Origin of the sequence: Nostoc sp. (assembly GCF_036917375.1) — a bacterium.
In the GTDB taxonomy this organism is placed as follows: domain Bacteria; phylum Cyanobacteriota; class Cyanobacteriia; order Cyanobacteriales; family Nostocaceae; genus Nostoc.
Window position 1 is genome coordinate 1 of the sequence record NZ_JBALDN010000043.1, and the last position, 47,163, is coordinate 47,163.

The 47,163-nt window shown below is 41.8% G+C and carries 35 protein-coding genes; 14 read left to right on the plus strand and 21 right to left on the minus strand.

What is annotated here, in order from left to right; translation table 11 throughout:
- Positions 1–968 precede the first annotated feature (968 nt).
- Positions 969–1,340, plus strand: a complete 372-nt coding sequence (locus V7K45_RS11365; RefSeq protein WP_322666773.1) for a DUF2237 family protein — start codon at positions 969–971, stop codon at positions 1,338–1,340.
- 123 nt (positions 1,341–1,463) lie between these two features.
- Here V7K45_RS11365 and V7K45_RS11370 read toward each other — a convergent pair whose 3' ends face one another.
- The 5 genes from V7K45_RS11370 to V7K45_RS11390 form a co-directional block, all read right to left on the minus strand.
- Positions 1,464–3,611, minus strand: coding sequence for a hybrid sensor histidine kinase/response regulator (locus tag V7K45_RS11370; protein WP_335003379.1), 2,148 nt, complete (start codon positions 3,609–3,611; stop codon positions 1,464–1,466).
- 4 nt (positions 3,612–3,615) lie between these two features.
- Positions 3,616–4,188 (minus strand): chemotaxis protein CheB, encoded by a 573-nt coding sequence (locus tag V7K45_RS11375; protein WP_289796630.1) that lies wholly within the window; start codon positions 4,186–4,188, stop codon positions 3,616–3,618.
- 65 nt (positions 4,189–4,253) lie between these two features.
- Positions 4,254–5,117: a metal ABC transporter permease gene (locus V7K45_RS11380; RefSeq protein ID WP_335003382.1), complete on the minus strand. Its 864-nt coding sequence runs from the start codon at positions 5,115–5,117 to the stop codon at positions 4,254–4,256.
- Between the two features lie 41 nt (positions 5,118–5,158).
- A complete protein-coding gene (locus V7K45_RS11385) occupies positions 5,159–5,938 on the minus strand; it encodes a metal ABC transporter ATP-binding protein (RefSeq protein ID WP_335003384.1) in 780 nt (259 codons plus the stop codon).
- A 150-nt stretch (positions 5,939–6,088) separates the two neighbouring features.
- Entirely contained in the window at positions 6,089–7,084 is a 996-nt protein-coding gene (locus tag V7K45_RS11390; protein ID WP_335003386.1) for a metal ABC transporter substrate-binding protein, read from the minus strand.
- Between the two features lie 793 nt (positions 7,085–7,877).
- On the opposite strand from V7K45_RS11390, the gene V7K45_RS11395 reads away from it, so the two are divergent.
- The 5 genes from V7K45_RS11395 to V7K45_RS11415 all read left to right on the plus strand — a co-directional run bounded on the left by V7K45_RS11395 (position 7,878) and on the right by V7K45_RS11415 (position 12,429).
- Positions 7,878–8,378: a DUF2231 domain-containing protein gene (locus V7K45_RS11395; RefSeq protein WP_334930971.1), complete on the plus strand. Its 501-nt coding sequence runs from the start codon at positions 7,878–7,880 to the stop codon at positions 8,376–8,378.
- A complete protein-coding gene (locus tag V7K45_RS11400) occupies positions 8,375–8,992 on the plus strand; it encodes a DUF2231 domain-containing protein (protein ID WP_335003388.1) in 618 nt (205 codons plus the stop codon). The genes V7K45_RS11395 and V7K45_RS11400 overlap by 4 nt, the downstream gene beginning before the upstream one ends.
- Positions 8,993–9,118: 126 nt before the next feature.
- On the plus strand, positions 9,119–10,033 hold the full coding sequence (locus V7K45_RS11405; protein WP_335003440.1) for a cytochrome c oxidase subunit II: 915 nt from the start codon (positions 9,119–9,121) through the stop codon (positions 10,031–10,033).
- Between the two features lie 13 nt (positions 10,034–10,046).
- The gene (ctaD, locus tag V7K45_RS11410; protein WP_335003390.1) at positions 10,047–11,708 is read left to right on the plus strand and encodes a cytochrome c oxidase subunit I; all 1,662 of its coding nucleotides are present in this window, start codon (positions 10,047–10,049) and stop codon (positions 11,706–11,708) included.
- A 118-nt stretch (positions 11,709–11,826) separates the two neighbouring features.
- Positions 11,827–12,429, plus strand: a complete 603-nt coding sequence (locus tag V7K45_RS11415) for a cytochrome c oxidase subunit 3 (RefSeq protein ID WP_335003392.1) — start codon at positions 11,827–11,829, stop codon at positions 12,427–12,429.
- Positions 12,430–12,543: 114 nt separating this feature from the next.
- Here V7K45_RS11415 and V7K45_RS11420 read toward each other — a convergent pair whose 3' ends face one another.
- The 3 genes from V7K45_RS11420 to V7K45_RS11430 all read right to left on the minus strand — a co-directional run bounded on the left by V7K45_RS11420 (position 12,544) and on the right by V7K45_RS11430 (position 15,048).
- Complete coding sequence (locus V7K45_RS11420; protein WP_335003394.1) at positions 12,544–13,140, minus strand: hypothetical protein; 597 nt, start codon at positions 13,138–13,140, stop codon at positions 12,544–12,546.
- Between the two features lie 202 nt (positions 13,141–13,342).
- Positions 13,343–14,695 (minus strand): helix-hairpin-helix domain-containing protein, encoded by a 1,353-nt coding sequence (locus V7K45_RS11425; RefSeq protein WP_335003396.1) that lies wholly within the window; start codon positions 14,693–14,695, stop codon positions 13,343–13,345.
- A 227-nt stretch (positions 14,696–14,922) separates the two neighbouring features.
- Positions 14,923–15,048, minus strand: coding sequence for a hypothetical protein (locus tag V7K45_RS11430; RefSeq protein WP_335003398.1), 126 nt, complete (start codon positions 15,046–15,048; stop codon positions 14,923–14,925).
- On the opposite strand from V7K45_RS11430, the gene gatA reads away from it, so the two are divergent.
- On the plus strand, positions 15,047–16,507 hold the full coding sequence (gene gatA / locus V7K45_RS11435) for an Asp-tRNA(Asn)/Glu-tRNA(Gln) amidotransferase subunit GatA (protein ID WP_335003400.1): 1,461 nt from the start codon (positions 15,047–15,049) through the stop codon (positions 16,505–16,507). The two genes, V7K45_RS11430 and gatA, sit on opposite strands and share 2 nt — an antisense overlap.
- Positions 16,508–16,623: 116 nt before the next feature.
- Here the strand turns inward: gatA and V7K45_RS11440 are convergent, their stop codons facing one another.
- Both V7K45_RS11440 and V7K45_RS11445 read right to left on the minus strand, forming a co-directional pair.
- Positions 16,624–17,085, minus strand: coding sequence for a helix-turn-helix domain-containing protein (locus V7K45_RS11440; protein WP_335003402.1), 462 nt, complete (start codon positions 17,083–17,085; stop codon positions 16,624–16,626).
- A 294-nt stretch (positions 17,086–17,379) separates the two neighbouring features.
- Positions 17,380–22,770: a Calx-beta domain-containing protein gene (locus V7K45_RS11445; RefSeq protein ID WP_335003404.1), complete on the minus strand. Its 5,391-nt coding sequence runs from the start codon at positions 22,768–22,770 to the stop codon at positions 17,380–17,382.
- Positions 22,771–23,287: 517 nt separating this feature from the next.
- On the opposite strand from V7K45_RS11445, the gene V7K45_RS11450 reads away from it, so the two are divergent.
- Together V7K45_RS11450 and V7K45_RS11455 are read left to right on the plus strand one after the other, a co-directional pair.
- Entirely contained in the window at positions 23,288–24,415 is a 1,128-nt protein-coding gene (locus tag V7K45_RS11450; RefSeq protein WP_335003406.1) for an acyltransferase family protein, read from the plus strand.
- A 264-nt stretch (positions 24,416–24,679) separates the two neighbouring features.
- Positions 24,680–25,384, plus strand: coding sequence for a CAP domain-containing protein (locus V7K45_RS11455; RefSeq protein WP_335003408.1), 705 nt, complete (start codon positions 24,680–24,682; stop codon positions 25,382–25,384).
- Positions 25,385–25,754: 370 nt separating this feature from the next.
- On the opposite strand, the gene V7K45_RS11460 is transcribed toward V7K45_RS11455, so the two are convergent.
- The 5 genes from V7K45_RS11460 to V7K45_RS11480 form a co-directional block, all read right to left on the minus strand.
- Positions 25,755–27,137 (minus strand): carotenoid oxygenase family protein, encoded by a 1,383-nt coding sequence (locus tag V7K45_RS11460; RefSeq protein WP_335003410.1) that lies wholly within the window; start codon positions 27,135–27,137, stop codon positions 25,755–25,757.
- Between the two features lie 274 nt (positions 27,138–27,411).
- Entirely contained in the window at positions 27,412–30,603 is a 3,192-nt protein-coding gene (locus tag V7K45_RS11465; RefSeq protein WP_335003412.1) for an efflux RND transporter permease subunit, read from the minus strand.
- A 122-nt stretch (positions 30,604–30,725) separates the two neighbouring features.
- Positions 30,726–32,312, minus strand: coding sequence for an efflux RND transporter periplasmic adaptor subunit (locus V7K45_RS11470; protein WP_335003414.1), 1,587 nt, complete (start codon positions 32,310–32,312; stop codon positions 30,726–30,728).
- A 973-nt stretch (positions 32,313–33,285) separates the two neighbouring features.
- Positions 33,286–34,575, minus strand: coding sequence for a glycosyltransferase family 4 protein (locus V7K45_RS11475; RefSeq protein ID WP_335003416.1), 1,290 nt, complete (start codon positions 34,573–34,575; stop codon positions 33,286–33,288).
- A 738-nt stretch (positions 34,576–35,313) separates the two neighbouring features.
- Positions 35,314–35,892 carry a PEP-CTERM sorting domain-containing protein gene (locus V7K45_RS11480; RefSeq protein WP_335003418.1) on the minus strand — a complete coding sequence of 193 codons (579 nt, stop codon included), beginning with the start codon at positions 35,890–35,892 and terminating at the stop codon, positions 35,314–35,316.
- A gap of 252 nt (positions 35,893–36,144) precedes the next feature.
- Here V7K45_RS11480 and glyS point away from each other — a divergent pair, with 252 nt between their 5' ends.
- Complete coding sequence (glyS, locus tag V7K45_RS11485) at positions 36,145–38,295, plus strand: glycine--tRNA ligase subunit beta (RefSeq protein WP_335003420.1); 2,151 nt, start codon at positions 36,145–36,147, stop codon at positions 38,293–38,295.
- Positions 38,296–38,380: 85 nt separating this feature from the next.
- Positions 38,381–39,922 (plus strand): UDP-N-acetylmuramoyl-L-alanine--D-glutamate ligase, encoded by a 1,542-nt coding sequence (murD, locus tag V7K45_RS11490; RefSeq protein WP_335003422.1) that lies wholly within the window; start codon positions 38,381–38,383, stop codon positions 39,920–39,922.
- A 123-nt stretch (positions 39,923–40,045) separates the two neighbouring features.
- Here the strand turns inward: murD and V7K45_RS11495 are convergent, their stop codons facing one another.
- The 4 genes from V7K45_RS11495 to V7K45_RS11510 form a co-directional block, all read right to left on the minus strand.
- Positions 40,046–40,270 (minus strand): type II toxin-antitoxin system HicB family antitoxin, encoded by a 225-nt coding sequence (locus V7K45_RS11495; RefSeq protein ID WP_289796608.1) that lies wholly within the window; start codon positions 40,268–40,270, stop codon positions 40,046–40,048.
- Between the two features lie 11 nt (positions 40,271–40,281).
- Positions 40,282–40,464 carry a type II toxin-antitoxin system HicA family toxin gene (locus V7K45_RS11500; protein ID WP_335003424.1) on the minus strand — a complete coding sequence of 61 codons (183 nt, stop codon included), beginning with the start codon at positions 40,462–40,464 and terminating at the stop codon, positions 40,282–40,284.
- A 126-nt stretch (positions 40,465–40,590) separates the two neighbouring features.
- Positions 40,591–41,199, minus strand: a complete 609-nt coding sequence (locus tag V7K45_RS11505) for a hypothetical protein (protein WP_335003426.1) — start codon at positions 41,197–41,199, stop codon at positions 40,591–40,593.
- Between the two features lie 174 nt (positions 41,200–41,373).
- On the minus strand, positions 41,374–41,961 hold the full coding sequence (locus tag V7K45_RS11510) for a thylakoid membrane photosystem I accumulation factor (protein ID WP_335003427.1): 588 nt from the start codon (positions 41,959–41,961) through the stop codon (positions 41,374–41,376).
- Positions 41,962–42,321: 360 nt separating this feature from the next.
- Between V7K45_RS11510 and V7K45_RS11515 the strand changes: the two genes are divergently transcribed.
- The 3 genes from V7K45_RS11515 to V7K45_RS11525 all read left to right on the plus strand — a co-directional run bounded on the left by V7K45_RS11515 (position 42,322) and on the right by V7K45_RS11525 (position 45,277).
- Entirely contained in the window at positions 42,322–43,659 is a 1,338-nt protein-coding gene (locus V7K45_RS11515; RefSeq protein ID WP_335003429.1) for a Mur ligase family protein, read from the plus strand.
- A gap of 96 nt (positions 43,660–43,755) precedes the next feature.
- Positions 43,756–44,574, plus strand: coding sequence for a type 1 glutamine amidotransferase (locus tag V7K45_RS11520; RefSeq protein WP_335003431.1), 819 nt, complete (start codon positions 43,756–43,758; stop codon positions 44,572–44,574).
- 79 nt (positions 44,575–44,653) lie between these two features.
- Complete coding sequence (locus V7K45_RS11525) at positions 44,654–45,277, plus strand: Uma2 family endonuclease (protein WP_335003434.1); 624 nt, start codon at positions 44,654–44,656, stop codon at positions 45,275–45,277.
- 47 nt (positions 45,278–45,324) lie between these two features.
- Here the strand turns inward: V7K45_RS11525 and V7K45_RS11530 are convergent, their stop codons facing one another.
- Entirely contained in the window at positions 45,325–45,891 is a 567-nt protein-coding gene (locus V7K45_RS11530; protein ID WP_335003436.1) for a hypothetical protein, read from the minus strand.
- A gap of 112 nt (positions 45,892–46,003) precedes the next feature.
- The gene (locus V7K45_RS11535) at positions 46,004–46,546 is read right to left on the minus strand and encodes a DUF4360 domain-containing protein (RefSeq protein ID WP_335003438.1); all 543 of its coding nucleotides are present in this window, start codon (positions 46,544–46,546) and stop codon (positions 46,004–46,006) included.
- Positions 46,547–47,163: the final 617 nt, after the last annotated feature.

Here is a 47,163-nt window from a genome sequence, read left to right on the forward strand (position 1 = left end):
GCCGAACCAGCCGATGTAGATCCGATTGTTGGTGCTGGTGATCCATTCGCAGAATCGATCCCATACATTGGCGCTTGAGCGCTGTTGTAAGGTTGTTGTCATGGTTTTATAAGTGCGGTTAGTTATTTATGAATCAGGCGGTTTTCTCTTTGCCTGTGAAACTACTTTACACTGCTTTACAATTTTTAATCAAGTTTTATTACTTCAGGAAAGCTGATGCAAGTTATTAGTTTTGCTTATTTAAAAGCAAAAACGAGGCAGGAATAGGTCGAACCTTTCTTTTGTATGACATCACATATCTGGTTATATATATGATATGGCTCTTTAAAATCGCTGTCTAATTTATGTCTACGATTGCCAACGGGAGTAACCCTCTATTCGCGCAGCCTTTTGTAAAAAAGTAAGAAGTTCTGATTGCAAAAACTGGCCCTAATACAGTTCAGATAAGACCAAAACACTTGTAGAGACGGCGATTTATTGCGTCTCAAAAACCCACGATCTTGTACAAGTAGCGCTTAACTGAACCGTATTGAGACTGGCTCCTGTATTACACCAATTAAAAAGGGCTACAAGTATTATTTACTTACTTATCTGGGAATAATAGCTTTGTATATTACCGCTATTCTAAAAAATTAACCCTCAGCTTACCACTGAGGGCTTTTTTTGTTTGGCAAAATGGCATATCTGTAAATTAGAGGGTTGCTATGGTATTTAAGTAGGATACATTCCATGCGAAAGTACTGACTTGCATTACCCCTGGTAGTTTGCCGGGGGTTTTTATTTTAACTGAGAGCGATCGCTCTTAAATATTCTGCTGAGAAATTTATTTTTAACGATTTTGAGATAAGTGATTTTAGAATTCCCTGCATTTGGGAATTAATTAGCGATCGCGATTTTAATTCAACCAGGAAATTGACAATAAATATAAGCTTATATCAAGTGGAAAAATCAAGTACAACGAATTAACGATGACAGACGCTAAAAATGTAATCGATGGAAACCTAGAGGTTTGCTGTACTTCTCCCGTGACTGGGTTTTACCGCGACGGTTTTTGTCGTACAGGTGGTCAAGATTTCGGATCTCATGTCGTATGTGCCCAAGTCACATCAGAATTCCTGGAGTTTACCAAATCACAAGGGAACGACCTCAGCACACCTGTTCCTGATTTTAATTTTCCTGGATTGAAGCCTGGCGATCGCTGGTGTTTGTGTGCTTCTCGCTGGCAAGAAGCTCTCGAAGCTGGTGTTGCTCCACCCGTAATACTTTCAGCAACCCATGCTAGAGCTTTGGAAGTAGTTTCTCTAGACGAACTCAAAAAACATGCTTTAAGTTCGTCTTGATTGGGCATTGGACATGGGAAAGAGGCAGAGGGGCAGGGTGCGGGGGGCAGAGGGGCACAAGAGAAAAACTTACTGCAACTTTCCCCTGCTCCCCTGCTCCCCCGCACCCTGCCCAATTCCAAATCAACTTACTGGAACTTCCAAAGGCAGTTCTAATACATTGGCAACCGCAGCAATCAATTTATTGGGGTCAATTGGCTTAGATAAATGCTGCTGAAACCCTGCTGAAAGTGCTTCCAAGCGGTCTTCCTCTCGCGTGTATGCTGTTAAAGCGATCGCGGGGATGCGTCCGCCTTTTTCTGGTTCTAAAGAGCGGAGTTTCCGAACCAGTGTATAACCATCTTGCCCTGACATGCCGATGTCGCTAATTAGGATATCTGGTTTTGCTTGTTCAAGTATTGCTAGCGCTTCATCAACTGAAGCTACGGCAGTGGCAAAAGCCCCATACTCCTCAAACATAAAACTGAGAAAGTTACGGGTATCTGCTTCATCATCTACAACTAACACTCTTAATCCAGCAAGGGGCGTAGATGGTATGGAAGAGGAATTTTTTCCTGTTGCTTCTCTATTCCCCCTATTGTCTTGTAGCAGTGGTAGTCTCACAGTAAAGGTTGCTCCTTGTCCAGTGCCTGAACTTTGGGCAAAGATTGTACCCTTGTGCAGTTCGACTAAATGACGAACGATCGCTAATCCTAGTCCTAGTCCGTTGTGCGATCGCGTTGTGGTACTATCTGCTTGCCGAAAACGCTCAAATACTTTGGGTAAAAACTCGGAACTGATACCAACGCCCGTATCGATAACTTCAATTTGGGCGTACTGAGATTTTAAATTTTGAATTTGGGATTGTAGATTACTGCTTTCATCAGTGTTTGAAGAGGCTAAATTTTTACCATCAGTTCCCAATCCAAAACCGTTCGACTGAGCGCTCACACTGAAGTCTGAAATCGAAAATCCAATATGCTTTGATAGCCTAACCTCTACCCTACCGCCTTTAGGGGTAAACTTTATTGCATTAGTTAGTAAGTTCCAGACAATTTGTTGTAAACGGGCTGGATCGCCATAGACTGACCCTATCGAAGTATCCAGCACAGTACTTAATTGAATATCTTTTGGTTCTGCTAGGGGACGAACTGCCTCTAATGCCGCCTCCATTACTGAGATTAGATTCACTGCTGATACGTTTAACCGCAACTGACCACGGATAATCCGAGATACGTCCAAGATATCCTCAATTAGTTGCATCTGAGATATGGCGTTGCGTTCGATCGCCTCCAAAGCGCGGGAAGTGGCTTTTTCGTCAAGTTTCTTGGTGCGGAGGATTTTTGACCAGCCGAGCATTGAGGTTAGAGGCGTGCGGAGTTCGTGGGAGAGAACAGCTAGAAACTCATCTTTCATCCGATTTGCGGCTTCTGCTTCCTGTCTTGCCGTTTGTTCGCGAATTACTTGAGCGCGGACTTCTTCTGCTTGCTTGCGTTCCGTAATATCTTCGAGAGTGCCTACATAACCCAACAAGTCCCCTTGACTGGAAAGCATCGGTGATGAGCGAACTTGAACCCAACGAATGTTACCGTGAGCGGCTTGAAAGCGAAATTCTTCTGAGTATTCCCGACCTTCACAAATGTAAGTAGACCAACTAGCGATCGCTCGTTCTCTATCTTCTGGATGAACAGATTCTAGCCATCTTTTCTCTAAACTCTCTGCCGCTTTCAAGCCACAAATTACCTGATAGCGGGGATTAGTATATTTACAGTTGCCTTCAGTATCAGTTTCAAAAATGCCAACGGGTGAGCAGGTACTTAGCGATCGGAATCGTTCTTCACTTTGCCTAAGTTCAGTATTCACAGCTACTAATTGCGCTGTTTGTTGCTTGATGGCTTCTGTTTTCTTAAATAGTTCTACAAATACTGTGACTTTAGAAGTCAAGATATTAGGGTCTAGTGGCTTGAGCAGATAATCAACAGCACCCAAGGCATAACCTTTAAACAGCATTTGGTCGCTGGTGCTAAAGGCGGTGAGAAAGATAATTGGAGTGTGACGCGATCGCCCCCGATTGCGAATTAAGGTAGCAGTTTCAAAGCCATCCATCCCTGGCATTTGCACATCTAGCAAAATCACTGCAAAGTCTTGATGCAGCAGACACCTCAAAGCTTCTTCCCCGGAAGTAGCTCTCACGAGATTCTCCCCTAATTTTTCTAGGATTGCCTCTAGTGCCAGCAAATTTTCTAGTTTATCATCTACTAGGAGGATGTTGACTTTGCGTTCCATCTGCATCGGTTTATTTCTGTGATAATTGACAAAGCTTGACCATCTGGGAAGCAATGTTTGAGAGTGTCAAAATCCAGTCTACTGTAATAGCAGAAATTGCTGCCTCTGGCATAATGTCGCTCTCAGCTGTGGCAGGTTCTTGTACAATAGTAATTCCTCCCCGCGCTTTTATTTTCTTAAGGCCTTGCATACCATCTTGGTTGGCTCCTGTCAATATTACACCAATAACTTGCTCTGTGTAGACATCGGCTGCCGACTCAAACAGCACATCAATAGATGGTCTAGCATAAGAAACAGGCTCATCAGTCGAAAGAGCAAAGTGACCTGGTTCAACCAGTAAATGATAATCTGCTGGGGCTATGTAGATATGTCCTGGTAGTATTTCGTCCTTGTCTTCTACTTCGCGAATTTTCAACAAAGTGGATTCTTGTAATAAATCCTGGAGTGTGTTACTAGATTCTTTATGACGGTGTTGCACGATCGCGATCGGTACAGGGAAGTCTGCTGGTAAATTGCCCAGGACGATTTTCAGTGCTGATAATCCGCCTAAAGAAGTACCAATTACCACAATTTTAAACGACACTTATTTCGCCCTCATACCTATGGAATGGGGGGTTACGTAAATAGCAAAGAGTATTTCATACTAAATCAGTCAGTGTTTTCCTGCTTCTTTGCTCTTACCAGTAACCCATGCTTAGGTGCAAAAATCATTGCTACGATAAACAACAAGGTTTGCAACACAACTATGCAACCCCCTGTTGCACCATCGATATGATAGCTGATGTAAGTTCCCATAACACTAGAAAATACGCCCGATGCCATTGCAATTAGTATCATGTGGTCAAAACGGTCTGTTAATAAATAAGCCGTTGCTCCCGGAGTAACTAACATAGCTACAACCAGAATAATTCCCACTGTTTGGAGTCCGGCGACAGCAGTTAACGAGAGTAATGATAGTAAAATATAGTGTAGTACCCCTGTATTCAAGCCGATGGAACGTGCATGAGTGGGGTCAAAACAAAATAATAGTAGGTCTTTGCGTAAAATAGCTATTGTTACTAAAGTAATTACGCTAATAATCACTGTTTGGATAATGTCTTCATTAGAAATGCCCAAGACATTCCCAAACAAAATGTGCGTCAAGTCAACGCTGCTGGGAGTTTTGGAAACTAGTACCAAACCCAAAGCGAAAAACCCTGTAAATACAAGTCCGATGACAGTATCTTCTTTAATTCTCGTTTTCGCTTTGATATAACCGATCGCAATAACTGAACCTACTCCAAAGACAAAAGCACCCACAGCAAAAGGGATATTTAAAACATAAGCAATTACAACCCCAGGCATTACCGCATGGGAAACAGCATCTCCCATTAATGCCCAACCTTTGAGGGTCATAAAACAAGATAAAACAGAACAGACTACCCCAACTAAGGCACTTACACAAATTGCCTTCACCATGAATTCATGCTGTAGGGGTGTAGTAAACCAGTCTAATAATGCGAAAGTATTCATCTTTTTATAACTTTAATCCAAGCAATATCCATTAAAAATTATCAATCAGATTCATTTTGATTTCCACGGATTATCTGACTTTTGTTGAGAGATAAATCTCCAAGAGAACCGCCAAAAGTCCTTGAGAGATTCTCTTCTGTGAAGACTTCCGATGTATCACCATAAGCTAAAATAGTACGGTTAATTAGTACTACTTGGTCACAGAAAGTAGTAATAGAAGCTAAGTCATGGGTAGAAATCAAAATTGTATGACCTTCCTCTCGCAATTCTAGTAATAAGTCAATCATCGCTTTTTCTGTTTTGATATCTACCCCGGTGAAAGGTTCATCTAATAGTAAGACTGTTCCCTGTTGTGCTAAAGCACGGGCAAGAAAGGCACGTTTTTTCTGTCCCCCAGAGAGTTCTCCAATTTGGCGATCGCGCATTGACCACATTTGCACCCTTTCCAAACTCTCCCTCACCACTCTTTGATCGTTCGCCGATGGAATTCGTAAGATATTCATGTATCCGTAGCGTCCCATCATCACCACATCATGGACACTTACTGGAAAATTCCAGTCCACTTCTTCTGACTGTGGTACATAAGCGACCAAGCTTTTTTTCTGTACAGTCTTTATCGGTAAACCATTAATCAAAACCCGTCCTGTAACTGGCTTTAAAAAACCCATAATTGCCTTAAATAGGGTTGATTTACCGCTACCATTCATCCCCACTAAACCACTGATTGAGCCTGCTTGAATTTGCAAATAAGCACCATGTAAAGCAACTTTGCCGTGGTAAGCAACCGTCAAATTTTCGACATCAATACTAATAGATTTCACAAAAAATCACCTCTAAAATTAATTAATAGTTTGTAGTGAGCAGCTTCAGCCCTCTTTCCAAAGACGTAACGTTTTCCAGAGAACAAAATAGGACTAAATTCGTTACTACAAGCTTATTTTCAATAGTTAGATTTATTCTTGCATACTTGCTCACTTTTCCTCTAATCCCTGAGTTAGAGTATTAATATTACCTTCTAGCAACTTGAGATAAGTCGGTGCTGGCCCGTTCGCTGGAGACAGGGAATCAACATAAAATACTCCACCAAACCTTGCTCCTGATTCTCTAGCTACCTGACGTTGCGCTCCATCATTTACTGTACTTTCACAGAAAACTACAGGTATTTTATTTTTTTTAACTATATCAATGACTTTTTCTAGCTGTTTGGGAGTAGCTTGCTGTTCAGAGTTGACTGCCCAGAGATAAGCTTCTTTCAATCCATAATCGCGGGTGACGTATGAGAAAGCGCCTTCACAGCTTACCATGTAGCGTTTGTCTTCTGGAACTACCGACACGGCTTTTCGCAGTTTCTCATCAACATCCTTAATCTTTTGGCTGTATGCTTTGGCATTGGTGTTATAAGTCTCTGCATTCGCTGAGTCCAAATTAACCAATGCTTTACGAATATTCTCTACGTAAATCAAGGCGTTTTCTGGTGACATCCAAGCATGGGGATTAGGTTTGCCTTTATAGGCATCCTCCGCAATTTCAACAGGCTTAATTCCCTCACTTAGGGTAACGTGAGGGACATTAGGGACGCTGTTATACAATTTCTGTGCCCAACGCTCTAAATTCAGACCATTATTCAAAATTAGGTCTGCTTTTTGCGCCCTCACCAAATCACTAGGAGTTGGTTCGTAACCATGAATTTCCGCCCCTGGTTTGGTGAGAGATTCAACAATCGCCTTGTCTCCCGCCACGTTTTGCGCCATATCTGCAATGACTGTAAAGGTGGTAAGAACTACTTTTTTACCTTTTTTATCTAGGTTGGTGTTAGTTGTGCCTGGGTTTGGACTTAACTGTGGTTGAGAATTGGAGATTGACGGGCTACACCCACTCAAACATAGCCACAATAGCAGCCCAGACGCTACAGCCAATTTTTGTCTGTGCTGCGGTAGTTGCATCTGGTTATTGATATTAAATCTCATTATAGCAATTTCATAATCTTCTCACTTTTGTCTCACTTTAGCAGAAGTCAGATAAAAATGAAAGAATTATGAAAATAATATCAGAGCAAAAAAGCGAACCTGTTGCAATAAAATGTACTTCTGAGTTCTGACTTAACCTTGATTCCTTACTTTTGTCTTTTTAAGAGGCTTTTTGAGTGATTCAAATATTTTTGTTATTTAGATCACAAACAAATATTTTATTATTGTGAAATACCTTACAGACAAATATAATGTTTCGACTTTTTATATTTAAAAAAAATGCAAAGATAAATACATTATGAAAATATTTGTTTGTTAAACAACTAACTTTTAAAAGTTTAATATTTATTGTTTTGACAATTCATAAAAATTTACTTAAGCTAAAGGATAGGTTAAGCAAATCAACAAACGACAGCGATTTGATTTAGCTACATCAAGAATTGCTGTTGCAGACTATTGGCATAAGGAAATGAATCAAAACAAAAATTATTCCATGTAGGCAAGTTAACCAAATTTGACTACAAAAAGCTAAGACATGATTAAGCGTATTGAACCGCGCAGATATTGAACAGAATCCGATCAATTATGGATAGATACTTGTGGTGATGTTAGTGAGTATCCATAAATTATTGAAGCTTGACTAGCGATTTTAGATTTTTGATTAGAGTCTTCTAGTTTATATCTCGTCTGGGACGGAATAAATCTAAAAGACGCTCGCTAAGACTGCGCGATCGCCAATCCAAAATCCAAAATTTATTGACCAAAGTGCGGTAGATATGTCCAGGAGAAGACGATGATTGAGTATTTGACATCCTTGAACGACCACAATTTGCCCTATCCAGATACGATTCATCCCATCGTTGTCCACTTCGTAATTGCGATGGTGTTGTTTTCCTTCTTCTGCGATGTAATCGGCTATTTTACTGGTAAATCCGGTCTTTTTGAGGTGAGTTGGTGGAATATGTTAGTTGCCACGATCGCCATCTTCGTTGCGATTATTTTTGGCCAATTTGAAGCGGGATTAGCACAGCCTTACAGCCTAGCGAAATCGGTGCTGAATTTGCATACGTTAATTGGTTGGTCGCTTTCAGGAATTATCACAGCGATTACAGCTTGGCGCTATGTAATTCGTGCCCGCAATCCGAAAAAAGTACCGATTTATTATTTGGGAGCCGGACTAGTTTTAACCTTAATAGTTGGCTTACAAGTATATCTCGGCGATGAGCTTGTTTGGGTATATGGATTGCATACCGTACCAGTTGTGGAAGCAGTAAAGGATGGTGTGTTGCGATGAACTCAGAATTAATTGACCAATTGAACGGCTCTCTAGGTGCAAACGGATTACCTTACACAATTCCGATTCATCCCAACTTAGTCCATCTGACAATAGGTTTGTTCATCATTGCGATGACCTTCGATATCGTTGGTGTTCTGTTCCCCTTTGAAAAATGGGTCTTCAAATTTTTGGCAATTACTGTCGAACGTGACAACTTATTTGCTGTTGGCTGGTACAACATGTTAGCTGCCAGCATCATCACATTTTTCACAGTGGGAGCAGGCTTTTACGAAATGCTATTGGCAGCACCACCAGCTGATATAAAGAGTGCCTGGGGATTGCAGGCAATGGAAACTATGCTTTGGCATGGTGTGGGTGGTGTGTTCTTATTAGCGCTGATTGTTGGCATGACCATCTGGAGAGCATGGCAGCGCTTCGTTTGGGGCAAACAAGAATATAAACAGACAGATAGAGAAGTGCAATGGATCTATCTGTTCGCAGGCATTGCAATCATGTTCATTCTGTACATCCACGGCACACTAGGAGCGCAACTAGCCGCCGAGTTTGGCGTACACAATACCGCAGACAATTTGCTGCGATTAGGCCAAGACCTCAACACAACACTCAAGTAAGTCATTTGTCCTTTGACTAATGCCTAATACTTCTCTACGAGAGGCTGCGCCAACGGCTTCGCTCAGTACAAGTGCCCAATGCCCCATGCCCAATGCCCAATAACCAATGACCAATGACTGATGACCATGAAAATCCAGAAGATTTTAAATATTTTGACGCTGCTTACAGGCGCGATCGCAGTGACTGTTACGAGTCTCTGGATCGGCAAGCAGGCTTACTCCTGGCTTCCTCCTCAAGCAGCAGCCGAATCCCTACTAATTGATGATTTGATTAGCTTCTTAGTAACCCTTGGTGCCTTCATCTTCTTGGGAGTAACAAGTACTCTGATGTATTCTGTGATCTTCCATCGCGCAGTCAAAGATGACTTCACTGATGGCCCCCCAATTGAAGGTAATATCACCCTAGAAGTTGTCTGGACAGCAATCCCAATTCTGTTAGTCTTTTGGATTGCAAGCTACAGCTACCAAGTTTACGAACAAATGGGAATTCAAGGCCCATCAGAACTAGTTCATCTGCATAATCCGCTGGCAATGGAATCAGCTTATGCAGCACCAGCTAAAGCCTTAGCAGAACCAGTTGAAAAAATCGACGTACTAGCTAAACAGTGGGCGTGGGTTTTTCATTATCCAGAGAGAGATATTACCAGTACCGAATTGCATTTACCAAGCGATCGCCGGATACGTTTAGCACTGAAATCACAAGACGTTCTCCACGGCTTCTATATTCCTGCGTTCCGCCTCAAGCAGGATATTATTCCCAACCATGCGATCGACTTTGAATTTACTCCCATCCGCCCCGGACAATACCGATTAACCGATTCTCAATATAGCGGCACATACTTTGCGACGATGCAAGCGAATGTCATCGTCGAATCTCCTGAAGATTATCAACAGTGGCTAGCACAAGCTGCAACCCAAAAGCCATCCGTAGCAAAAAATCAGGCAGCTTCTGAGTATGCTCAAACATCCAATCAATCAGTCCAAACTGGTTGGGTTACAGTTCCACCTGCTGCACCTCCTCTAGTCAATTCACCTGGTTGAAAAGAAAGTAACCATGACTAATGTTCCTATTGAAGGCATCCTTATCCCTGATGAGAAGCCTAACCACGAATCTTCAAGCAACTGGAAAGAATACTTCAGCTTTAGTACCGACCACAAGGTAATTGGTATCCAGTATCTCGTTACCTCATTCTTCTTCTTCCTCGTCGGCGGCATCTTTGCGATGGTGATGCGGGGAGAACTGATGACACCCGAATCAGATTTAGTCGATCGCACCGTCTATAACGGTATGTTCACCATGCACGGCACTGTGATGCTGTTTTTGTGGACATTTCCCTCACTGGTTGGTTTTGCCAACTATCTAGTACCCCTGATGATTGGGGCGCGAGATATGGCATTTCCCCGCCTCAACGCCGTCGCTTTTTGGATGGTGCCAGTAGTTGGGATTTTGATGATGGGTAGCTTCTTCGTCCCTGGAGGCCCAGCCCAAGCCGGCTGGTGGTCTTACCCACCAGTCAGTCTCCAGAATCCCACAGGTAACTTGATTAATGGTCAAGTTCTCTGGCTCTTAGCGGTGGCAATATCCGGCGTATCCTCAATTATGGGGGCAGTCAACTTTGTCACCACAATCGTGAAGATGCGGGCCCCAGGAATGGGCTTCTTCAAAATGCCGTTGTTTGTCTGGGCGGTATTTAGCGCCCAAATCATCCAACTATTTGGACTTCCAGCACTGACAGCTGGCGCGGTGATGCTGCTACTAGACTTAACTGCTGGCACCGCCTTTTTCGACCCCGCCAAGGGTGGAAATCCAGTGATGTTCCAGCATTACTTCTGGTTCTACTCCCACCCCGCCGTTTACGTGATTATTTTGCCTGTCTTCGGAATTTTCTCAGAAATATTCCCAGTTTATTCACGTAAACCCTTATTTGGTTACAAAGTAGTTGCTGTTTCATCTATCTTGATTGCCGTAGTTAGCGGTATCGTTTGGGTACACCACATGTACGTCAGCGGTACTCCTGGCTGGATGCGGTTGATTTTCATGCTGACCACGATGTGTGTGTCCGTCCCCACAGGAATTAAAGTATTTGCTTGGGTAGCAACTATTTGGGGAGGTAAACTGCGGCTAAATACCGCTATGCTTTTTGCCCTGGGTGCATTAATTATGTTTGTGTTCGCAGGAATCACAGGCATTATGCTTTCCTCTGTACCTGTGGATGTCCACGTTAACAATACCTACTTTGTAGTCGGACACTTCCACTACGTCCTCTACGGCACCGTGACAATGGGCTTATTTGCAGCCATCTATCACTGGTTCCCCAAAATGACTGGGCGGATGTACTCCGAAAGCTGGGGTAAAATCCACTTTTGGTTAGCATTCATCGGCACCAACCTCAACTTTTTGCCCATGCACCCCTTAGGATTGCAAGGAATGTTACGCCGAGTTGCTTCCTACGCCCCAGAGTATCAATTCTGGAACATCATCGCCAGCCTCGGTGGATTTCTCTTAGGAATGTCCACCTTGCCCTTTATATTCAACATGGTGATTTCTTGGATGCAAGGCGAGAAAGCACCCGCTAACCCTTGGCGAGCAATCGGACTAGAGTGGTTAGTTTCTTCACCCCCCCCAGTAGAAAACTTTGAAGAAACTCCCATCATCATCTCCGAACCCTACGGCTACGGCAAATCAGAACCCTTAACAGCCAACCTCCCAGAATAAACGCAAACAATCGGGAAGACGCAAAAACCCTCCGCGTACCTCTGCGCTTCCCTCCGCGTACCTACCCTGCGGGAAGGCAAAGCCTATGCGTTTCAAATTCCCCCCCTCAAAAACCAAAATGGACAGCTATATTAATTCCCACGAATTGCCCCATACAAGCGCAGAACACAGCCATGACGAAGAAGGCAACAAAATGTTTGGCTTCATCGTCTTCCTCCTCTCAGAAAGCGTCATTTTCTTGAGTTTTTTCGCCGGATATGCCATCTACAAAACAACAACACCTAACTGGCTACCAGCAGGTGTTTCTGGACTAGAAGTAAAAGAACCAGCAATCAACACAGTAATTCTTGTCGCTAGTAGTTTTGTAATTTACTTAGCAGAACGCGCCCTTCAACGCCATGACTTAGTAAAATTCCGCCTGTTTCTCTTAGCAACAATGGCAATGGGAACTTACTTTTTAGTTGGACAGGCGATTGAATGGAACGGCCTCGCCTTTGGTTTCACCTCCGGGGTATTTGGTGGAACCTTCTATCTACTTACAGGCTTCCACGGTTTGCACGTTTTCACTGGTATTCTGTTGCAGTTGATAATTTTGATACGTTCTTTTCTACCTGGCAACTACGATACAGGCCATTTCGGCGTCAATGCAACTTCATTGTTTTGGCACTTCGTCGATGTTATCTGGATTATTTTGTTTGTCCTTATCTATGTTTGGCAGTAAAGATTGATGGGAAGAAAAACCCAGATAATTTATCTGGGTTGGTGTATGTGGCATTGTTAATTACTTTTATGCCCCATACACCATTCACTGTAATCACTATATTTGGGTCTTAGTTCAGCCTTTCAAATTAACCTTCTCCTCAAACTTTGACCCATCTTGATGAGATAAAAATTTTTCACTAGTGTGATAACTTCTTCGCCATTGTTCGAGCTTATCTATAGATATTGATTTAGATGTGACATTCACACCATTTCCTCGCCAAGCAACTTCTGCATCTGTTGTGAAAACTCCGCACTCTAATTGATCTAGCCTCATATTCCAATATTCGCTAAATCGACCTTTTAAAGTAATAACTTGCTCAAATACCTTGTTTCTATGCTTATTTCTTCTTTTTCGTTCTGTTGCTCCAGTTGCTTCTGTATCAATAAACTTAGTTTCAATTAAAAAGAGACTACCTTTAAAGGTTAGGAAGACAAAATCACACTTTCCTAAATCTGTATAATCTGAAATTGGAGACTTTTCAAATAACAGCAATTCAGCGCACGAGGGAAACAATTCTTTAATATTCAGAAATAAATAAGCTTGCAATAGAAGTTCCTTATCATAAGGAAATAATATCACTCCTTCAAAAAATTTTTGAATGTCCTCGTGAGTTTGGGGTTGAATTTTTTTACAGTATGAAACAAATCTATGTAGCTCGTTGACAATCATCAAGTTCTAACTCCTTCCCCCGGTCGCAGCCTTAAGGGTCTTAGCATCAAAAGATACCATTATCTCAAGGAAATTATCATCCGCATAAGTAACTAAAAAAACGATTAAAATCCTAGATACTTAAGGCAATTTACTGTTGACAGTTCAATCAAAGGAATTTTTAAGTTGCTTTTCAGTATTGGTGGATTTTTCACACCTGGACTCAGCTACCAGTCAGCGATTTTATATGAGCAGGAAAACTGGCGTTTTGCAAAGCTTGAACAGTTATTCGAGAATCTTGTACGCAAAATTGCCAACCTAAGCGAACAAGTTTACGAGAAGTTTCAGTTTGAATAATTCCAATCACTGGCATTTTTGCCTTTTCTTTGTCTACTGAATGGTCTTGTAAAATTGTTTTCAAGCGATGTAAATCTTCCATATTACCTGCTTGCTGGGGATTTAATTCCACCATTACCATTTGTACTGTTTCCACTGGTTCTGCATCTTCAAGAATAAATTGAGTTTGCTCGTCACGTCGGTCTACTTTTCCCCAAATAATCAATCTAGTATCAACTTGGAGTAGGGAACTAATGCGTTCATAAGTTTTTGGAAAAACTACAGCTTCTGCTTGTGTAGTGAGGTCTTCTATTTGCAAAATTGCCATCTGATCGCCTTTTTTTGTCACCACTTTTTTGACGTTATTCAACATCACAACTGCACAAAGCCGTGTATCTTCCCTTTGTTCTCCCAGTTGTGAAAGGTTAATTGGAGTCAAAAGTGGTGCTATTTGCCGTAAGGATTTCAGTGGATGATCTGATACATAAAAGCCTAATAATTCTTTCTCCATCTGCAACTTTTTCTGTGGGGGTAAATCTGTCACAGGTTTAGATTTAGGAGCAGTTTCAAAGGCATTATTTGCTCTTTTTTTCTGAGTCGAAGAAAAGCCGTCGCCCAATAAATCAAATAGATTACCTTGACCACTGGCTCTATCTTTAGCACGAGATTGTGCCCAATCATACACTAATTCTGAGTCGTTAATTAACTGTTGGCGGTTGGATTCAAGTTTGTCAAAGGCTCCACAGTAAATTAACGACTCCAGAGTTCGGCGGTTGACAGCACGCAAATCCACGCGATCGCAAAAATCAGCGAGTGATTTAAACTCTCCTGTCTCATTTCTCGCCTCTAAAATACAAGCGATCGCATTTTGTCCCACGTTACGCACTGCCGAAAATCCAAACAGAATCTTGCCTGCCGTTGGCGTAAAATCAACACCAGAACGATTTATATCTGGCGGATCTATGGATATCCCCATATTTGTACAGTTAGTAATGTATCTCTGTACCTTATCGGTATCACCACTGTTAGCTGTTAACAGCGCCGCCATATATTCCAATGGGTAATTAGCTTTTAAATATGCTGTTTGATATGTTACATAACCATAGGCTGTCGAATGGGATTTATTGAAACAATTAGCAGCTATTAAGCCATTTTTTATGGTAAAATTATGGTCGCGCTCCACCCCAATGTCATAAACATTTTGTTTGCCTAAATATTTACGTGTGGCTATTTTTATCATCCTACCTTACCTCGAAAAATTTTGTGGAATTGAATAAAATTATGAAGTTTGTAGTATTAATAAGGCTGTAATACAAAATTATATCATTAGAAAACACTGCTATACTCTTACACAAAAGCAGTCAATATATATGAAAACTTTGGCAAACTATTCAATAGATGGTTGATAGCCATGTATTTGCTGTTTTTAAAAACTTATTAAACACATTTCAATACATATTAATCCGTTTAGTCAGATGAATGGGGAATGGCAAGCAGAGGAAAATAAGCAATGCCCAAAGCCCAATAACCAATACCCAATTTTGACCAATATGTACTAGAATCAATGACTTGAGTCACAAAGAGAGCAATCATGGCATCCATCCGCGAGTTGCACCAACAGCTGGTTAAAAAAGAACGTTCTGCCGTCGAAATTACCCAAGAAGCTTTAGAGCGCATTCAAGCGCTAGAGCCGAAATTGCACAGCTTTTTATGTGTGACGGCAGACCGGGCATTAGAGCAGGCGGGTGCTGTGGATGCAAAAATTGCCGCAGGAGAGGAAATTGGGCTGCTAGCGGGCATTCCTGTGGGTATCAAGGACAATATGTGTACCAAGGGGATTCCTACCACCTGCGCCTCTCGGATTTTGGAAAATTTTGTGCCGCCTTATGAATCAACGGCGACGCAAAAATTGGCAGACGTTGGGGCGGTAATGGTAGGCAAAACCAACTTGGATGAGTTTGCAATGGGTAGTTCCACTGAAAACTCTGCTTATCAAGTCACGGCTAATCCTTGGGATTTGTCACGAGTTCCAGGCGGTTCTTCAGGGGGTTCGGCGGCGGCGGTGGCGGCTCAAGAATGTGTAGTTGCTCTCGGTTCTGATACTGGCGGTTCGATTCGCCAACCTGCGTCTTTCTGCGGTGTGGTGGGGATGAAACCAACTTATGGTTTGGTTTCCCGTTATGGCTTGGTGGCTTACGCTTCGTCTTTGGATCAAATTGGGCCATTTGGAAACACGGTAGAAGATGCGGCAATATTATTAGGTGCGATCGCAGGTTACGATCCCAAAGACTCTACCAGCCTGAAAGTTCCCATTCCCAACTATGCTGCGAGCTTAAAACCAAACTTCAAACCCAGAGGTCAGTTAAGAATTGGTATCATCAAAGAAACTTTTGGTGAAGGTTTAGACTCTGTAGTGGAACAAGCTGTTACCAAAGCAGTAGATCAACTACAAAGTTTGGGAGCCGAAATTCATATAATTTCCTGTCCCCGTTTTCGCTATGGCTTACCCACCTACTACATCATCGCCCCATCCGAAGCATCAGCAAACCTGGCTCGTTACGATGGCGTTAAATATGGGTATCGCGCTCCTGATGCCGATAATCTGTTATCAATGTACACTCGTACCCGTGCCGCTGGTTTTGGTACAGAAGTCAAACGCCGGATTATGATTGGCACTTATGCTCTTTCGGCTGGCTATTATGACGCTTACTACCTGAAAGCGCAAAAAGTCCGTACCTTGATTAAGCAAGACTTTGAAAAGGCTTTTGGTGCGGTTGATGTGTTAGTATGTCCAACATCTCCCACTACAGCATTCAAAGCAGGGGAAAAAACTACCGATCCCTTGAGTATGTATTTAAATGACTTGATGACTATTCCTGTAAATCTTGCTGGTTTACCCAGTTTGAGTTTGCCATGTGGTTTTGACGAACAGGGGCTACCGATAGGATTACAGCTAATTGGCAATGTGCTGCGAGAAGACCAACTGTTTCAGGTAGCTTATGCTTATGAACAATCTACTACTTGGCATCTGCGTAAACCCCAAATATCTTGATTGAAAATGGTCATGGGGCATAGTTAAGAGGACAAGGGGAAAGACTTGTTATGAGTTATAACTCAAGTCACTTTGTCTCCCCTATTCCCCAATCCCCGCTTGCTTTGCCTTCTTGGTCATTTGTTAGTCTGATTACTGACTATTGACTGTTGATTATTATTTTCTGGAGTCAGAGATTCAGCTGTCAGCTGTGGATTAAGTATATGAAGAAGACCAGCAGATGCACCAACCAATAATAAAATATAGGTCAGAACAAGAGGTATGTATGTATTTTGTTTGTTGTCTGAGTGGTGAGCATTTTTAGAATCTTTACAGACAACATTGGTTACAAGGCTGTACGATAAAGCATTTCCATCCAGCCCTAAAGCATCTCCATAACGACGGATGAATCCTTGCAGAAAAATCGGCTCAGGCAATTCTTCAAATCGATCTTCTTCTAACGCTTGCAAAATACCTACTCGAAGCATTGTCTGAGAGGCTATTTCTTCTATGCGGATAGATTTTTCTTGTCTTACTTGTCGCAAGCGTGTGGTTATTTCCTTTAGTTGCTCTACTTGAGCTTCATTTAAGAGCGTCACAGTCTTCTCCTGTATGGGCTAATTCTACTATTCATTGAGAAGACTTCAATCCGCATACGTAATTTTGCTGAATATTTGATTTTAGGATAAATTTTTTTGATAATGGCTTAATCCTGGATTTTAAAATGCTAGTCGAACTCCAGCTAAGTATATTTTCAGTTGTAATTAATACTTTTTTTGCAAAAAACTGGGCGCAAAAATCAACAAGCCGTAACTTATAATACAAGTATTTTGCCAACGGCCACTCTGGGCTGGGATAATTGCAGCGATCGCTAATGTTCTGCTCAACAACGATTAGTCATCATTCTTGATTGTGCCAACTGCTTGGTGATTATTAAATATGGCATTTGCTGCACCATAGATATTGACAAAAAATGTTTCATTGGGTTCAACTTTATTATCACCTCTGACGCCAATACTAATAACTTTGCTAGTTTCGCCAGGGTTAAAAACAATTGTCCCCAACCCAAAATTGTAATCTGAGTCAGATTCTTGGGCAGTACCATCACTCGTACTGTAATTTACAACTATCGGTTGATAGAATTCATTAGAGAGAGTGACGACAAAATTAGCATTAGTTGTCATCCCTGTTGTGCCTTCTTTGACTGATACATCTGCAATACTGATGGCTGGGGGTTGGTCATCATTTATGATAGTAGCCACCCCTAAGCTATCAGTAATTGTGGTGTTTGTAGCACCAAAAAGATTGACAGAAAATGTCTCATTGGTTTCAGGTTTGTTATCACCTATGACACCAATACCAAGAGTTTTGGTGGTTTCGCCAGGCGCAAAAACGATCGTCCCAAAAGCAGAATTGTAATCAGAGTCAGAAGTTTTCGCAGTGCCATCACTCGTGTTGTAATTTACAGTAACCTGCTGTAAACTCGGTGCGGAGAGAGTGACGATAAAGTTAGCATTAGTTGTTGTGCCTGTGTTACCTTCAGCAATTGAGACATCCGAGATACTGACAGTTGTTGGGTTGTCATCATCAATGATGGTAGCGATTCCTAAACCATTTGCGATCGCAGCGTTTGTCTCACCTGAAAGATTGACAGAAAATGTCTCGTTGGCTTCAGTTTGGTTATCGCCTATGACGCCAATACTAAGAGTTTTGCTAGTTTCACCAGGATTAAAAGTAATCGTCCCTAAAGCCGAATTGTAATCAGAGCCAGCACCTTGAGCAGTACCATCGCTTGTGTTGTAATTTACAGTAACCTGCTGATAACTAGGATTGGAAAGACTGATAGTAAAATTAGCGTTAGTTGTTGTGCCTGTATTGCCTTCAGAAACTGAGACATCCGAGATGCTGATAGTTGGTTGATTGTCATCGTTAATGATGGTACCAACACCTAAATCATCTGCGATCGTGGCATTTGTTGCACCTAAAAGATTGACGGAAAATGTCTCGTCAGTTTCAAATTTGTTATCGCCTACAACACCAATGCTAAGAGTTTTACTAGTTTCGCCAGGATTGAAAGTAATCGTCCCCTGAGTAGAATTGTAATCAGAGTCAGAAGCATTAGCAGTACCATCACTCGTGTTGTAATTTACAGTAACTTGCTGAGAACTAGGATTAGAAAGACTGATAGTGAAGTTAGCATTAGTTGTTGTACCTATGTTGCCTTCATTAATTGAGACATCTGAGATGCTGATAGTTGGTTGGCTGTCATCGTTGATGATGGTAGCAATTCCTAAACCATCTGCGATCGCAGCATTTGTCGCAGCCGAAAGATTGACAGAGAATGTCTCGTCAGTTTCAGTTTGGTTATCACCGATGACACCAATGCTAATAACTTTGCTCGTTTCCCCAGGATTGAAAGTAACCGTCCCTAAAGCCGAATTGTAATCAGAGTCAGCAACTTGAGCAGTACCATCATTGGTGTTGTAATTTACAGTAATCTGCTGATAACTAGCATTGGAGAGAGTGACAATAAAGTTAGCATTAGTTGTTGTACCTGTATTACCTTCCGTAACTGAAACATCCGAGATACTGATAGTCGGTTGACCGTCATCGTTGATGATGTTAGCCACTCCTAGACTATCTGCGATCGCGGCATTTGTTGCACCCAAAAGATTGACAGAAAATGTCTCGTTGGTTTCAGCTTTGTTATCGCCTACAACACCAATACTAATAACTTTGCTAGTTTCCCCAGGATTGAAAGTAATCGTCCCGAAAGCAGAGTTGTAATCAGAGTCAGCAACTTGAGCAGTACCATCACTCGTGTTGTAATTTACAGTAATCTGCTGATAACTGGCATTGGAGAGAGTGACAATAAAGTTGGCATTAGTTGTTGTGCCTGTATTGCCTTCAGAAACTGAGACATCCGAGATACTGATAGTTGGTTGGCTGTCATCGTTGATGATGGTAGCAACTCCTAAACTATCTGCGATCGTGGCATTTGTCGCACCCAAAAGATTGACAGAAAATGCCTCGTCGGTTTCAAATTTGTTATCACCTACAACACCAACACTAAGGGTTTTACTGGTTTCGCCAGGATTGAAAGTAATCGTTCCTAAAGCCGAATTGTAATCAGAGTCAGCAGCATTAGCAGTGCCATCACTCGTGTTGTAATTTACAGTAATCTGTTGAGAACTAGGATTAGAAAGACTGATAGTAAAGTTAGCGTTAGTTGTTGTACCTGTGTTGCCTTCAGAAACTGAGACATCCGAGATGCTAATTATTGGTTGGCTATCATCGTTAATGATGTTTACTGTAGCCGAACTGTTAGTAATTGTGGAGTTTGGCGCTCCAGTTATGATACTGGGGTTACTCAGAATAACAGTAATGTCTTCATTGGGCTCAAATGTGTTGTCACCCAAAATATCGGCTGTAATTGTCTTTGTGGTTTCCCCAACAGCGAAGCTTAAAGTCCCGGATGCAGTAGTTCCTCCACCCGTAACTTGAATATTGTTATAGTCACTGCCAAAAGTTGCCGCACCGTTAAAAGCATAATTTACAGTACTAGCCACGCCAATACCACCACTGCGAGTAACCGTGAAGGTAACAGCTTGAGTACCGCTATTACCTTCAGTTAAAGTTGAGGTGGGAGTAGAAATTGCATATTGAATCGCATCATTAGCAGCAATAGTTAAAGTAGTTTCAGTTATTGTCCCCAAATCAGCTCCTGTTAGCGTGCCGAAGTTGAGTACAACTGTTTCTGCATTCTCAGGTAAATCGTCTGGGTTTATAGTAAAAGTAATTAGCTGTGTTAAATTTGCGCCTGTTGCCCCAGCAGTAAAGGAGATGGTAGCGGGGGAAAAAGTGTAATCGCTGCCATTAGTAGCCGTGCTATTGTTTTTGACGACAATAGGAACAGTGACAGCGGTTTCAGGAGAGGCATCTAAGGTAACAGAAATAGTTACTGTAGTGGCGGTACTATCTTCTGTTGTATTGTACGTAGCAGCACCAAAGTTGACTTTTGGAAGCACATATTCAAATGCTCCAATGTCAATTCTCCCGCTTTCAATACGGTTAAAATCCGTGCCACGCTGATCCGTAGTTAAGCCACCATTGTAAGCGGGATTGCCAGCATTCCTGGCAGGGCTGTTAAAGTATAAAGCATGAGTTTGTGTAGAACCACCGTAATCTCCTAGCGGTTTGAGTCCGGGGTTGGGGTTAATAATATCTGTACCTGTGCCCAGAGTCCCAGACGATTTACCAGTAATTTTGCCAATCAGGTTGTAAGCACTACCATTCAAGTTGCTACCATAGACATCAGGCCCTTGATTACCCAGATCGATATTGCCAGCAATGATGCTATTGCTGATACTCACAGTGCCACCAGATCTAAAAATGCCGCCACCATCGCCCTGGCTATTGTTATCACTATCAGCAGTGTTCCCGAAAATAGTGCTATTGCTGACTATGGCATTGTTAGTATAGATGCCGCCACCAGAATTTTTAGTTGTATTGGTAGAAATAGTGCTATTGCTGATGCTGAGACTAATACTGCTGTAAATGCCACCACCGTTATTGTTTGCAGTGTTACCAGAAATAGTGCTATTGCTGATGCTGAGACTACTACTGTAAATGCCGCCGCCGTAAGTGTTTGCAGTGTTACCAGAAATAGTACTATTACTGATGCTGAGACTACTACTGTAAATGCCGCCGCCATTACTATTTGTGGTGTTGTTGGAAATGATGCTATTGCTGAGTATGACACTACTAGTGCTGTAGATGCCGCCACCATTGTTAGTTCCTGCATTTCCCCCAGTTATCTTTAACCCATCAATAGAGAGGGAGGCACTAGCACTAAAAATACGGGAAACATTGTTACCACTAATGGTGAGTTTATTAGCTCCAGTTCCTTGAATTATGACATCTTCAGTAATATTCAATTCCCCAGAACTCAGGGTAATGGTATCGGAGGTAGCATCACCGAATATCCCAGTCGTATCAAAGACGATTGTCTCAATTCCTGGATCGTTATTGGCATCAATAATAGCTTGCCTTAACGAGCCAGCACCGCTGTCATTGGTATTAGTTACTACATAGGTGGTGTTATCTACTTTTACAGATACATCGTCAATCGCTAAACCGTGATCGTTGCCTCCATCATCTATGTCTTCCCAACGCAATATAATCTCTTCACCATTAGCTATTGGGGTAGCTAGCGTAATTGTTACAGGTGTTATGACAACTTTATTATTAGTTTGATTACCAATTAAAGCACCTGGGGTTGCAGTTGCTATTGGCCCAGTGAAATCTAGCGATGTTACAGGTGTCCATGTTCCTGTTGTCAGACTTGTGAGAGTTGCCGCAGTTTGATAGCTAAATTTCAGCTGTTGCTGCAATGTATTACCACCATTACGCCATTGCTCACCCGTATAACTTATTTGCAACTGAGTAATTGGTGAACCTGTGTTGTTTTGCAGGCGCAACCCATAATAAATAGCTCCTGTACTAGCAGAAGCGATAGAACCAAGGGCCCGGTCTCCGGTGATACCAAAACTATATAATCCACCTGTATTATTAGTACCAGAACCAACGTTGTAACTTGTTCTTGTGGCATACCACCCGGAAATGGTTGAATCATTAACCCAAGAAGTGGATGTTCCGGAACTAGCTAATGAGTTAAAGTTTTGAGAGTATGTACCAGTAAAAGTAGCTGGCAAAATAGACTGGTAAGCCTGTATTACTTCAGGTTTAAATGCCAAGGAAGTCTCAATTTTCCCTGTCTTCACCTCTAAATCCCAGTCGCCACCTAAAGCTGCACTTCCGGTTTTGTCAGTGGAAGCGGCAACATCTGCTCCAGTAATTTGGCTAATCTGCTGTACAAATTTTGTGCCTTCACCACTGGCTACATCACAGCCATAAAGTAGGATGTCAGCTTTATCAGTTAAAGCATTTGCCCACTTTTGTAACTGATTTTTGTAGCTATCTAGATTGCTAAGGTTGAAGTTGCTTGACCCTAGTTGCAAACTCCCTACACTTCCGTGGGAAACAATGTGAATTGATTGAACTGAATTGGATTTACGTTTTGCTAGAAACTCGGTGATTTGTGTTATGCCATCTCTATTGGCATCAAGAATAACAACTTCACTGCCAAGTATGATACCATCTACCAAGCTTTGGTAATCTATAACTTTTGGATCTATAAAAACAATATTTGTGCTTGCATCTATTAATTTGATAGGAGACTTATTTCTGCTTTTAGAGTGATGATTTTCTGGCACTTTTATCATAATTATTCCTTAAATATAATTTATTAGCTTTAGCTTAGTAATATTTAGCGTGCACAACAAAATAGAAAGTGAATGACTCTGCATTCGCTTTCATTCCCAAATGAAATCTGTAATTAAACCTTTTATCTAATGAGACAAAACCGCAATATTTTTAGTTGTTATATAAGCAAGCACGCCTTGAATAAAGTTAGCTGTTTTTTAGTCACAGCTTTTGTTTATAGCAATTTATACTAAGTTTAGTGACAAGACAACTGCATTTTCACTTAAATAACGATAGATTGATGGAAATTTGAGTATATCTAGCTTTATTAACAGTTCTGGTACTAACAATCTCTTTTTGAATAGCTAAACTAAAACTGCGATCTAGGTGCGATCGCGTACTTCTAGTTTCATACAAGAGAGTATGGGCAGGAACCTTGATGAAAAACTATATTTGGTAAGTAGACCTATAAATTTTGCTTGCTTACCTGCATCAAGCGGAGTACTTTAGATACTCATATAACATAAAATTCCGCTTATGCGCCTGACTTCACTGGATGTTTTTCGCGGCATTACCATCGCTGGAATGATTCTCGTTAATATGGCGGGTGTCGCAGATGATGTATATCCTCCCTTAGCTCACGCCGATTGGCACGGCTGCACGCCAACGGATTTGGTATTTCCCTTCTTTCTCTTCATTGTCGGTGTAGCGATGACTTTCTCGCTGTCAAAATACAGCGAAGCCAATAAACCAACCTCATCTGTTTACTGGCGGATATTGCGCCGCGCCGCTATTCTCTTTGCCTTGGGATTACTACTAAATGGCTTTTGGAATCAAGGTATTTGGACTTTTGATTTGAGTAGTATCCGCATTATGGGAGTGTTGCAGCGCATCAGCCTGACCTATCTGCTGGCTTCCCTAGCTGTTCTCAACCTTCCGCGCAAAGGTCAATGGATATTAGCAGCAGTGCTACTCATTGGCTACTGGCTAACGATGATGTATGTAGCAGTACCGGAGCATGGTGCGGGAGTTTTGACGCGAGAAGGTAATTTCGGCGCTTATGTTGACCGCCTGATTATTCCCAAAGCACATTTATACAAGGGTGATGGTTTCAACTTTATGGGAGATCCAGAAGGGCTTTTCAGTACTATTCCCGCGATAGTGAGTGTTCTTGCTGGCTACTTCACAGGTCAATGGATACGCAGTCAACCTGTACAGTCACGCACAAGTATCGGTCTAGCATTATTTGGAGTCGGTTGCTTAATTATCGGTTGGGCGTGGGGGTGGACATTCCCAATTAATAAAAAGCTGTGGACAAGTTCTTATGTAGTATTTACAACAGGTTGGGCGTTACTATTGCTAGGAGCTTGTTATGAACTTATCGAAGTACGGCTGATGCGTCGTTGGAGTAAACCTTTTGAAATTATGGGCTTAAATGCGATCGCTCTTTTCGTTGCATCGGTTTTATTAATTAAAATTTTAGTCAAAACCACTATTGGCACTGGCAAAGACGCTCCTAGTACCTACAATTGGATTTACCAGAATTTTTTCGCATCTTGGGCGGGTGTGCTGAATGGTTCCCTGTTCTTTGCCTTAGTCACCGTGTTGTTGTGGTGGGCTGTTGGTTTTCTGATGTATCGGCAACGCTGGTTTCTGAAAGTGTAAAAAAGATTTTTGTTATTATTTACGTTTTAGTGTTTTCAATGTTACAACAGGTGTTAAGTGATGGATTGTAACACTTTAGGAACAAAGGCAATCGCAACTTTATCAATATTATTGGCGCGTTAATCTGCGCTTTGTTTAGCAAACTTACTTAATCCCTGATATCGTTTCTAACGGCAGAAGCGTATACAGACTTATCTGTGCGTTGAAAATTCTTATTTCTTCTAATTCACTAAATTAATCCATAGAAAAATTGTGAGGTAATCGATGCGTCGCATGAATTTTTGGGTATTTTTGCCAATTACCTTGGTATTGGGCTGCTCAAATCAACTGCTTCAATCTAACCCGTCTATAGCCAAGCCTAACCCAGTAGTAGTTAAACAAAGTAGTCCAACTTTATTAGCAAAGGCGAGTTACCTTTCACCCTTGGAACAACAGGTAATTGTTGAAACAAATAAGGTAAGAACAAATCCTAAAGCATACCTCCCGATTCTGGAAAACTATAGAAAGCGCTTTGAGGGGAACCGAGTCAAAATTTCTAATAATACTTATCTGCGAACTCAAGAAGGAGTTAGGGCAGTTGATGAAGCGATCGCATTTCTCAAATCAACACGTCCTGTAGGAACCTTGAGTGTATCTAAGGGTATGTCTTTAGGAGCAAAAGATCACGTAAAAGACCAAGGCCCAAAAGGTGCTATAGGTCATGATGGTAGCGATGGTAGCAACCCTTTTACTCGCATCAACCGCTATGGTAAATGGCAAACAACCGCAGGTGAAAATATCAGTTATGGGCCAAACAGCGCTCAAGATATCGTCATGCAGTTAATTATTGATGATGGTGTGAGCGATCGCGGCCATCGAAAAAACATTTTTAATGGTGCTTTTAAAGTCTCTGGTGTTGCTTATGGAACTCACAAAGCATATAGAACAATCTGCGTGATTGACTACGCTGGCGGATATAGGGAAAAATAATTTGCGTGCGCAGCAGATGTAGAGACACGATTTATCGCGTCTTAAAAGACCAATAATAGACTTCTTGCAGAAGCGGGGGAAAGGGGAAGGTGAAGTTCCCTCTGGGGATAAGGGGCGGGGGTAAAGGGAAAAGGGAAATTCTATCCCTTTTCCCTTTAACCTTTAACCTTTCCCCGACATCTTGGCATTTGTTACTTTTGCAAGATGTCTAATCTATATCAATAACCTTTAACCCAAGCGTATTGGGGATAACCTGGCGATTAGAAATCATGATTACACAAGCCAAGTCCGCCTGCGCTGACTCAAAGAATTTGAAACCCGCCTAAGCGGGTTTTGTCTGTATAAACAAGGTTTCTAACTGCCCATTTAGCTATTTTGCAGCAAACCAAGCGCCATGAAACCCATAAGGCACTCGCTGAGGAATTATCACCCGCGCTACAGGTTCAGCCGTTATATCTTGGGCATTCACTACTACTAATTCTGAAGTATCTGAACCCTCATCATGGACGAAAGTCATCAGCCAACCATCATCTTCAGCCGTTGCACCAGGACGCGGCGCAAACACAGTTTCACCGTTATAGCGCCCCTGCCCAAATTCATGTATTTGGGATTTTCCACTATTGAAGTCGTATTTGATGATACCGTCAAATAAAGGTACGGGACTGTTTGCCGCTTTGTTAGTGTAGCCATATCGGTTTTGTCGCCCCAATCGGTTTTCGTTGACGCGGGGAAATTCCGAGGCGACATCATCCAACATCTCTTCACGCACTGAACCATTGTTAAGGTTAAATCGCCAGCGATGTAAACGGGGAATATTTGCGTTTGGATCGGGTTGCGAATCATCAGAACTCAAAACAGTTGTAGAACTCATGCGACAGGCAATTAGCACTACTTCGTCTCCCTCTTCGTAAGCGTTGAGGGTATGGAATACGTAGCAAGCAGGACTTTCAAACCAGCGGATATTACTGTTGTCACCGTGACGTGGTAAAATGCCAAAGCGACTGGGGCGATCGCGCTCAAACATCATTACAGGTTCTCCCTGTTGCGCTCTTTCAAGGTTAAAAGTCAGCGGTAAATCCATGAAAATTGTGTAGTTTTCCGTGATGGCAAAATCGTGCATCATCACCCCTATTGACAGGTCAATTGGCACTGTCTGCAACAGTTCGCCTTCTGCTGAGACGACACTATATTGCAGATACGGTGGCGCAAACAGAGAATAGCCAAAGAAGATCATTTCCCCTGTAACGGGGTCTACTTTGGGATGGGCTGTGAAGGCAGAAACCAGCTTGCCATTGTAGGTGTACTCGCCAATGGTTTCTAATTCAGGTAGCTTGATGGCGTGAGGTTTACCCCCCTCGTTCAGCGCCAACATCTGACCAGCGTGCCACACTAAGGCAGTATTGGCAGTATTTTTGTAGCGCCCGTGGGGGTTATCCATTTGTGGTGGTTCTAACAACCCAGTCCAGATAGCTTTACCTGCTTCTCGTTCTTTTTTCCATCCGAAAGTCTGGATGTAGCGGTTACGATAAGTGGCTATGCCGTTGCTAATTTGCACACCATGCAACATCCCATCCCCATCAAACCAATGATATTGACCGATAGGCGTCCATTGAGGGTTAGGGCCATTCCGCACAAACATCCCTGATAGGTCAAGGGGTAATTCACCGATGACTGGCAATTGGTCGGTGGTAATTTCTTTATGGACTGGAGCAAAATTGCCATCGAGATAGGGATTGACTGCTATTGTTACCATTGTCTTGATTTAAGCGTACATTTGTACTGTACATTCTGGTTTGTCATTATGCCCACATGGAAATTTTGAGTGCGTTGTGGAATTTTTGCAATCGGTCTACAAATTAAACTTTTTTCTCTTGCAGTTTAATTCGTTCTATTTGTAGGAGGTTTCAGTCATCTTCATAATAGGGTGTGCTATAGCAGATATCTAAGATTTATTTAGCGATCGCTTCTGTAGTTTTCTTTTTCGCAAGTCCCTAAATTGATTTGCTTCAATCGATAACGATAAGTACTCAATCCTCAGTTTTTGTTGAATATATAGCAGTGTTACCGTTCAATGACACTGCTTCTGCTGGTATTTCTTGATGCCGATTCGGTTTGATAAATCGCTCTGTTATCGTTTTAATTACGATATACAAAATTGGGACGACAAACAAACTCAAGAAAGTAGCGATTAACATCCCTCCAAAAACTGCTGTTCCCAAAGATTGGCGACTTCCTGCACCAGCACCTGTGGAATTAGCCAAGGGAAAAATTCCTAAAAGAGTAGCAAAAGCAGTCATCAAAATGGGACGTAACCGTTCTTGTGAAGCTTCAATTACTGCTTTGGTCATCGAAAGACCTCGATCTCGCAATTGGTTAGCAAACTCCACAATTAAAATAGCATTTTTACTAGCTAAACCAATCAACATAACTAGACCAATTTGACAGTAAACATCATTAGAAAACCCCCGTAACGATTGAGCTACAAGCGCTCCAAAAATAGCTAAGGGGACTGATAACAGAATGATAAATGGGTCAATGTAGTTTTCGTATTGAGCAGCTAGCACCAAAAATACAAACACCAATCCTAATCCAAAGATCAGAGGTGCTAAACCACCAGAATCTATTTCTTCTAATGCAGTCCCTGACCATTCATAGCCATAACCTGCTGGTAAAACTTCTTTAGCAACTTGTTCCATTGCTTTAATTGCGTCTCCAGAGCTAGAGCCAGGAGCGGCGGCACCATTAATTTCAATTGAGCGGAACAGATTGTAGTGATTTATCGTTTGCGCTCCCACCGTCGAAGTAACTGTGACTAAGTTACTTAAAGGAATCATTTGATTCTTTTGAGAACGAACGTATAGTTTACCAATATCTTTTGGGTTGGAACGATACTGTTGATCTGCCTGGATATACACCCGGTAATTGCGCTGCTGGAGATTGAAATCGTTTACATATTGCGATCCCAAAGCAGTTTGTAAAGTACTGAAGACATCATCTATGGAAACTTGCAATGATTTGGCTTTATTGCGGTCTACTTCCACAAGCAATTGTGGTGTATCTGCGGCAAAGGTGCTAAATACAGCTTGTAATCCTGGTGTTTGATTAGCTTTACCTAGCAACTTACCCATCGATTGCACCAAATTTTCTAAGCCACTGTTACCTCTGCGGTCTTGCAGTTGAAAGACAAAGCCGCCAAAGTTGCCTAAACCCTGAATTGCTGGGGGGTTCACAGGAAAAACTCTGGCTTCTGGGATTGCCATCAACTTCCCTTGCAAGCTGCCAATAATCGCCTGTACCGATTGATCGGGTTTTGAGCGCTCATCCCATGATTTTAAAGTTGTAAATATGATGCCGCTATTGGCGGTGTTACCACTAAAACCAAATCCTCCGATCGCAAAAGTCCCCACTACTTCAGGAATTTTCAGAATTTCTTTTTCTACCTGTGCAATCACATCGCTGGTATATTGCAACGAAACCCCTTGCGGCCCTTGGATAATTGTGATGAAGTAACCTTCGTCTTCATCGGGTAGAAAAGCTGTCGGTACTGTCATGTACAGCCAAGCAGTCATTCCCAAGGAAACAATAAATAACCCAATCACAATACCTTTGATGCGTGCGAGAAAGGTAAGCGATCGCTTATAACTATGCTGTACCCAGTCGAGAAAGCGATTTATCTGGCCAAAAATCCAACCCAGCCAGCCTGAAGGTCTTTGTCCTTGACGCAGCAACACTCCACACAAAGAAGGTATCAGAGTCAAAGCCAAAAAAGTCGAAATCGCAATGGAAAAGGCGATCGTCAGCGCAAATTGCCGATAAAGTGCGCCTGTGGTTCCCGGAAAAAATGCCACTGGTACAAATACTGCCATCAACACTAGTGAAGTGGCAATCACCGCGCCAAATAGTTCTCTCATTGATTCACTAGCGGCTCGACGAGGATTTATACCTCTATCCTGAATAAAGCGGCTGATTTGCTCTACTACAATGATCGCATCATCTACCACCATCCCTGATGCTAAAGTCAGACCAAACAAAGTCAAACTATTAATTGAAAAGTTAAAAACTTTGACAAAGCCAAATATCCCAATGAAGGAAAGCGGAATAGTAATTGCGGGAATTAAAGTAGTTCGCCAGTCCTGCAAAAACACAAAAATTACAATTACAACCAGCACCACCGATTCAATCAGGCTCTTAAGCACTTCTGCCATCGACTCTTCGACAAACATGGTTGTGTCAAAAGCTACCTGATATTTCATGCCTGGGGGAAAACTTGGAGCCAATCGCGCAATTTCGGCTTTGACTCCCTTGGCTACATCCAAGGCATTACTACCAGGAACCTGATAAATCCCTAAACCGACAGCATCGTTACCACGAAATCGTAGAAATGAACTGTAGTTTTCTGCACCCAGCTCTGCTCTACCGACATCTTTGAGCTTGACTAATGTGCCATCCTCTCCAGTTTTGAGGACAATTTCTTCAAATTCTGATGGTTCTGCTAATCGGCTAGCAGCACGCACATCAAGCTGATACCTTTGTCCTTCAGGAGCAGGTTCTTGTCCAATTCTCCCTGCACCAACTTGCAAGTTTTGTTCAGATAAAGCATTCGCTACATCCTGAGTTGTTAGCCCCCGATTGGCAAGGCGAGTTGGATCTAACCACAGGCGCATTGCATAACGGCGTTCGCCAAAAATTTGAACGTTGCTCACACCTTTGACTCTTTTTAAGGCATCTGCTAAGTAAAGGTCGGCATAGTTACTTAAGAATGTATTGTCGTACTCTTTATTTTCAGCGAATAAACCAATCGCTAAGAGGATGTTACTAGATTCTTTCGATACTCGCACTCCCGTGCGTTGCACAGAGTCTGGTAGTTGTGGCTGGGCAACAGAAACACGATTTTGCACATCCACAGCCGCAATATCTTTATCACGCGATGAATCGAAGGTGGCTGTAATGGTACTAGTACCATCGTTACTGCTGCTAGAAGTCAGATACCTTAGTCCCTCAACCCCGTTGATTTGCCTTTCTAAGATATTTGTTACTCCGCTTTCTACGACTTCTGCACTAGCTCCGCTATAGTTGGAAGTTACAGTGATTTGGGTGGGACTAATTTCTGGGAATCTGGCGATCGGTAGTGTGGGAATACTGATTAATCCGATTAAAAGGATGACAATCGCACATACCGACGCAAAAATTGGCCGCTTAATAAAGAAGTCAACAAACATAGTTTAAAAATTGGGCTTTGGGTATTTGGCATTGCGCATGGGGGATGGGGACATTGGGCATTGGTTATTTCCCCCCTGCTCCTCTGCTCCTCTGCCCCCGTGCCCTCATCTTCCCTCTTCAGCTAAGGCTTCTGGCTACCAACTTCTTGTGTTTCAGGAGTAATGGCAGCGCCATTGGTTAAGTTAAGAATGCCGGAAACAACAATTTTGTCCCCCGCTTTTAGTCCTTCGATAACTTGATAATTATTCCCCTCAATAACTCCTAATTTCACGGGTTTTTGTTGAGCTATTAAAGCTGGCGCTCCAGGTTTAGACTTTTCCTGCGGCGCTTGTGCCACAAATACAAAAGTCTCTCCACCCAAGCGAGATACTGCTGTAACTGGAATTAAGATTCCTGGGCGTTCGTTCCAGATCACTTTGGTTTGCACTGACTGAAGATTAAGCAGTCGATTTCTTAAATTGCCAAAGTTGGCTTTTACCAAAACTGTCTGCGAATCGGAACTAGCATTTGGGGAGATAAAACTGATCCTACCCGTTGCGATGGGTTTGTCTTGGACATCCAGCATTTGCACAGGTAAGCCCAAGCGCAATTTTCTGGCTTCAGCTACGGGAACAGAAATATTCAGTTCTAAAGAGTCGTTTCTAGTTAGTGTAGTAAGTTGATCGGCTTTTTCCACATAATCTCCCACCTTTGCTGGAATATCACCAACAATGCCAGTGAAAGGTGCTAGAACTTTTGTGTATTGCAATTGAACTTGGGCCGCTTGAACTTGGGCAGCTGCTTGAGTTACTTGCGATCGCGCTTGGGCAATTTCTTCTGGACGGGAACCATTTTCTAGTTGTCTTAAATTTTGTTTCTGTTGTTCCAAAGCACCAGCTAGCTCGTTGATACTGGATTTTCTACTTTGGCGGAGTTGGTCTAGCCGTTTCTGGGCTACGACCAGGGCAGCTTCAGCGCTTTGCTGTTCTTTGATATATCCTTCTAAGGTATCTTGGGAAACTGCGCCCTCTTTTCTCAATTGTGCGTATCGCTTGGCGCGTGACTGTGCTAGTTCTACATCAGATTTAGCTGACTGAATCTGAGCCTCAGCCTGAGCAATTTCTTCTGGTTGCGATCCCGATTGGGCATCTCTATAGCGAGCTTGGGCTTGGGCTAATTGCGCTCTAGCTTGGGCAACTTCTTCTTGTCGCGTACCTGCTTTGAGTTCAGCCAGACGTGCTTGGGCTTGTTGCAGTGAGCCTCTAGCTTGTAATAATTGAGCTTGGACATTATCACTTTGCAGACTAATTATGACTTGTCCTTGTTGAACGCGATTGCCCTCTTGGATGAAAATATCGGTAATTCGCCCTTCAACCTGTGGCTTGATGATTACTGAACGTGGAGCCTCTAACGAGCCAATAAACTCCGAACTTTCTTGAACGGTTTCAGTTTTCAATGTCGCTAGCTTGACCGGAACTGCTCTAGGTTGACCAGCATTTGCTTCAGCACCACCTGGCGCATTGCTAGCATTACTAGTTTGCCACCAGCGCCAACCAAAACCTACACCTGCAATTAATAAGACTATTCCTAATAGTAGGGGCCAACGACGTTTTTTAGGTGGCTTAGGCGATCGCTGTGGCAATTCTTGCGACTCTTGACTAGAATCAGTAACAGCAGGCTGTTCTATTTCAATGGGTAAGGGAGAGTCAGGGAACTCAGAATGGGACATCTTCGTTTTCTCGTCTTGTGGATTTAGACTTGGGCAATCTACTCTTCGCTAAAAAAGCATTATTTGGAATAGTTTTTTAGCCCTTTTTTCTCTATGTTGGTGACAAATATGTTTGGGTATTTGGGCGATCGCTCACGATGTCTAGCACCTAAAATGAACCAATTTTATTCAGCACATTATGGTTGATTTGTACATTACTTAACTCCGTTCAATTTCTTAAAGTGTAATTTATAGTTTTTCGTTACTCAGTATAAACACAGTGCTTTCTTTCTTAGCTAAAGCACAGTTCATGTTGTTGCAGCTAAAGCTTTTGCCTCTAAAGCGTAGGCGTAGCCCGCCAAAGGCATCGTTTCGGTAATTAGAGCAAGTGAGTAGTTGCTTTTTAGTTATGGAAATGACGAAATAAAGTTACCTCATTGACCGCAGCAACAGGAGTAATTTCTCGCGTTGTCGCTGTGATTAAACCTGTCGTTGCAAATACCTTAGCTGCTGATTAGATCAAGGGTGCATAAGTTTGTGCCGTACTTGATGGTAATGTTTTTTATGAGTGTTTGCAAGCGCTTGCTTGCATTATAACCACATAGAAAACGAGATTGGTATTATTTATAGATGAGTTTATCCCTCTTGAGTAGTACTGAATACTGATCTTAAGGAAGAAAAAAGTCTGGAGCAATGCTTTCTCTACGAGACACTTCTCTACGAGAGGCTCCGGCAACGCGTAGCTATGCTTCCCCGTATGGGTACGGCGAGCTACGCGGCGATTAATTCAGCTCTGTTAATCATCAAGTTATCCTTAGCAAGAACGACGTGCAATCAATCAGTATTCTCTAGATTCCTATTTTTGACCAGTCTCAACTTCCTACAGTTAGTTCACCCGATCGGTTGATATTTAAATCACCCATTCGGGTGAGTTAATTTATTCCAATCGGGGTTTTATCTGTGTAGCTAACGAGTGAGAAATCCTCAATCCCCTTCAACCATCCACAACTGATTTCTTAGAATCGAATTTTGGTAAGATACCCACGGTTGATTTTCGGTTGATAACAATATGAGAAAAAAGCCACTCATAGCGATCGAGCGCTTGCTCTAAGGAATAGTTTTCTTCGGCAAATTGTCTTCCTGCGTTACCTAGCTTCTTCACTAGAGCCGGATTAGCATATAAATCACGCACAGCAGCGGCCATTGCCTGGGGTGATTCTGGTTCAACAACTATCCCACCACCGCTGAGTTCGATGGCTTTAGCAGCAGTACCAGTGGCGGGAACTGAACCCACAATTGGGCGACCACTCGCTAACAAAAGTGGTATTTTTGAAGGCATATTGAACGAAATCACATTGTGCTTTTGCACAATTAGCCCGACATCAGAAGCCGCTAGCATTTCAGGTAGTTTTTCACGCGGCTGTAACGGTAGTAGCAAAACATTATCTGCTCCCTTTGATAAACAATATTCCTGCAATCTTTGCAATGCTCTTGATTCGCCTACAATGACAAAGACAATATCTTTGATATGACGCAAACAAACGGCTGCTTCGATTACTGTCTCTAAACCTTGCGTTAGAGCAATATTGCCTGAATAAAGTACTACAAATTTCCCATTTAGTTGATGGTTAGATATCCAGGAGTTGCTCTGTTTCGGTAAGGGACGAATGAAATTTATATTTACCCAATTGGGAATACAAACGATTTTATTAACAGGTACTCCCTTATTTACTAAATTCTCACGAAACCCATCAGCGATCACACTAATAGTGTGTGCACTCCGATATGCAAATTTCTCTAAAGCCGCAAGAGTTCGGATCATCCATTTGTTTTTTAATAACCCGATACGCACAGCAGCTTCTGGTAAAATGTCTTGCACATTTAGAACTACTGGGCAGTTGTATAACCAGCCCAATGTTGTTGCTGGCAACGTACCTAGTAGCGGTGGAACCGTTAAGATAATCACATCCGGCCGCCCACCTTTAAAGGCTTGAGGTAAGCTCGTGAAAACAAAGCTCAACTCCAGCAACAGCCGATCCACGAGGTTAGGTTTAGACTTAATTCGGACGTAACTTCGCGCAATTGTAACGCCATTTTTTTCTTCAGTAAGATACCATTTATTTTGATACCCATCGTAAACTTCGCGCTGAGGATAGTTGGGCATTCCCGTAATCACTCGCACTTTATGACCTCGCTTGACTAGTCCTTCTGCCAATTCAGTCATTAACGGAGCAATTCCAATTGGCTCTGGATGATAGTTGTAGGAATAAATCAGAATATGCATGAATTATTTGTGAATTTTGTGAAGATAGCATGAGACGAGCGGATTACTGATTAATAGCCAGTAGGGGCTGCTATTTGTATTGCTTACAGCGTTTTCTTTTGCATAAAGCTATAGGTTTAGAGGCAGGAAGCAGAGGTCGAAACTGTTTATATCTGGTTTATCTCTCTGTATTTCATTACCTCATTTATTTACAAATGCTGTATTTTGACTGGTTAAATTGTTTAATTAAAAAAAATGTGTTAAACATTGCTGATAAATTTTATTTGTGGGTTTCAAAAGATAATTTTTTCCGGCATAAAACACTTAAAAATCAGAATATGACTTTGTATAAATAGGCGAGCTTATTGATAAATATAGACTTTATTTTCTGGTGATTATAACAAGAGTTAATCTCTTTATTTCCGAACTAATGCTTAAATTTACACTTGGGGAATTGTAACATTATATTCACTGTTATGCATATAACCCTCATTCCGCCTTTTCAACTGGCACATGAAGTATTTTTAACCAAGTCATCAGTATTGTATTCATTGAGGAAAATCCCACTTTTTGAGTAGTTCAAAGACGCTGACTAAAACAGTGTTGAGTGCTGAGTAATAAATGCTGAGGTAAAAGTAAAATTAATTTCACTCATATTTTTAATGAGGTTATATGATAACCCTACTAGTTAACTGAACTAGTAGGGCTAGAATAGAGATTCAGTAAATTTGGCAAGCTCTGACTAGAAAGCCCTAATTTCTAGTAAAAGGCTTGCTTTTTCTTTAAAGTTGAAGCTATACCCAAACCAGCAAATGCTAGCAAACCCAACACAGAAGCAGGCTCAGGGACTTTGGATACTTGAATAAAGCCAGAATTTTGATCTAGTGTTGTTGACGTTCCCTGTTGATCGACATCCCGACGTAAGAACAAAGAGTCGCCAACCGTTCCCTGGAAGAAATATTCTCCAATTACACCCGTTCCTCCGGCGACATCAAAGGGGCCAAATAATGTCTGAGTGGAAGTATTAAAATTGAAAGCGAAGAAGTTAGATTCTGATACTCCACCACTTACAGTGTTATAGGTTCCCAGAAGATTTTTTGATGGGTCTAAGAAGGAGACATTCAAGGATTGTAAAAAGTTGGTGGCTCCACTACCAAGTTCTGAAATGATTGTTGGTGCTGTGGTTTCGTCGTAGCTGAATGAACCTGTTGCTGAGTAACCAGCATCACCTTGCCAGTTAAAGTTTAATTCAATAGCTTGGGCTGGGTTGTTAGCACCAGCCGCGATCGCAGCAACCAGTGTTGCGATCGCGGTGATTTGGGCGAAAATATTCTTCATGGTCATAACTCCGAAATTGATTGTCATGATGCATATATCAGTGCATCAATCAACACTAAGCTTACGATAGAAATATATATCCGTAAATACCGCATAAAACACGGTATGTAATGTAATGAATCTATGAAGAGAAGCACTTGTTTTATAAAGTTTTGCATAAAATGTCAAGTCTTTGATTCAGCTAAAAATCACGAGCGATCGCTTGAGAATAACTGATAAAGTTGAGCTACGCAAAGTTGAAAACAGTGTTATATGCCTGGGTTTCTATTAGAAGTTGGTACAGAAGAACTACCTGCAAGTTTTCTCAGTGATGCTTTAGTGCAATGGCAGGAACGCATTCCCCAAAGCCTGGAAGCAAACGGTCTCAAGGGCGATGTCCAGGTGTACGGTACTCCCCGGCGGCTGGCGGTATTGATTACAGGTCTACCATCGCAGCAACCAGATCGAGAAGAAGAAATTAAAGGGCCACCCGCCCAAGCCGCCTTTAAAGATGGTCAGCCGACAGCAGCAGCAGCAGGCTTTGCCAAAAAGCAAGGTGTGGAACTGGATGCGCTTTCTGTTCGCCCCACTGACAAAGGGGAATTTGTATTTGTGCAAAAAAGAATTCCCGGTCGTCCTGTGGCGGAAATTTTGACAGAACTTGTTCCCCAGTGGATTTGGGGTTTAGAAGGTAAGCGGTTGATGCGTTGGGGGAATGGGGATGCGAGGTTTTCTCGACCGATTCGTTGGTTGGTAGCTTTGTTAGATGAGACGGTGCTGCCTTTAGAATTAGTGAATGGTTCTAAAACGATTCAGAGCGATCGCATTTCCCAAGGTCATCGGGTTTTGCATCCTGAACCTGTGACAATTGGCCAAGCTACTGATTATGTTACCACTCTCAAATCTGCATTTGTCACCGTTGACCCAGAAGAACGGGTAAATCTGATTAAAGAGCAAGTAAATGCAGTTGTAGAGAATTTAGGCGGGTATACAGTAATTTACCCCGATTTATTAGCGGAAGTAACCAACCTTGTAGAATATCCCTCCGCAGTTGTTGGTAAATTTGAACCAGAATTTTTAGAATTACCAACTGAGGTAATTACTGAAGTGATGGTTACTCATCAACGTTATTTTCCTGTCTTCAAACCAGGGAGTTTTGAGCAAGAATTATTACCCAACTTCATCACCATTTCTAACGGCAATCCGAAAAAATCAGATATTGTTGCCGTCGGAAATGAAAGGGTAATTCGTGCCAGATTAGCTGATGGCAGATTTTTCTACGAAGCTGATTTAACTAAGCCAATAGAAAGCTTTTTACCGCAGTTGGAAAAAGTCACTTTCCAAGAAGAATTGGGTTCGGTGCGTACCAAGGTAGATAGAATAGTTCAAATTGCCGAGCAAATTAGCAGTCAATTAGAATTAGCAGAAGATCAAAGCCAAAGAATCCAACGTGCTGCTTTATTATGTAAAGCAGATTTGGTGACACAAATGGTGTATGAATTCCCCGAATTACAAGGCATTATGGGAGAAAAATATGCCTTAGCCAGCGGTGAAGATCCCGAAGTAGCAAAGGCAATTTATCAACATTATTTGCCAAAGGGAGCCGGTGATATTTTACCTGAAACACTCACGGGTAAAATTGTTGGTTTGGCAGATAGATTAGATACTTTAGTGAGTATCTTTGGTTTAGGTTTAATTCCCTCTGGTTCATCCGATCCCTTTGCTTTGCGCCGTGCTGCTAATGCTGTAGTTAAAATTGTTTGGTTTGATAACTTGCCGATAAATTTAGATGATTTATTGAAGCAGATAGCAACAGACTTTGCAGCAAAATATCACAAAGATGGGGCATCATTAACTACAGCATTACAAGAGTTCTTCTTGCAACGCATCCGCACTTTACTACAAGAAGAAAAGCAGATTGATTACGATTTGGTAAATGCAGTTTTGGGAGAAAATGACCCAGAATACACAGAACGGACGTTAAAAGATTTATTGGATGTCCGCGATCGCGCCTTATACTTACAACAAATCCGTAACGACAGTACCTTAGATAACATCTACGAGACCGTTAACCGTTCCACACGATTAGCCGCTCAAGGTGATTTGGATACAAAACAACTAGAACCAACAACCGTAGTTCGTCAAGAATTATTCCAAAAGCCCTCTGAGGCAGCTTTGTATAATGCGCTCATCGAATCAGTACCGCAAACTCAAGCAGCACAGCAGACCCGAAATTATCAACTGTTACTAGCAGCACTCACAAAAATTGCTCCGGCAGTTAGTAACTTCTTTGATGGCCCAGATAGCGTTTTAGTTATGGACTCCGATCCAGAAATCAAGCGTAATCGACTACATCTGCTCGGATTAGTGCGCAATCATGCCCGTGTTTTAGCTGACTTCGGTGCGATCGTCAAAAATCTGTAGCGTAAGTCAACAAAAACTTGTGTAATTTTTGCCAATAAAGGCTAGTATAGGGAGTGCTTAACCAGGGACACTCTGCTTGCAATCTATGTCCAAAGCTCATGTTGTTGGATTGGGAAAGTCCGGTGTTGCTGCGGCGAGATTGTTGAAACGGGAAGGTTGGGAGGTAGAGCTGAGTGATGGCAACACCTCCGAAACCCTCCTAGAACAACAACAAGAACTCGCTGCCGAGCAAATAACCGTAAAACTAGGACAATCCCTAGAATTGAATGGTGCTAATTTACCCCAATTAATAGTCGTTAGTCCTGGCGTGCCTTGGGATATTCCCGTATTAGTTGAGGCACGCCAACTAGGTATTGAAACCATTGGCGAAATGGAACTCGCTTGGCGAAATTTACAATCGCTACCTTGGGTAGGAATTACTGGCACTAACGGCAAAACTACTACCACAGCTTTAATTGCTGCCATTTTCCAAGCAGCAGAATTAAATGCACCCGCCTGCGGTAATATTGGCTACGCTGCTTGTGAAGTTGCCCTATCTCAGAGGGGCAGCACTTCGGCTACGCTCTGTTACCGAGGGGCAACACTTCGGCTACGCTCTGTTACCGAGGGGCAGGGGGGCAGAGGTGAAGGAACTGCGATCCAAAATCATGTTGATTGGGTGATTGCGGAAGTTAGTAGTTATCAAATAGAATCTTCCGTCTCTCTTGCTCCCCGGATCGGTGTTTGGACGACTTTCACGCCGGATCACCTCAGTCGCCATAAGACTTTAGAGAACTATTACAACATCAAAGCCAAATTATTACGTCAGTCGGAATTGCAAGTATTCAATGGCGATGATGCCTACTTGAGCCAGTTAGGTTTAAGTGCTTGGCCTGATGCTTATTGGACAAGTGTGAGAGGAAAAGATTTTCTGATTAGCGAAAAAGGCTTTTACATTGAAGACGGCTGGGTTGTGGAAAAATTGACTGCAACCTCTGCACCAGAACCAATTGTGAAAGTATCTAGTTTGCGAATGGTGGGAGAACATAACCAGCAAAATCTGTTGATGGCAGTAGCAACAGCAAGATTAGCGGGAATTAATCGTGATGCGATCGCACTTGCAGTTCGGGAATTTCCTGGTGTTGCCCATCGTTTGGAGCATATCTGCACATGGGAAGGGATTGATTTCATTAACGACAGCAAAGCCACTAACTACGATGCGGCTGAAGTAGGTTTAGCATCGGTTAACAGTCCAGCGATTTTAATTGCTGGTGGAGAAGCTAAAGCAGGTGATGATACTGCCTGGCTAGCACAAATTCAAACCAAAGCTGCTGCTGTGTTATTGATTGGCTCTGCTGCACCCGCATTTGCCAAACGTCTCCGAGAGGTGGGGTATCATAACTACCATATTGTGGAAACTATGGAAAGGGCAATTCCTAAGTCGGCAGAATTAGCCAAGCAGTATCAAGCGCCTGTGGTGTTGCTATCTCCGGCTTGTGCGAGTTTTGACCAGTACCCAAATTTTGAAGTGCGGGGCGATCGCTTCCGTCATCTGTGCCTTGCTTGGGCAGGTGGTTGGAAACCTGCCAAAGTAGAATTTCCAGAACTTGAAAACTCTACTCAAGAGTCCATAGTTCAAAGTCGATAAAGTTCGTAGTAAGGACTTTAGTCCTTGTTTTCTAAGCACTAAAGTTCTTACTACAAACTCTCAAAACTAACTTGACAAAATACTAGAAGGATTATTTAGTACTAATTTAGTAGTTTTCTATAATTAGATTTTGCTGTAGTTTGCAACTTCAACCTCATGAGCGATGCTTGTAGGTTTAGGAATAGGTAAACCATCTTCTAACATTCCTTCTATATGAAATTCAATAGCTTCTGCAATCATCTGCTTGACTTCTTCTAAAGTTTCACCTACAGCTACACAACCTGGTAAATCAGGGACATAAGCAGAGTAATTACCTTCAGCCTTTTCAATCACCACTACATACTGCATTGCGGTTCTCCTTATAACTGTGCTTGCCTCCAAATACTACTGAGAGTACCAGGGGCTAAGTCGTCAGACAATTTACCTGGAACTGTAACCACACCGGGTTTATCAGGATGTTTGAACTGTCGATGACTACCTTTAGTTCTAGCAAGATACCAACCATCAGCTTCCAGTCTCTTGATTACATCACGTACTTTCATGTTACTACTTATCTGTACAGGTAAAATTTCTGTTACAGATAGAGTGCCTTATTAAGAAAGCAAAGTAAACGCAATTATGTCCGTCATTTTGTCGTGGGTTTCAGTATTCCTACCATACATATTCAATCAACCAATGGGGCGATTTCCGGGATTGACTGCATGAATATATTCACTACCCGATCGCGGTCTTCCTCGTTTATAATAAGCTTCTTCTGGTTTACCCCATCCTAGCTGCAAAATCATTTCCAAAAAGTTAGAATTTTCCCACTTACACAAACTTGCCCACTCTGTTCTTTGAACAATTCTTTCTACATCAGATGTGACAATTTGTTGGTGTTGTTTACTATTATTAAAACTCAAGTATAAATCCATTCCTATAGTGACTTCATACCAAAATTCTACGATGGAATTTTTAGCGGCTTTTAATATCTCTAAATCACCATTGAGGGCAATTAACTCAGTATCTATTTCGGGATAGTGCAAGTTTTTTCCTTTAACTGTCACTTCTCGCCAAATAATACCGGAAACTCGATTTTCTTTCTGATACTCGTGAATTGCAGTTTTGAAATCTTGATAGGCAGTAAACTGTTGCAACCCATCAGTTCTGATAAACTGGTCAATAACAGGATTGCCAGAGACTTTTATTTCTAACTTTAAGCGTTTTCCTTTCAGGCAAGCTTGGCGTTCGGCTGCCAAAATTTGAATTAGTTCCTGGGTGGTGTAAACCTTTGACATCAGAATACACTCTGTTAATTATTGGACAATGGACATTGATTACGGACTATAGACTATGGATTAATTTCCTCAATTGTTAAGACAGATATTTCAATATTATGCTTTGACATCGGCGGCAATGTAGTAACAGATATAACTAAAAATTAGGGCAGACCAATTTGGTCTACCCCATAGTTACTTAGCTAACTCACTACTAAACTCGTTAAAGGCTCGCCGCTTTAGCTGTGCTGTTTCAGTACGTGGTAATAAATCAAAGATTTTACGAAATTGATCGTCTATCTCTTCAAAAGGTACTTGACCCTTTTTATTCAAAACTACTTCACCTGACTTATTTAAAACCACGACTTGAGGAACACTCCCAGCATAGTAATATCCTGGTTCAGTTGGGTCGTAGGTCTCTTTCTGCGGGATAGTATCTACATTAATCGGCATAATCTCTGCTACCCGACCGTAGAATTCCTGTACCCGTGAAATGGAAATGGCATATCTTTTGGAATCGCTACTATCATCCAGATAAAAAGCCAAAAATACGGGTTTATGTTCCGCTAAAGTCTGTGCGAGTGTCTGTCTGGGAGGAACCAATGAACCATTGCCAGCATAAACGACAAAGATGTTGCCATCATATAAATCATTATTCAGACCAGCAGATGCAGGTTGCATACTTATAATGAAAAGACTTACAAGCAACAACAGGCATTTGGACAACCACCTTTGCCAGCTAGTAATTTGTTTATGTAAAAAAAGAAACTTTGTGCTATTCATCAAAAGGAACCTTGCAAGCTACTACTTGTTGTGAGTTTGTGCTAAATTCGGCCAACTGGGCTGGATATGTAATTACGCCCACGCACTATTTTTTAAGATAACGCCTACTGAGATTATCTCTCGCAAGTGGCTGGTATCGCTACGCAGAATTCAAAACAGAGGTAAAGTAGCGCAGCAATCCAAAATCATTCGACTGAGCGTAGCCGTACCCTTCGGGGGAAGCAAGCAGCGTGTAGCATTCCGCAGAAAAGTCTAAAATTCAAAATTGCGAATACTGGCTTTTTCAGCCAGGATTCGCTAAACTCACAAGATTAAATTTGCACTTTTAATTAACAACCGTCAGAAGACTAGGGTACAGATGTGGGAAACAAAATACAATTCATAGATAGGCTGCGATTGGGTTTCGCGGTGTCAGTGGCAAAGAGTATCACTTTTATAGTGCGATCGCTCCGTCTGGGTGCTGCTAGTGTATTACCAGGCTCGATTGCTCGTCGTATTGAACCCAAACTCTTACAATTATTGAGTCAGCAAGTTAAAAACGGGGTGATTTTAATTGCTGGTACTAACGGCAAAACTACTACAGCGCTGCTTTTATGCACGATATTAGAACGCAAGGGTTTTCGTGTCACTCATAATTCTACGGGTGCAAATCTGGAAAATGGCCTGATGACAGCGCTGTTGGAAAGCACCAACTTACTAGGTACGCTAAATACTGATTACGCCATTTTAGAAGTTGACGAAAATATTGTACCGAAAGTATTAGCGCCACTCCAGCCCCGAATCATTCTCTGTTTAAACTTGTTCCGCGACCAACTCGATAGGTACGGCGAAGTAGACACAATTAGTAAGCGTTGGACAAAAGTTATTTCTACCCTACCAGCAGAAACGGTGGTAATTCCTAATGCTGATGACCCAACTTTATCTAACCTCGGTCAGCAGTTACCCCAACGGGTGTTATTCTTTGGCTTGAATGAACCAGAACATTATCTAGAAGCAATTCCTCACGCTGTTGATTCTATTTATTGTCCCAAATGTGGACATTCTTTAGATTACAAGGGTGTTTATTTGTCTCATTTGGGAGATTTTACTTGTCCCAAGTGTGGTTTTAGTAAAAGTAAACCGACTCTGGAAAGTACTGAATGGTCGCAAATTCTGGTTGGTTTATACAACAAATATAATACTTTAGCGGCTGCAACCGCGGCTATTGAGTTAGGAGTTGATGAAGCAACAATCAGAGATACTATTAACAACTTCCAAGCTGCTTTTGGTCGGGCTGAAGATTTAGTAATTAACGGTAAACGAGTGCGAATATTGTTATCAAAAAATCCTGTGGGAACGAATGAAACTATTCGCGTAGTTACTCAAAGCACAGATAAAACCACACTGCTGGTATTGAACGATCGCACGCCCGATGGCACTGATGTATCCTGGATTTGGGACGTGGATACCGAGAAACTAGTCGAACGTGGCGGGACTTTAGTAGTGAGTGGCGATCGCGTCTACGATATGGCACTACGTCTACGTTACAGCCAAAAGTCCCTTGAGAGTAACTTAAATTTAATAGTCGAAGAAGATTTGCGACAAGCGATCGCAACTGCATTAGAGCATACACCAGAGAATGAAACTTTGCATATTCTGCCAACCTACTCAGCCATGCTAGAAGTGCGAGAAGTTCTGACTGGTCGGAAAATTCTTTAAATTGGGTAGTGGGAATTAGAGAAATTTTTCCCATTCCCCAGTTCCCAACACCTAATCCAATTACGAATTACGAATTACTAATTACGAATTATGAATATGACTTCTCAAAATTTGGAATTAACAATTGGTTGGCTTTATCCAACGCTGATGAGTACTTATGGCGATCGCGGTAATGTAATTACTATAGAACGTCGCGCCGAGTGGCGGGGATACGATGTTAAAGTGTTACCCCTGGATCAAAATTCCACAGCCGCAGATATTAAAAGTGTAGATGTAATCGTTGGTGGTGGCGCACAAGATCGTCAGCAAGAAATTGTCATGCGTGATTTGCAAGGTGCAAAAGCTGATGCAATGCGCGACAAAATCGAAAATGGTACACCAGGAGTATTTACTTGTGGTTCACCCCAATTACTGGGACATTATTATGAACCAGGTTTGGGACAACGGATTGATGGTTTAGGAATACTCGATTTAGTTTCCGTGCATCCTGGTGAAAATACTAAGCGCTGTATTGGTAACTTGGTAATTGAAGTAACAGCTTCACGCCTAGCGCGAGATTTAAAAGAGATGACGGGTAGCACACCTTATTTGGTAGGCTTTGAAAATCACGGTGGACGTACCAAACTAGGAAAAGTGGAAGCTTTAGGGCGAGTGGTGTACGGTTTGGGAAATAATGGTGAAGATGGGACAGAAGGAGCATTTTATCAGAATGCGATCGCTACTTATTCCCACGGCCCATTGTTACCGAAAAATCCTTTTGTCGCCGATTGGTTAATTCAAACAGCGCTGCGGCTAAAGTATCAGCAGGAAATTACCTTAGAACCCTTTGACGACAGCCTTGCTGTACAAGCACGAGAAGCTATGTTTAAGCGATTGAAAGTGAGTTTACCAAGTGCTACTGCGGCGAAAGTTTAACTTCAGTTCCCTGATTAAGCCTCTCTCCGTGTCGGGGAGAGGTTTGGAGAGGGGTCAAATTTGACATAAAGAGGGCAAAATGACTCAAGCCTTAGCCAAACAAGTAACATTTGATGAATTTATTGCTTGGTATCCAGAAAACTCACAACGACGCTATGAACTGCATGACGGAGTAATTGTTGAAATGGCTCCTCCCACAGGCGAACATGAACAGATTGTTGGATTTTTAGGTGGGGAAATAGTTACAGAATATAAACGTTTAAAACTACCTTATTTCATCCCAAAAACAGCATTCATTAAACCGACTCAGAGTGAAGCAGCTTACTCACCAGATGTACTGTTGTTAAATAACTCTAATTTAGTAAATGAACCTCTGTGGAAAAAAGAATCTACTGTAAGCCAAGCGGCATCAATTCCTTTGATAATAGAAGTGGTAAGTACCAACTGGCGAGACGACTATTTTACCAAAGCAGGTAAATATGAAGAGGTCGGAATACCTGAATACTGGATTGTAGACTATCTAGGTTTAGGTGGTAGACGGTTTATTGGCAATCCTAAACAACCAACTATCTCGATTTACCAACTAATTGAAGGTGAGTATCAAGTTAGGCAATTTCGGGGAAGCAATCGCATTCACTCGCCAGCATTCCCAGAGTTGAATTTGACTGCTGAACAGATTTTTCGGGCTGGAGAAGTCACGTAAAAAACAGCTAAAGAAGTAAAAGAACCATCAAGCAATAAAACCACATTTTATTGTTGTTGAAGTACAAACTTCATTTCTGTCAATTCTAATTCTCCTCCGGTTGTTGTTAATACTAAATTAACGCCTAAAACACTTTTTCCTGTAGTTGTATAGTTCGTTGGAAGTATTTGATTAGTCAAATCAAAATTCATCGCACTTCCATAGATCATTTGATATGGAGTTGGTTGATCGCCAAGTAAAAATGATGTGATAGCTACTTGTGCTGGTGCTTTCTTTACTACACCTTTTAAAGCTAAAGGCACGAGCCTAAATTGCTTTTGAGTATTAGAAGTATTAATTCTAACGATACATCTAGCCCTTGGCGATTGTGCATTTACAGTTATAGGAGAGCTAAGTGTAAACTGATTTATTTGCGGATCGAAACTTATATTACATCTCCTATTAACCAAAAATTTTGGCTGGTTGTCTATTGCAGCAGCAGTGCTAGATGAATTGGCATCATAACAATAGAAAAAAAACAAGCACATTAACATGAAAAAATTACGTGCATCACTTAATCTCAACATAACTTCCTCTCCGTCAACAAAAATTTGTAATCTTAAAGAAGAATACATTCGGTAGATTCAATGAGTGGGGGATTTAGACCCATCACTCATTGAAGACCACCAAATTTGGAATTTGGTGCGGTGTATCACTATCTATCCGCAGAATCGCTAAAAGCGAGGACTAGCAACGTTTTAGGTCAAAATAAAGCCTTACATCCCCAGCATTGATATCGGCTGTATCAACGAAAATAGAACTTCCTCGCGAGGATTGTGCAATCATATTAATACCTAATAGTCCTTGCCCACCACCACTACATAAACCTGTAGCAGCTAGAACAGTAATCTCATCTTGCTCCGCAAATGCCTTACTAGATGTAAACTTAGTAGTTTTAGGGGGAGCTACGGCTTGACCAAGAGCACCACCACTAAAGCTATAAGTTCTGTTTAAGCTGGTACCTTTACTTCCTCTATCAATATCAGTAGTTCCTTGGTACAGTACTTGTACATCTTGGACGATGAAACCACTTGGAATAAAAGTTTGAACGCGTAAAATACACTTTTGACGCTGACCATTGAATGCACTAAAGTTATCCAAGATGATCGATAAGCTTCTACCATCCTCTCCAGGAAGCTGATCGGCAACACTACATCCACCAGAACCGAGTGCATCTCCAAAAGTAATACTAGGTTCTTCAGCCAAAACCTTGGTCGTAAGCACATTCATTCCAAGAATTGTAGTTAGAGACAGTAATACACCAAATTGTTTAAAGTTCATATTGATTGTACCTATGTTGTTAAAGTTGTTTTTTCATGGAAAATGCAGTCAAAATGCATCTCCCCCAACTATTTAACTAGTGCAGGATAAATCTCTAGAAGGTTTACTTTATTTAGAAACTAAATCGTTTTTAACTGTGGCAGGAATTCACTTAGTGTAGGTATAGCATCACTTACGTAGGACTCACCTGTAATAGCCTAAATTCTTGAGATTAAAAAATGGCACTTTCTCTGTAAAATCCATGAGAGAACTCTCCTATAGATGCAAAAGTAGAATTAAGCTTCAATACCTTCGCTAACAAAAGATTTGGTCTAGCTTTTGCCGAAATACCCCAACGCAAGAAGGCTGTAAACTCTTAAGCTAAATAATTGCAATAGTTAAGTATCTCTATATTGAAGTTATAAAAAGAATCTGAGGAACTTGTGAGGAAACATGGTGCTTATTAAAACTTAAATTTTGTCAGGATTCAGACCAATACGGTTCAGTTAAGGCTGAAAAACTGATTAGTGATATGAAATTTAGGAGTTTCAACTCGTTGTCCAGTACCTCTGTGTTTTGGCTTTTTA

What these genes read in the sequence shown, in the direction of transcription:
- V7K45_RS11525 (WP_335003434.1), top strand. Translation starts at nt 44,654, where the DNA reads ATGACTCAAGCCTTAGCCAAACAAGTAACATTTGATGAATTTATTGCT.
- V7K45_RS11370 (WP_335003379.1), bottom strand. Translation starts at nt 3,611, where the DNA reads ATGCAGATGGAACGCAAAGTCAACATCCTCCTAGTAGATGATAAACTA.
- V7K45_RS11475 (WP_335003416.1), bottom strand. Translation starts at nt 34,575, where the DNA reads ATGCATATTCTGATTTATTCCTACAACTATCATCCAGAGCCAATTGGA.
- V7K45_RS11430 (WP_335003398.1), bottom strand. Translation starts at nt 15,048, where the DNA reads ATGATTGCTCTCTTTGTGACTCAAGTCATTGATTCTAGTACATATTGG.
- V7K45_RS11395 (WP_334930971.1), top strand. Translation starts at nt 7,878, where the DNA reads ATGATTGAGTATTTGACATCCTTGAACGACCACAATTTGCCCTATCCA.
- V7K45_RS11520 (WP_335003431.1), top strand. Translation starts at nt 43,756, where the DNA reads ATGACTTCTCAAAATTTGGAATTAACAATTGGTTGGCTTTATCCAACG.
- V7K45_RS11380 (WP_335003382.1), bottom strand. Translation starts at nt 5,117, where the DNA reads ATGAATACTTTCGCATTATTAGACTGGTTTACTACACCCCTACAGCAT.
- V7K45_RS11415 (WP_335003392.1), top strand. Translation starts at nt 11,827, where the DNA reads ATGGACAGCTATATTAATTCCCACGAATTGCCCCATACAAGCGCAGAA.
- V7K45_RS11405 (WP_335003440.1), top strand. Translation starts at nt 9,119, where the DNA reads ATGAAAATCCAGAAGATTTTAAATATTTTGACGCTGCTTACAGGCGCG.
- V7K45_RS11390 (WP_335003386.1), bottom strand. Translation starts at nt 7,084, where the DNA reads ATGAGATTTAATATCAATAACCAGATGCAACTACCGCAGCACAGACAA.
- V7K45_RS11365 (WP_322666773.1), top strand. Translation starts at nt 969, where the DNA reads ATGACAGACGCTAAAAATGTAATCGATGGAAACCTAGAGGTTTGCTGT.
- V7K45_RS11480 (WP_335003418.1), bottom strand. Translation starts at nt 35,892, where the DNA reads ATGAAGAATATTTTCGCCCAAATCACCGCGATCGCAACACTGGTTGCT.
- V7K45_RS11500 (WP_335003424.1), bottom strand. Translation starts at nt 40,464, where the DNA reads ATGAAAGTACGTGATGTAATCAAGAGACTGGAAGCTGATGGTTGGTAT.
- V7K45_RS11495 (WP_289796608.1), bottom strand. Translation starts at nt 40,270, where the DNA reads ATGCAGTATGTAGTGGTGATTGAAAAGGCTGAAGGTAATTACTCTGCT.
- V7K45_RS11535 (WP_335003438.1), bottom strand. Translation starts at nt 46,546, where the DNA reads ATGAATGTGCTTACGACCAAGGTTTTGGCTGAAGAACCTAGTATTACT.
- V7K45_RS11400 (WP_335003388.1), top strand. Translation starts at nt 8,375, where the DNA reads ATGAACTCAGAATTAATTGACCAATTGAACGGCTCTCTAGGTGCAAAC.
- glyS (WP_335003420.1), top strand. Translation starts at nt 36,145, where the DNA reads ATGCCTGGGTTTCTATTAGAAGTTGGTACAGAAGAACTACCTGCAAGT.
- V7K45_RS11505 (WP_335003426.1), bottom strand. Translation starts at nt 41,199, where the DNA reads ATGTCAAAGGTTTACACCACCCAGGAACTAATTCAAATTTTGGCAGCC.
- V7K45_RS11465 (WP_335003412.1), bottom strand. Translation starts at nt 30,603, where the DNA reads ATGTTTGTTGACTTCTTTATTAAGCGGCCAATTTTTGCGTCGGTATGT.
- V7K45_RS11425 (WP_335003396.1), bottom strand. Translation starts at nt 14,695, where the DNA reads ATGATAAAAATAGCCACACGTAAATATTTAGGCAAACAAAATGTTTAT.
- V7K45_RS11455 (WP_335003408.1), top strand. Translation starts at nt 24,680, where the DNA reads ATGCGTCGCATGAATTTTTGGGTATTTTTGCCAATTACCTTGGTATTG.
- ctaD (WP_335003390.1), top strand. Translation starts at nt 10,047, where the DNA reads ATGACTAATGTTCCTATTGAAGGCATCCTTATCCCTGATGAGAAGCCT.
- murD (WP_335003422.1), top strand. Translation starts at nt 38,381, where the DNA reads ATGTCCAAAGCTCATGTTGTTGGATTGGGAAAGTCCGGTGTTGCTGCG.
- V7K45_RS11470 (WP_335003414.1), bottom strand. Translation starts at nt 32,312, where the DNA reads ATGTCCCATTCTGAGTTCCCTGACTCTCCCTTACCCATTGAAATAGAA.
- V7K45_RS11420 (WP_335003394.1), bottom strand. Translation starts at nt 13,140, where the DNA reads ATGATTGTCAACGAGCTACATAGATTTGTTTCATACTGTAAAAAAATT.
- V7K45_RS11530 (WP_335003436.1), bottom strand. Translation starts at nt 45,891, where the DNA reads ATGTATTCTTCTTTAAGATTACAAATTTTTGTTGACGGAGAGGAAGTT.
- V7K45_RS11450 (WP_335003406.1), top strand. Translation starts at nt 23,288, where the DNA reads ATGCGCCTGACTTCACTGGATGTTTTTCGCGGCATTACCATCGCTGGA.
- V7K45_RS11460 (WP_335003410.1), bottom strand. Translation starts at nt 27,137, where the DNA reads ATGGTAACAATAGCAGTCAATCCCTATCTCGATGGCAATTTTGCTCCA.
- gatA (WP_335003400.1), top strand. Translation starts at nt 15,047, where the DNA reads ATGGCATCCATCCGCGAGTTGCACCAACAGCTGGTTAAAAAAGAACGT.
- V7K45_RS11510 (WP_335003427.1), bottom strand. Translation starts at nt 41,961, where the DNA reads ATGAATAGCACAAAGTTTCTTTTTTTACATAAACAAATTACTAGCTGG.
- V7K45_RS11445 (WP_335003404.1), bottom strand. Translation starts at nt 22,770, where the DNA reads ATGATAAAAGTGCCAGAAAATCATCACTCTAAAAGCAGAAATAAGTCT.